We start from the raw sequence: 56,289 nt of genomic DNA on the forward strand, positions 1-56,289 counted from the left end.
GTCGGCCGAGGCGGTGTCCGTGCTGGCCGAGGCGGTGGCCGAGCACCCGTTGCGCGAACCGCTCGTGGCCGCGTTGGTGCTGGCGTTGCACGGTGGTGGGCGGCAGGCCGAGGCGTTGGACGTCGTGCGCCGCACCCGCGAACGCCTCGCCGACGAGCTGGGCGTCGACCCCGGCCCGGAGTTGCGGGACGCGTTCGAGCGCGTGCTCGCGGGCGACCGCCGGCCGGTGGAGAGCGTGCCCGCGCAACTGCCCCGCGAGCACCGGGGCTTCGTCGGCCGGACGGACGAGCTGTCCGACCTCGACGCCGGCCACGACTCCGCGATCCACCTGCTGGTCGGACCCGCGGGCGTCGGCAAGACCGCGTTGGCGCTGCGGTGGGCGCATCGCGTGGCCGCCGACTTCCCGGACGGGCAGCTCTTCGCCGACCTGCGCGGGTTCGACGAGACCGAGCCGCTGGATCCGGGCACGGCGCTGGTCGGGTTCCTGCGCGCGTTCGGCGTGACCGACGCGCAGGTCGCGGCCGATCTCGAAGGCCGGGCCGCGCAGTTCCGGTCGCTGCTCGCGGACCGGCGCGTGCTGGTGCTGCTGGACAACGCGCGGTCCGCGTCGCAGGTCAGACCCCTGCTGCCCGGCTCGGGACGGTGTCTGGTGCTGGTCACGAGCCGGCACCGGCTCGACGACCTCGTGGCGACCGAGGGCGCCACGGCGTTGGCCGTGCCGACGTTGCCCGAGGACAGCGCGGTGGACCTGCTCGCCGCGTTGCTCGGCCGGCAGCGCGTCGACGACGAACCCGACGCGGTCGCCGAGCTGACCGCGTTGTGCGACCGACTGCCGCTGGCGTTGCGCATCGCGGGCGCGCGGCTGGCGTCCCGGCCGCGCTGGACGATCCGGTCGTTGGTCGACGAACTGCGCGATGAGCAGCACCGGCTGGCGCTGCTGTCGCTGCCCGAGGCCGGACGGGGCGTGCACGCGGCGCTCGCGGTGAGCTACCGGGAGCTGCCCGAGGGCGCGGCGCGGTTGTTCCGGACGTTGGGCCTGCACCCTGGGGCCGACCTGGACAGTTACACGGCGGCGGCGTTGCTGGACATCAACGTGGTGACCGCGCGGACGCACCTGCGCACGTTGGCCTACACGAACCTGTTGCACGAGACCACGCCCGACCGGTACGCGCGGCACGACCTGGTGCGGTTGTTCACCCGCCAGCTCGTGTCGGTGGAGTCCGAAGTGGACACCAAGGTGGCGCGGTTGCTGGACTACTACGTGTTCGTGGGGGATTCCGCGCGCACGCACCTGTCCGACCACGTGCGCCCGTTCCCGCCGCCCGAGCACGTGCCCGCGAGTCACCCGGCGTTGGACTCGCACGCGGCGGCGTTGGAGTGGTTCACGGTCGAGGAGCCGAACCTGCGGTCGGCGTTGGACGTCGCGTTGGCCGGCGGCGGCTTGCGGCGGACGTGGCAGCTCGCGTTGTGCCTGGACGCGTTCCACTTCCGGCGCGGCGACCGGTTGGACCGCGTGACGCTGTGCCGGATCGGCGCCCAGGCCGCGCGTCGGCTGGGCGACGCGCACGGGGAGGCGACGTTCCTGCTGCGCCTGGGGTCGACGCTGGCCGATCTCGGCCGGGTCGAGGAGGCGGTGGACGAGTGCACGCGGGCGGCGGAACTCGCGGGCGGCGACCGTGACCTGGAGTTGGCCGCGTCGGCGAACCTGGGGTACTGCCTGATGGCCGACGGGCGGCTCGACGAGGCGCAGCGGTGGATGACGACGGCGTTGGAGCTGTCCCGTGAGGTCGGGGACGAGCGGTCGCGGGTGGGCGTCCTCAACAACCTGGCCAACCTGTCGTTGCGTCGGCACGCGCCGGAGGAGGCGTTGCGGCACGCGACGGAGGCCCTGGGCCTGGTGTCCGCGGTGGCACCGTCCAAAGCGCACACGGCGACGTTGCACACGGTCGGCACGGCGTCGCAACAGTTAGGGCGGTTGCAGGTGGCCCTGGCGTCCTATCGCGAGGGCCTCGCCCTGGCCGAACGCCTGGGCGACCGGTACCAGGAGGCGCTGTGCCACCGGGGCATCGGCGACGTGCTCGAACGCCTGGACGACCTGGCCGGTGCCCGACCGCACTGGTTGGCGGCGTTGATCCGCTACCGCGACCTGGGACTGGCGGACGCGGACGACCTGGCCGGCAAACTCGACCCGAACCTGACAGCACCTGTCAGGAATCGGTGACAGGCTGACCCCATGCCCGATTTCGTCCCGCCCGTGACCGACGAACGCCAAGCTCTGCTCGCGTACCTGGCCAAACAGCGCGAAGGCCTGCTCGCGACCACCAAGGGTCTGACCGACGAGCAGTTGACCCTGGCACCGACCGTGAGCGACCTGTCGTTGGCCGGTCTGCTCAAGCACGCCGTGCGCACCGAGCGGCGGTGGATCGTCGCGGGCCTGGCCGGCCGGCCCCTGCCGGACCTGTGGCCGATCACCGGGTGGGACCGGGAGTTCGTGCCGGACGAGGACGTGACCGGTCTGCGGGTCGCGTACGCGGAGGCCGCGCGGGAGACCGAGGAGATCGTCGGCGCGCTGCCGTCGTTGGACGAGCCGTGCCGGCTGCCGGACGCCCGCCAGTGGTCGGCCCGGTGGGTCCTGCTCCACCTGATCACCGAGACGGCCCACCACCTGGGGCACGCGGACATCGTGCGGGAGTCGATCGACGGGGCGAAGGCCGCCGACCTGAGCTGACCCGCCCGGCTGCCCGAACGCACGACTCGCGGTGCCTGAACGCACGACTCGCGGTGTCCCAACGCATAACTCGCGCGTTCGCGGTTGCGACGGGGTGAACGGCACTAGACTCGGTTGATGGACGCGGACGCCATCGTCGTCGGAGCCGGTCTCGCCGGGCTCGTCGCCACCGCCGAACTGGTCGACGCCGGCCGCAAGGTCATCCTCCTGGACCAGGAACCCGAAGCGTCCCTGGGCGGTCAGGCGTGGTGGTCATTCGGCGGGTTGTTCCTCGTCGACTCCCCCGAGCAGCGGCGCCTGCGCGTGCGCGACTCGGCCGAACTCGCCCTTCAGGACTGGCTGGGCTCGGCCGGGTTCGACCGCGACACCGACCACTGGCCACGGCAGTGGGCGCGGGCGTACGTGGAGTTCGCGTCCGGTGAGAAGCGGGCGTGGCTGCACGACATGGGCGTGCGCTGGTTCCCCCTCGTGCAGTGGGCCGAACGCGGCGGCTACCTCGCCGACGGCCACGGCAACTCCGTGCCTCGATTCCATGTCACGTGGGGTACCGGTCCCGGGCTGGTCGAGCCGTTCGAACGGCGGGTCCGCGCCGGGGTGGAACGTGGTCTGGTCGACCTGCGGTTCCGCCACCGCGTCACCGGACTGGGCACGGGCACGGTCACCGGCGAGATCCTCCGGGCCGACCCGGTCGGGCGGGGCGAGCCCAGTTCACGCGACGTCGTCGGCGAGTTCGAGCTGACCGCCCAGGCCGTGATCGTCACGTCCGGCGGCATCGGCGGCAATCCGGAGCTGGTCCGGAAGAACTGGCCCGCCCGCATGGGCACACCGCCCGCGCGCCTGCTGTCCGGCGTCCCCGACCACGTGGACGGCCGGATGCTCCAGGTCACCCGCGAGGCCGGCGGCAGCGTGATCAACGAAGACCGCATGTGGCACTACCCCGAGGGCATCGCCAACTACGCGCCCGTGTGGAGTGCGCACGGCATCCGCATCCTGCCCGGCCCGTCGTCGCTGTGGTTGGACGCGACCGGGCGGCGGCTGCCCGTGCCGTTGTTCCCCGGGTTCGACGCGTTGGGCGCGTTGGAGCACATCGTGAAGACCGGCCACGACCACTCGTGGTTCGTGCTCAACCGGCGGATCATCGGCAAGGAGTTCGCCCTGTCGGGTTCGGAGCAGAACCCCGACCTCACGGGCAAGGACGCCCGCCAGGTGCTCAAGCGCGCCCTGCCGGGCGCGGTCGCCCCGGTGGAGGCGTTCGCGAAGCGGTCGTCCGAGTTCGTGTTCGCCGCCACCCCCGCCGAGTTGGCCGCCGGCATGAACGCGTTGACCGGCACGGACGCCATCGACCCGGCCGCGCTGGACCGCCTGATCCGCGAGCGCGACCGCCAGGTCCTGTCCGGACTGGGCAAGGACATGCAGATCAACGCCATGCGCGAGGCCCGCCGGTTCCTGACCGACAAGCTGATCCGCGTGGTCGAGCCCCATGCGCTGCTCGACCCCAAGGCCGGTCCGCTGATCGCCGTGCGGCTGTCGGTCCTCACCCGCAAGACGTTGGGCGGCCTGCACACCGACCTGTCGGCGCGGGTGTTGAAGGACGACGGCACCGTGCTCGACGGCGTCTACGCGGCGGGCGAAGCGGCCGGGTTCGGTGGTGGTGGCGTCCACGGCTACCGAGCCCTGGAAGGCACTTTCCTGGGTGGCTGCCTGTTCTCCGGCCGCATAGCCGGCCGCGCCGCCGCCGCAGCCGTCTCCTGACTCCGCGAGTCCTCCACTCGGACACCCCGAAACACGCACTCAGGCACCCCCGATCGGGTGGCGGTCACCTTCGCAACCGCGCGAGTCATGCGTTCAGACACCGCGAGTTGTGCGTTCAGGCACCCCGAACCAGGTGTCGGGGCATCCTCGACTTGGCCGCCGCGATCGGCGGCCAGGTCCGACCTCCGTCCGGTGTCTCTGATCCACCTGGCGGACTCGCCGACCCGTGCCGGCACCTTCCCCGGTGTTCGGGCAGCCTCCCCGCCCGCGTACGGCCCGGGACCGTGGGTGTCCGAACGCACGACTCGCGGTGTCTGAACGCATGACTCGCGCGGTTGTGGGTCGGGGTGCCTGAGTGGAGGACTCGCGGGTGGTCGGGCCGCCGGCCGGGGCGGTGGGGGAGTCCGGCCGGCCGACGGCGATCGGTCCAGTGCGCACCTGTCGACGTGTGGGGGGTCGGCGCGCCCGGTGCCTGAGGGGGAGGGGCACCGTGCGCGCCTCACGTCCGGCGCGGCGTCCTTGTACCGACCAGTAGTAGAACGGGGGATCAACGCTCCGTGTTCCCGGCGTGGTGCGGGTCACTCGAAAAGCCTGATAGGAGGGCTTCGGTCTGCGTAACGTGATCACGGGCGGTGACCACCCGTGAGTAGGCTTCGGCCTCGGCCGTTCGTGCTGCCCGGAGCGCCCGTTCGGCCTCCGCGTGCACCCGTTCGGCCTCGGCACGGGTGTGTGACGCGTCCGTCAATGCCGACGTGGCGTCGGCCAGGGCGTGGCGCGCAGCGGTCAAGGTCGCAGCCAAGGTCGAGGGGGAGGTCGAGGTCGCGGAATCGGAGGAAGGTGCGGGCACGACGGGCAGCGGGCCGAATCCGGATGCCTCTTCGGCTTTCACCAGACGTCCCGCGCACAGCCGTTCCAGGAGTTCCGTGGTTGCCAGCGCCGCTGACAATGTTGCACGCACTTGGGCGACGGCCGAAGGTCCGAGGGGGTACCCCGACAATGCGGCCGAAGCGGTCGCCTCACGGGTCAAGTCCGAGATGAGCCGCCGTCGCTCCACGTCCAGCACGCGCAGTTCGTCGCCACGTCCCGCGGACTGCGCCGAGTGCAGCGCGACCGCCAGTTCGGAAAGCGGTCGCAATGTGTCCGTCCGTGAAAGACTGTTGAGTGCCCACGCGGCCAGGGACGGCTTGCGCAACGCCGTGATCTCCTTGGCCAGCACGCCTTTCGCGGCCCGCGCGAACGACGTGCGCGCCGCGACGAAGGCCGCCGGCGGCAGGGCGTACAACCGTGCGGCCACCCGGTCGAGGGCGTCGGACTCCATGACGCGGACCAGTGTGCGCGGCATCGTGCCCACCCGCATTTTGTTACGGTCCGAAGAGGTGGAAAGCGGTTTTGACCGTTGACAGGCGTTGACTTTCCGGCCGGTCGGCTCTTGACTGGGTCAAGGGTGACCGTTTCGTAGTGGAACGGCACTCGAAGCGTGCTCGCGCAATCCACCGAACAGTCCAATGTGGATTCTTCTATTGCGCTGTTCGTCCTATTGTCCGCGCTCCCCGGGAGAGATGTGCTTGCGCCAATCTTTCCCCACGAAGGGTTTGCGCCGTGATCAACTCAGGAAGCCGGTGGAGACACCGCACCAGTGCGGCCTTGCTGGCCGCCGTGCTGGGTACGACTGGGTTCGGCTTCGCCGCCGCTCCGGCCGTCGCACAGGAAGCGCAGGGGACGCCGACCGCGCCCGCTGACAAGCAGCTCGACAAGCAGGACCGCGCGCGGGTCGCCGAGGCCGAGAAGGCCGGCAAGCCGAACGTCACCCTCCTGGTCGCCGCCGAACCCGGCAAGGTCGACACCGCGGTCAACGAGCTCAAGGCGCTTGGTGGCGTGGTCGAGTCCACCGAGCGCGACGTCGAATACGTCAAGGTCTCGATTCCGCGCGACAAGGCCGAGAAGGCCGCGAAGCTCGACTCCGTGCAGGCCGTCGACGTCGACGGCCTGGTGGCGCTGGACAACCCGCGCCCCGAGGGCTCCCAGGCCCCGCTGCCGCAGAAGGCGCCGGATGCCAAGACGCCCCGCAAGAACCCGTACATGCCGATCCAGGACACCCTGGCCGCGGAGTTCCTCCAGGACCACCCGAAGTGGGACGGCCGGGGCACCACGATCGCGATCCTCGACTCGGGTGTCGACCTCGACCACCCCGCGCTGAAGACCACGACGACCGGTGAGACCAAGATCGTCGACTGGTACAACGCCAACGCCACCAACTCCGGCGACGGCAGCTGGGTCCAGGTCGCGGGCCGCTACAACGGCTCGTTCAAGGTCGGCGCCACGACCTACAAGGCGCCCGCCACCGGCGGTCCGTTCAGCTTCGGCAACTTCGCCGAGACCGCGGGCGACTTCGGTACCGCCGCCAGCGAGACCGGCGGCGACCTGAACCGCGACGGCGACAAGGCCGACTCGTTCGGCGTCCTCCAGGACGTGTCGACCAAGGAAGTCCGGGTCGACGTCGACCAGGACGGCGACTTCACCGACGAGAAGCCGCTGATCGACTACAAGTACAAGAAGGACGTCGGCCACTTCGGTACCGACAACCCGGCCACGCCGGTGCTCGACACCGTGGCGTTCGTCGTGCAGACCGACCGCTCGATCTACGACAACGCGGGCACCGCGTACGTCAACATCGGCATCGCGGGCGCGGCGCACGGCACCCACGTCGCGGGCATCACCGCGGCCAACGGCCTGTTCGGCGGCAAGGCGTCCGGCGCGGCGCCCGGCGCGAAGCTGCTGTCGGTCAAGGTCTGCCTGTCCACGCCGTCCTGCACCAGCAGCGGCCTGATCGACGGTGTCCTCTACGCGGCACGCAACGGCGCCGACGTCGTGAACATCTCGATCGGCGGCCTGCCGGCGCTCAACGACGGCAACAACGCGCGTGCGGAGCTGTACAACCGCACGATCGCCGAGTACAACGTCCAGCTCTTCATCTCGGCGGGCAACAGCGGTGCCGGCGCCAACTCGGTCGGCGACCCGTCGGTCGCGACCGACGCCGTCTCCGTCGGTTCCTACATCACCGACGACACCTGGCTGTCCAACTACGGCTCGGTGACCAAGCAGGCCGAGTCGCTGCACAGCTTCTCGTCGCGCGGTCCGGCCGAGGACGGCGGCTTCAAGCCGAACATCGTCGCGCCCGGCTCGGCGATCTCCACGATCCCGCAGTGGCAGCAGCCCGGCCCGGTCGCGGGCACGTACGCCCTGCCCGCCGGCTACGCCATGTTCAACGGCACGTCGATGGCCGCCCCCCAGGCGACCGGTGCCGCCGCGCTGCTGGTGAGCGCGTACAAGGCCGTGCACAAGAACGAGAAGCCGACCGCGTACCAGCTGCGCAACGCGATCTACTCGTCCGCCCGGTTCGTGTCGACCCTGGGCGCGTACGAGCAGGGCGCGGGTCTGTTCCAGACCAGCAAGGCGTGGGAGTCGCTGGACGCGCACGAGAACACCCAGGCCGTCACCACGGCCGTCGCGGTGAACACCGTGCTCGCCCCGCTGCTGAAGACGCCGGGTGTCGGCGTCGGCATCCACGACCGTGAGGGCGTGAAGGCGGGTTCGTCCTACACCCGCACCTACACCCTGACCCGGACCACCGGCCCGGACACCAACCAGCAGTTCCACGTGAAGTGGGTCGGCAACGACGGCACCTTCACGTCGAAGGCCCTGGTCAGCCTGCCGCTGAACACGCCGGTCCAGTTCGAGGTCAAGGTCAACCCGAAGAAGTCGGGCGTCCACTCGGCGCTGCTGAAGCTGGACAACCCGGCCACGCGCGGCACGGACGTCTTCACGCTCAACACCGTGTTCGCGGCCGACGAGTTCACCGCGGCGGGCAAGTTCGCCGTCACCAAGACCGGTGAGCTGCCGCGCAACCAGTCGCACCGCTTCTGGGTGACCGTCCCGGCGGGCACCAGCGCGCTGAAGGTCGACCTGACCGGCGGCGGCGACGCGGGCAAGGGCCAGATCCGGTTCCTGCGCTACGACCCGTACGGCGTGCCGACCGACGCCAACTCGTCGACCAACTGCTACATCCCCGACGCGGGTGCGGGCTGCGCCACCGGTGCCGCCAACAGCCGCACGGTCAGCAACCCGCTGCCCGGCGTGTGGGAGATCGTGCTGGAGTCGCGTCGTACCTCCGACGCCGACCTGACGAAGTACTCGGTCACCGCCTCGGTGCTGGGCACATCGATCAGCCCGAACCCGGACAAGCTGGCCTCGGTCACCGCCGGTACGCCGGTCGACCGCTCGTACACGGTGACCAACACGCTGGCGTCGTTCACCGGCCGCCTGGCCGGCGGTGCGCTGGACAGCGCGAAGATCGCCCGTCCGTCCATCGCGGACGGCACGTCGCAGGTCTACGACGTGACGGTGCCCGCGGGTGCCACCTCGCTGACCGCGACGATCGGCAAGCCCGCCGACATCTCGGCCGACCTCGACCTGACGGTCTACAACTGCACCACGGGTTCGTGCGTGCAGGCGGGGCAGCAGGCGGACGGCGACTCCGAGGAGTCGGTGACGCTGGCGAACCCGGCCGCCGGTCTGTGGAAGGTCGTCGTGGACGGCTACGCGGTGCCGGCCGGCACCACGGAGTACGACTACATCGACGTGTTCGCGGCTCCGGGCCTGGGCACCGTGACCGTGACCGACTCGGACGCGAACCGCGCCGCCGGCGCCTCGTGGACCGTGCCGGGCACGGTGACCGCCACCGGCCAGCCGGGTGCGGGTCGGGTGCTGCGCGGTGAGCTGACCGTGCGCGCCGAGGGTGGCGCGGTCGTCGGCCGCGGCGCCGTGATCGTGGAGAACGTGGTCTGATCACCGCGTCTTGACACCAGGGGCCGCCCCGGACTTCGGTCCGGGGCGGCCCTGTTTCGTGCCGATGACCACGATGCTGTCGTCGTCCTCGACGATCCGGGCGTCGGACAGGTGGGACCTGAAGACCGCCAGGGCGACGGGTGCCTGGCGTCCGCTCGTCTCGGAGAGCACGTGACCGCCGGGTGCGAGCCAGCCCGGTGCCTCGGCGGCCACGCGGCGGAGCACGGTCAGGCCGTCGTCGCCGCCGTCCAGGGCCACGCGCACCTCGTACTCGCGGGCCTCGGGCGGCATGAGGGCGATCTCCTCGGTCGGCACGTACGGCACGTTCGCGAGGATCACGGCGATCCGCCCGCGCAGTGCCGTCGGCACCGGCTCGAACAGGTCGCCTTCGTAGACGCGGGGCACGTTGCGCCGTGCGCACGCCACCGACGCCGGGTCGATGTCGGCGGCGTGCAGTTCGACCGGGATCTTCGCGGCGACGGCCGCACCCAGCGCGCCCGTGCCGCAGCACAGGTCGAGCACGACGTCGCCGGGTGAGAGCAGCGGGATCGCCTGGTCCACCAGCAGACCCGTGCGGTGGCGGGGCACGAACACGCCGGGGTCCACCGCGACCCGCAGGCCGCGGAACCCGGCCCAGCCCAGGACGTGTTCGAGCGGTTGCCCGTCGACCCGCCGGCGGACCAACGTGGTCAGCTCGTCGCCGGAGGCCGCTTCACGCAGCAGCCGTGCCTCGTCCTCGGCGAACACGCAGCCGGCCGCCCTGAGTGCGGCCACGATCGGGTCTTCATCGGTCACCGGCGAACCTTACGGCTCCGGGTCCTCGTTGCTCAGCGGCATTTCCACGTCGACGCGGCGCACGCCGTCGATCTTGCCCACGGCCTTGGCCACCGCGGTCGGGACGGACACGCGCACGTAGCCGATCGTGGCGTCGACGGCTTCGACGGTCCCGCCCAGTTCACGCAGCCGCGCCACGACGCCGTCGGTCGCGCCGGCCTCCACCGACAGGATCAGCACCACGGTCCCGGCCTCCGGGGCGATCTCGGGCACGGACACCTCGGGCACGGACACCTCCGGTGCGATCGACGACGTGATCGCCGTCGACGTCGCGACGTCGGGCGACGCGACCGAGGCGGGCTGTCCGCACCCGGCGACGACCAGCAACAGGCCGAGTACCGGCACCTTCGTCCGCATCGCACCCTCCAGGCTCATCCTGGCACGAGGACGGACCACCACGCCCGGCCGGTTGCACGGCCTAATAGGGCTTTGTTAGGTCGAGTGATGGGATGTGTGGGTGGTGTGGTCTCCTGCGGCGGTGACGCCGGAGGAGATGGCCGAGGTTCGGCCGGTGATCGAGGAGTTCGCCGCGGGGGTGTTCGGCGGGTTCGCCCGTCGTGATCAGCGCGGGAAGGGCGAGTTGTATCTGCGTGGGCTGCTGTTGGACGGCAAACGGAAGTCGATGCAGCCCATGGCCGAACGCCTCGGCGTCGATCATCAGCAGTTGCAGCAGTTCGTCACGACCTCGACCTGGGACCATGTCGAGGTCCGACGCCGGTTGGCGGTGTGGGCGGCGGGGTTCGTCGATCCGGACGCGTTGGCCGTGGACGACACCGGTTTCCCCAAGGACGGCACTTCCTCGCCCGGGGTGGCGCGGATGTACTGCGGGGCGTTGGGCAAGCGGGGCAACTGTCAGGTCGGCGTCAGCGTGCACGCCGTGACGGATTGGACCTCGGCGGCGGTGGACTGGCGGCTGTTCCTGCCCGAGTCGTGGGACGACGCCAAGGCCGACGACGAGTCGGCAGCCGCGGAGATCGCGCGGAAGCGGGCCCGGTGTTCGATCCCGGACCAGGTGCGGCACCGGGAGAAGTGGCGGCTGGCGTTGGACATGATCGACGAGCTGCTGGGCTGGGGCATGCCCCGACGGCCGGTGGTGGCCGACTCGGCCTACGGCGACAGCACCGCCTTCCGTCAGGGGCTGACCGACCGCGGCCTGACCTACGCAGTGGCGGTCTCGGCCTCCACCAGCCTGCATCCCGCCACGTCGGCCCCGGTCCCGCCGGGCTGGTCGGGCACCGGCCGCCCACCGACGAAGACGACCTACCCGGACAAGCCCGTCACCGCCGGAACCCTGGTCACCGAGGCGGGACGCTCGGCGGGGCGGTTCGTGCTCTGGCGCCACGGCTCCCGCACGAGCGCCGGCAACCCGGCCGCGACCATGCGCTCGCGCTTCCTGGCGCTGCGGGTGCGCCCGGCCAATCGCAACATTCCCAGGGCGGCCGACGGCAGCCTGCCCGAATGCTGGCTGCTGGCCGAATGGCCCACCGGCGAACCCCGGCCCACCGACTACTGGCTCTCCACCCTCCCGCCCGACATCCGGCTGCGCGACCTGGTGAAACTGGCCAAGATCCGGTGGCGCATCGAGCACGACTACCGCGAACTCAAGGACGGGCTCGGCCTGGACCACTTCGAGGGCCGCTCCTGGCTGGGCTGGCACCGCCACGTCACCCTCGCCTCCGTCGCCCAGGCGATCTGCACTCGGCTGCGCCGCACCCCAAAAGCCCCTGCGCGGGACTGACCCTCTACGCCGTCCTGCGCGAACTCCAAGCCTTACTCGCGGCCTGGACCGGCGTCTGTCACACCTGCCGACGACCCCTCCAGGCCACAACCACCCCACAAAAACCGCAAGTCAACAGCACCTAACAAAGCCCTACTAACGCTGATCCGGACCGCTGAACGCCTGCACCCGCTCCTGCCCGTCGAGGCTCTCCCCGAACACCCGGTTGTCCGATCCCTGCTCGGGCAGGCTCGGCGCCTCCCGGTTCGCCGTGCGCGGCAGCTCCCGCACCCGGACCTGCGGCAACGCGCCGGCGTGGTGGTCGCGCAGCCAGTTCACCAGGTGCTCGCGGACCAGGCAGCGCAGGTCCCACAGCCGGCCGGCGTCGACCGCGCTCACCAGCGCACGCACCCGCACGAACGACTCGACGGCACCGGTCACCTGCACGACGCAGACCCGGCCGTCCCACAGGTCGTTGCCCTCCAGGGCCCGGCGCAGCTCCTGCCGCAGGTCCTCGACGGGCACGGTCCAGTCGACGTCCAGCTCCACGGTGCCCAGCAGCGCGGACTGCGTGCGCGTCCAGTTCTCGAACGGCTTGGTCAGGAAGTACGACGTGGGCAGGATCAGCCGGCGGTCGTCCCACAGCTGCACGACGACATAGGTGAGCGTGATGTCCTCGACGCGTCCCCACCGGTCCTCCACCACGAGCACGTCGTCGAGCCGCAACGCGTCGCTGAACGCGATCTGGATGCCCGCGAACACGTTGCCCAGCAACGACTGCGCGGCCAGCGCCGCGATCGCACCGATCACGCCGGCCGATGCCAGCAGGCTCGTGCCCACCACCCGCACGGCCGGGAAGGTCATCAGCACGGCCGCCGCCGCCAGCACGCCGACGATGACCACGGTCACCCGGCGCACCAGCGTGACCTGCGTGTGCACGCGACGGGCGTGCCGGTTGTCCGACACGTCGACCCGGATCCGCGACAGCATCGCGTCTTCGAGTACGACCAGTAGCGCGGCGAGCAGCCACGCGCCGGCCAGGATCAGGGCGATGCCGATCGCGTGTTGCACGGCGGGCAGCCACGACGCTTCGACGGTCCACGCGAGCGACGTGCGCACGGCGGCCAGGACGGCGACGGTGAGCGCGGGTTTGTGCGCGTGCGCCGCGAGGGTGGCGAACAGGTCCGAGCGGCGGCCGATCCGCTGGATCGCCCGGTGCAGCAGCGTGACGAGCAGGACGGCGACCAGCACCGATCCGATGATCGTGACGGGCGCGAGCACGGGACGGGCACCTCCTCCGGGAGCGGGCGGGACGTCCTCCTGTACCCCGGACGGTCGCGGTTCAGCCGTGTACCGGCGGTGGTGCGACCTTCGCCACGCCCCGGATCAGCCGATCGGGTGGATGCACGGCGGCTCGTCGTGGGGCATGACCCGGGCGCGGTGCCGGCTGAGGTTCCACTCGCGCCAACCGTCGGCCGGGGTCTCGGGTCGGCGTTCGGACAGGCACGCCCTGAACACCGTCGGGAGCCGCGCGAACGCGGGCACGGCGTCGTCGGACAGGTCGGCGAGATAGCGCAGGTCGATGACGCCGGTGGCCTGCCAGCGGTCGACGTTGCGGTCCGCGACGTACCGCTCCGGGTCGAGCGCGGCCAGGCCGAGCAGCGCGACCATGGCGGTCACGGTGACCGCACGGGCGAGCCAGGCGCCGGAGAGCCTGATCCCGGCGGCGAGCACCAGCAGGTAGACACCGCCGAGCCACAGTTCGATCGTCGTGACCAGAACTCGCAGCACCGTGAACCCGTACGCCTGTTGGTAAGCCCACATGCGCGTCAGCGCGGACGCGACGACCACCAGCGTGAGCACGCTCAACGTGCCGAGCAGGCCCCGGAACCACAGCCGGTCGGTCGCGGTGTCGATCCGGGCGGCCTGCGCGGTCACGGTGATCACGACGAGCGTGAGCACGGTGACGGCCAGCAGTTGCCAGAACCCGCCGCGCGCGTAGTCGGCGAACGTGAGGTCGGCGGTGGTCATGACGTGGGCCGTGCCGCCGAAGAACGTCCCGATCTGCACGCCGACGAAAGCCGCGAACACCAGCACCAGCGCGCCGACCGGGATCGCCCAGTCGCGGGGCAGGGCGCGGCGGCGGGACGGTGTCTCCAGCGGCACGATCGGTCGCACGAGCACGAAGCAGGACCCGATGACGATCGCCGCGGCGGTCAGGAACACGAAGATCGTGCCGCCGCCCACGTCCGGCACGACGGCGTCGAGCAGGGCGGCGAAGTCCGGGTCGGCGGAGGCGAACAGCGGGACGAAGATCGCCAGCAGCAGGGCGGTGAGCAGCACCGGGCGGACGAACCGCGACGTGGCGTCCCGAGGTCCGCGCCGGGCCAGCCACGGCAGCGCGCGGAAGGACGAGATCGGCACGGCGAGCGCCCCGACCAGCAGCGAGAACCCGGAGGTCCCGCGCGCGACCGCCAGCGACCCGGCCGCGAACGCGCCGATCACGCACAGCACGAACAACCAACTCGCGTCGTGGAGCGCGCCGATGGCCAGGAGCGACACGCACAGCGTGGCCCACACGTAGTTCACCTTGCGCACCAAGGCGAACAGGACGAGCGAGGTCAGTACCCACCCGATTCCCGGGCGGTCCAGCGGCACGGCTACGGCCGCCGCCACCCCGCCGATCGCGGCGAGGGCGAGGACCTGTCCGGGTGAGCGGTAGCCCGGTTCACCGGCTTCGGGGTCCCGGCGGCCGGGTGGTGACGGTGGCGGTACGACCACCACCGGCCCGGTGCGGGCGGCACTGTTGCTTTCATCGGTGGCACTGTCGGTGCAACCGCCGGGCGAGCCCGTGCCGGGCTCGCCGACGGTGTCCGCGTCGGTCCCGGTCGCCGCTGCCGTACCGGCTCGGTCACCAGACCCGATCTCCGCGCCGCCGCCGACAGCCGCACTGTTCCCGGCCGGCTTGCTTGGCACGGTGTCCGCACTGCCGTCGGCAGTCGTGCCTTCACCGGTCCGATCGCTTGGCACGTCGGCGTTTCGCCCCGGTGCGCCTTCCCCGGAAGCATCACCCGCGACGTCGTCCGACCGGTGCTTCACGTCGTCGGTGGGCGTGTCGTCGTCACGGTGCCCGGCGACGTCATCCCGACCGCGCACCCGCGCACCCCTCGTGTCTGCGCGGGTGTACGCGGCCGGGCCTCCGTCGTCGTCGGAGGTACGGGAATCGGTCGTGTGCACGGCCCCGGTACCGGATTCGGAACTCGACACAGGGGTGTGCACGGAGTCCGTTCGCGTCTCGCGTCCGGGGTTCGTTCCCGTGCCGTGAACGGTTCGGGGATCGTGGTCGGATTCCATGCCGGGCAACGGGTCCGACCCCGGCGGGTCGTCCGGAGTCCGTCGGTCGTCACGCATCTGGTCGCCTCCAAGGCAGGCGTGGACACCCGGCGACCGGGTTGTCCACAGGCAGTCGAGTTGTCCACAGGCACGCGGAATCACCGCCGGAACCGGCGGTCCGTCGTGGTTGGATCGATTCGGGGGCGGCACTTCACCGCCCGCCTTTCGCGCGCGCATTTCCCGGCTTCGCTTGCCGCGCTTGCGGTTCCGGCTTCGAGCAGGTTCGACCCGAAGCCGTCCGGGGTCAGCCCAGGGCGGGGAGGACCGCGCGGATCACGCAGCCGGGGGCGTCGACCACCCGGATCGTGCCGCCGTGCAGGTCGACGACCCACCGCGCGATGTTCAGCCCCAGGCCGGTCCCGCCGCCCGCCGCCCGGCCGCCCCGTGTGAAGCGCTCGAACACCCGCTCGCGGTCCTCGGGCGCGATGCCCGGCCCGTCGTCGGAGACCTCCAGCACGAGTTCGGTCCCCACCGACGCCCGCACCCGCACCTCGCCACCGGGCGGACTGTGCCGGTCCGCGTTGTCCAGCAGGTTCGCGACCACCTGGTGCAACCGTGCGCGGTCGCCGACCGCGGTGGCGCCCGGCGGACTCACCGAAACCGTGAACCGGGCCCGCTGCGCCGAGACCGAAGCCTCGGCGACGACCGCCGCCAGGAACTCCTCCACGTCGAATTCCGCCAGGTCCAGCGGGTGCGCTCCGGCGTCGATCCGGGAGAGGTCGAGCAGTTCGGTGACGAGGCGACCCAGGCGTTCCGTCTGGGCCAACGCCGTGCGCAACGTGTCGGGCTGGGACACGCCGTCGATGATGTTCTCCAGCACGTTCTGCAACGCCGTGATCGGCGTCTTCAGCTCGTGCGACACGTTGGCGATCAGTTCGCGCCGCTGCCGGTCGGCGGCCGACAGGTCCGCCGCCATCTGGTTGAACGCCCCGGCCAGCTCGCCGACCTCGTCCCGTGACGTGGCCCGCACCCGACGCGAGTAGTCGCCGCGCCGCATGGCGCGGGCCGCCGCCGTCATCTCGCGCAACGGCCGCGTCATCCCGTGCGCCAGGAACTGGGACGTCACCAGTCCGACCACCATCGCGGCCAGGGTCGTCCGCGTCGGCAACCACCCGGCCTGGTAGCGGAAGTACCCGAACGCGGCCAGGCCCGACCCCACCAGCGCGAGCCCGAGCTTCAGCTTGATCGACCGCACGGGGTCCAGCGGCCTGGGCAGCCAGTACGAGACCTTCTCGACCGCCGAGGTCACCGCGGTACCTCCAGCGCGTAGCCGACCCCGTGCACCGTGCGGATCAGGTCGGTGCCGAGCTTGCGCCGCAACGCCTTCACGTGGCTGTCCACGGTCCGCGTCCCCATGCCGTCCTGCCATCCCCACACCTCGCTGAGCAGGCGTTCCCGCGATTGCACGGCCCGCGGCCGTTCGGCCAGGTGCACGAGCAGTTGGAATTCGGTCGGCGTGAGCCTGGCCTCGATGCCGCCGCGCTGCACCCGCCGTTCGGTCAGGTCGATCTCCAGGTCGGCGAGCGTGATCCGCCGCGCGGCCGACACCCGGTCGACGCGCCGCAGCAGGGCGTGCACCCGCGCCGCCAGTTCCCGGATCGAGAACGGCTTGGTGAGGTAGTCGTCCGCGCCGACCGCCAGCCCGACCAGCAGATCGGTCTCGTCGCCACGCGCGGTGAGCATCAACACGGGCACCGGTCGCACGGCGTGCAGGCGCCGACACACTTCGAGACCGTCGAAGCCGGGCAGCATCACGTCGAGCACGACCAGGTCCGGCACGAAGTCGTCGGCGGCCTTCACGGCGGCCGGCCCGTCGTGCGCGACCGCCACCTCGAACCCCTCGGCACGCAGGCGTGCGGCGACCGACTCGGCGATGGTGAGGTCGTCCTCGACCACGAGGACCCGTCGCGTCGTCATGGGGCGAGCGTATGCGCGGCACGTGGAGACCCCGCGCGCGAGTTGTGAACATCCTGTGGACGAAACGACCCGCTACGGGCAGTACACGGTGCTGAACAGCGTGGCGAGCGACTCGCCGGGCACGCCGCCCGGCAGGGGGTCATAGGACAGGACCGCGCGTTCGCCGTCGTCGTCACGCAGGGCGTAGATGAGGTAGCCGACCAGTTCGCCGCCGTGGCCCCACGCCGACCGGCCGCAGGGCAGGTCGAAGCGTTGCAGGCCCAGGCCGTAGGCGAAGAGCGAACCGGTCGGCCGGGTGGTGCGCATGGCGGCGAGGGCGGCGGGGCTGGTGGGCCGACCCCCGAGCAGGGCGTCGAGGAACCGGCTCAGGTCGTCGGCCGTGGAGGTCATCTCGCCGGCCGCCCAGTCCAGCGAGGGGTTCATGAGGGTGGCGTCGACCAGGCGTCCGTCGACCTCGACGTAGCCGCGGGCGTGCGGACGGGGCAGTCCCGGCCGGTCGCCGGGCACGCTGGTGTGCCGCAGGCCCAGGGGTTCGAGGATGCGTCGGGTGATCTCCGCGCCATAGGGCCGACCGGTGACTGCTCGATCAGCAGTCCGGCCACGACGTAGTTGGTGTTGGAGTACCGCCAGTCCGTGCCGGGCTCGAAGTTCGACGGGTGGCCGAAGGCGACGTCGAGCAGTTCGCGGGGCTGGTAGGAGCGGAATCGGGCGGTTCCGCGCCGGCGGTTGGTCGACAGGTGCGGTTCGTGGGCGTAGTCGTAGAGGCCGCTGGTGTGGTCGAGGATCTGCCGCACGGTGATCACGTCGCCTTTCGGCACGCCGTGGACGTAGTGGGAGACCGGGTCGTCGAGCGCGACCCGGCCTTCGTCGGACGGTGGCGACGAAGGTCTTGGTCACGCTGCCGATGCGGAAGTGCCCGTCCACGCGGGCCGCGCCCGCCGCGTGCGTCGAGGTCGTCGTGCCGTCCTCCACCCGCATCAGGGCGGACGAGGCGTGGCGGTCGACGATCCAGGAATCCGGTTGCCCGGCGGGGACGGCGACCAGGGACGCCACCAGCGCCAAAGTCTTGATCATCACCGGATCGACGCCAGGGACGTCGGCCGGGACCGACCATGAGGACGACCACCCGGTCCGCTGGGGAAAACCGCACCCTAGGGTGGTCGGGTGAGCGATTCGGTCCTCGACGCGGTCCTGGAACGGATCACCTTCGCCAACGAGGAGACCGGGTACACGGTCGCGCGGGTCGACCCGGGGCGGGGCGGGGATCTGGTCACCGTGGTCGGGTCGTTGCTGGGCGTGCAGCCGGGCGAGTCGATCCGCATGCGCGGACGTTGGGGTTCGCATCCCCAGTACGGGCGGCAATTCCACGTCGACGACTACTCGACGGTGTTGCCCGCGACGATCCAGGGCATCCGCCGGTACCTGGGGTCCGGGCTGATCAAGGGCATCGGGCCGGTGTTGGCGGACAAGATCGTGATGCACTTCGGCGTGGACGCGCTCGACGTCATCGAGCGGACGCCGGAACGCCTGATCGAGGTCCCCAAGCTGGGGCCCAAGCGCACCAAGCTGATCGCCGACGCGTGGGAGGAGCAGAAGGCGATCAAGGAGGTCATGATCTTCCTCCAGGGCGTCGGGGTGTCGACGTCGCTGGCCGTGCGGATCTACAAGCAGTACACGGACAAGGCGATCGAGGTCGTCAAGGAAGAGCCCTACAAGCTCGCGGCCGACGTGTGGGGAATCGGCTTCAAGACCGCCGACACCATCGCCAAAGCGGTGGGTATTCCGCACGACAGCCCGCAGCGGGTGAAGGCCGGGCTGGCGTTCACGCTGTCCGAGGCGACCGGGAACGGCAACTGCTTCCTGCCCGAGAACGAACTCATCGGCGCCGCGATCAAGATCCTCCAGGTCGACGCGGGCCTGGTCATCGAGTGCCTGGCCGAGTTGATCACGGAGGAGGGCGTGACGCGCGAGGTCATGCCGGACGGGGAAGTCGGCATCTACCTCAACCCGTTCCACCGCGCCGAGGTGTCACTCGCCGCCCAGCTGTCGCGGCTGCTCAACGCTCCCGACGACCGGCTGTCGGCGTTCGCGTCGGTGTCGTGGGACCGTGCCTATGCCTGGCTCGGTGCTTCGCTCGCCGACGCGCAGCAAGAGGCCGTAAAGCTGGCGTTGACGCGCAAGGTCGCCGTGCTCACGGGTGGGCCGGGCTGCGGCAAGAGCTTCACCGTGCGGTCGATCGTGCGGTTGGCGGTGGCGAAGGGCGCGAAGGTCGTGCTCGCCGCGCCGACGGGTCGGGCCGCGAAGAGGCTCACGGAGTTGACGGGTCACGAGGCGCGGACCGTGCACCGGTTGTTGGAGCTGAAGCCGGGCGGGGACGCGGCGTTCGACCGCGACCGGCCGTTGGACGCGGATCTCGTGGTCGTCGACGAAGCCTCGATGCTGGACCTGTTGCTGGCCAACAAGTTGGCCAAGGCAGTCGCGCCCGGCGCGCACCTGTTGCTCGTGGGCGACGTCGACCAGTTGCCGTCGGTGGGTGCGGGTGAGGTGCTGCGCGACGTGCTGGCGGAAGGCGGGCCGATCCCGAGCGTACGGCTGACGCACGTGTTCCGGCAGGCGCAGGAATCCGGCGTGGTCACCAACGCGCACCGCATCAACGCGGGCGAAATCCCGATCGTGCAGGGACTCCAGGACTTCTTCCTGTTCGCGGTCGAGGAGTCGGAGGACGCCGCGAAGGTGACGGTCGACGTCGTCGCCAACCGCCTGCCGCGCAAGTTCGGGTTCAAGCCGCGTACGGACATCCAGGTGCTCGCACCGATGCGCGGGGGTCCGGCGGGTGCGGGCGCGTTGAACACCGAGTTGCAGGAGGCGTTGACACCGTCCAAACCGGACCTTCCCGAGCGCCGGTTCGGCGGCCGGGTGTTCCGGGTGGGGGACAAGGTCACGCAGGTCCGCAACAACTACGACAAGGGCGAGAACGGTGTGTTCAACGGGACGTTGGGCGTGGTCACCGGAATCGACCCGGTGGAGCAGCGGCTGACGGTCCGGACGGACGAGGACGAGGATGTGCACTACGAATTCGGCGAGCTGGACGAGCTGACCCACGCTTACGCCATGACGATTCACCGCTCACAGGGCAGTGAGTACCCGTGCGTGGTCATTCCAATCACGACCAGCTCGTGGATGATGTTGCAGCGGAACCTGCTGTACACGGCGGTGACGCGGGCCAAGAAGGTCGTGGTGCTGGTGGGGTCGCGGCGGGCCATCGGGCAGGCGGTCCGCACCGTGGGCGCCGGACGACGCCACACGGCACTGGACCACCGACTCGCCCGACGCCTCGGGTCTTGATCAGTCGGGCTCGATCAACCCTGGGCGACTTCCGCGCGGTCACGGCCGGCGCGGGCGATCGCGTCGTCGAGGGCGGTGCGGAAGTGCACGATCTCGGTGCCGGAGAGTCCGATCATGGCCCGGTCCTGGGCCCAGACTTCGACGCGGCCGGCGCTGACTTCGATCGAACAGGTGGCGAGCGATTCGTCCTTGTCCGTGCAGCGCAACAACCATTCGCGCTGTTCAAATGCCATTGGTGTCCCCTTTCGGGTGGTGATGGGCGACGAGCGGCCCGAGTGATTGCTAGGCTGACGGTTGCGAGTTGACGATGCAACTGCTGCGGAGCAATTGACTCGATCGGATGAATTGGATGCCCCTCACGCCCACTGTGCGGTTGAAGTTCTTGTCGATCTACATGCGCGAGGCCCGGCTCAGAGCGGGTGTCGAACCCCGTGAGGTGGCCAAGCTTCTGGGGCGTGACACCACGCGCGTGACCAAGATGGAGAAGGGCCGCGAGGGGCTGACACCGGGCGACGCGAAGATGTTGCTGGACCGCTACGACGTGCACACCGACGAGCAGAAGTCCGAGATCGTCGATCTCGCGCGGACCCGGAGTCAACGGGGCCGGTGGTCGGGCCACCGTTCGATCGTCCCGCTCCAGCAGCGGCCCTACTACGACTTCGAGGTCGACTCGGACCTGATCCAGCACTACGGCATCGAGATGGTTCCCGGCCTGCTTCAGACCGAGGACTACATGCGGGCGGCGCTGGCCCGACACTTCCGCACCGAGTCGTTCAGTGTCGACGACATCGTGGCGACCAGGTTGGAGCGGCAGGAGGTCTTGTTCCGCCAGAGGCCCGCCGAGGCCGCGTTCGTCCTGAGTGAGAGTTGCCTGCGGAGGATGTTCGGCGGGAATTTGATCATGCATGCCCAGCTGGGGCATTTGGAGCAGTTGTCCCGGCGGCGGAATGTGCGAATCCAGGTGCTGCCATTCGATTCGGCGGTGAGTGGCGGTACACCCTTCAGCTTCACCATGCTGCGGGTGCCGGCGCCCACCTCGGCTCCACCGTTGAACATGGTCTACGTGGAGAACCTCCACGACGCGGACTACCTCGACGGTGATGTCGAGGTGGCCGACTACTCGACCGCCTGGAGCAGGCTGACGGCGGATGCCCTCGGCCTGGAACAATCGAGGAGGTTCATCCACGGCGTGGCTCAGCAGTACGCCTGACCAAGGAAGGGTGGTTCCGACATGAGGCCGGACTTCTCCACCGCCACCTTCAAGACGTCGACCCGTACGGATGGCAACGGCACCTGTGTCGAGGTGGCACGAGTGCCCGGTTTCGCTGCTGTGCGGGACACCAAACATCGGTCGGTCGGGCACATCAGCTTCTCCGACAAGGCATTCGGCGCCTTCCTGAAGGGTCTGCGTTGATCATGGTCCGCGACTTCTCGACCGCCATCTTCAAGACTTCCACCTACACCCAGGACAACGGCACCTGTGTCGAGGTGGGCCGCGTGCCCGGCTTCGTGGCGGTGCGGGACACGAAACATCGGGCGTGTGGGCACATCAGCTTCCCTGTCGACGCCTTTCGGGCCTTCTTGCAAGGGGTGCGTTGAGCATGGCTCCCGATCTTCCGGATTCGATCTTCAAGACCTCGTCCTACACCGAGAACGCCGGCACGTGTGTCGAAGTGGCTCGACTTTCCGGCTACGTGGCGGTCCGGGATACGAAGTATCGTTCGGGCGGGCACATCAGTGTGCCGCCCAGGGCTTTCCAGGCGTTCTTGAATGGGGTGCGTCGATGACTCCCGACTTCACGGCCGCGAGCTTCAAGACCTCGTCGTACACCGAGGCCAACGGCACCTGTGTCGAGGTGGCGCAGGTGCCTGGCTTCGTTGCGGTGCGGGACACGAAACACCGGTCCGGTGGGCACATCGCCTTTCCGGACGCGGCGTTTCGGGCCTTTGTGGCTCGGGTCAGGGCTTGAACGGCAGGGCGATGTCGCAGGCCGGGTCGTCCGGGCCGATCTTCTCCCAGTCCGCGAAGTAGACCTCGCGCGGCGCCTCGGTCAGCGGATGGCCCTGGTCGGTCACCCACGTGGCCACGGCGTCGAACGCGCCCAGGATCTGCGGGTACCTGACCTCGCGCTTGCGCAGGCGTACGAACGCCTCGGTGTGGGCCGGCTCGACGCGTGACGGCGTGCCGGCCACCTCCCGTGCGACGGGCACGCAGACCTCGACCGGGCCGTCGCTGTCCTCCGTCACCTCGCCGTGGTAGATCACGAACGGCGAGCCGGACGGGCCGCCGTCGGTCAGCGCGGTCGTGAACAGGCGGCTCATCGCGGCCCCGATCCACCCCGACAGCTCCGGCTGCCGGATGTGTCGTTGCTCGGTCAAAACCACCTGATCGGGTACCGCGCGGGAAGACACCTCGTACATGGCTGACAACCCTTTCCCTTCGGACAGCATGGAGCGGAGGTATGCCGCGAGGTCGCTCTGGACCGCGATGCGCCGGACGACCGCCGCCCAGTACTCGGCGACCAGGTCCGCGCGGGCGTCCGCCGGGGCGGCGAGCACCGCGCCGACCACGGCCAACGGCATGTCGAGCCGACGTAGTCGGCCGATCAGCCGGGCCGCGTCCAGTTGGTCTTCCGCGTAGCTCCGGTAGCCCGTCACCGGGTCGACCGCCGTCGGTACGAGCAGTCCTTGCCGTTCGTACAGACGTAGCGCTTTGGGTGACAGTCGGGACCGTCGGGCGAACTCGCCGATGGACATCACGGGCACATCCTCCACGCGGAGTGACGATGGTGCCTGACCCAGGGACAAGGTCAACTGTTCCGGCCCTTCGGCGGGTGTGCAGACGGCTTCACCAGGCCCCATCCTTCTGCACGACCCTGCCTAGGAGGAACTGCCGTGAAATCCAGAAGAACCCTGGTGACACTGGCCGTGACAGCACTCGCGGCGGCTGCCGTCGCCGTGGGTGGCGTACCCGGGAACGCCGGGCCGACGCCGGACACCGCTGTCGCCCAACCCGGTCCCACGTACGTCTACAAGGTGCACGCCCCGCTCGGCACGTCGACCAAGGCGCTGTTCGCCAAGGGCTTCGACGTGCTCGAGGACCGGGACGGCGACTACCTGTTCGTGCTCGGCGGTGCGAACACCGGCCAGGACCTGAAGCAGGCCGGCTACACCGCCGTCGTGGACGAGGTGCTGCCCGCGCCGACCTGGGAGCCGCCGTCGGCCAAGGCCCAGGCCAGGACCAGTGCCGAGGAGACGTACTACGGCGGCTACCGGACGATCAACGCGCAGTGGGCGCACCTCGACCAGGTCGCCTCGCAGTACCCCAACCTGACCTCCCTGGTCGACTACGGCGACTCGTGGAAGAAGACCCAGGGCTCGGGCGGGTACGACCTGCGCGCCATCTGCATCACCAAGAAGAACGCGGGCGACTGCGCGTTGAACACCAACGCGCCCAAGCCCCGCTTCTTCGTCATGGGCCAGTTGCACGCCCGTGAGATCACGACCGGCGACGTGGCCTACCGGTGGATCGACCACCTCACCCAGGGCTACGGCACCGACCCCGAGGTGACCGCGTTGCTCGACACGACCGAGTTCTGGGTCGTGCCGATCGCGAACCCGGACGGCGTGAACATCGTGCAGCAGGGCGGCAACTCGCCGCGCTACCAGCGCAAGAACGCGAACACCACGAACGGTGCGTCGTGCTCGGGGACGTCGGGCAGCCATGTGGGCATCGACCTCAACCGGAACACCGACTCGCACTGGGGTGGCGAAGGGACGTCGTCCAGCCCGTGCGCGGAGACGTACAAGGGGCCGTCGGCCAACTCCGAGGTCGAGACGCGGGCCCTCCAGGCGTTGTGGAAGAACCTGTACAAGGACCGCCGGGGCACCGGGCCGACGGACGCCGCGCCGGCCGACACCACGGGCATCGTGCTGTCGATGCACAGCTACTCGAACCTGGTGCTGTTCCCGTGGGGCTGGACCACGCAGTACAAGTCGGGCAACGACGCGCCGTTGCGGTCGATGGCCAAGGACCTGGCGACGATGGCCGGCGGGTGGCGGTACGGGCAGCCGGGCGAGGTGCTCTACAACGCGGCCGGTGCGACGGACGACTGGGTGTATGACGCTTTGGGCGTGGCCAGCTTCGTGTGGGAGATCGGGCCTTCGTCGGGTACGTGCAGCGGGTTCCTGCCCGCGTACTCGTGCCAGGCCGGGACGTTCTGGCCGAAGGTCAAGCCGATGTTGCTGTACTCGGCCAAGAAGGCCGCTTCTCCGTACGGTGGCGGGACTCCGAACCCGGGTACCTGTGCGAAGCAGACCAACGACGCCGACGTGCAGATCCCGGACGGCGGCGCGTCGGTGACGAGCACGATCACGGTGGCGGGGTGCACGGGGACGGCTTCGGCCTCCTCGCAGGTCGAGGTCCACATCAAGCACACGTACCGGGGTGACCTGGTGCTGGATCTCGTGGCGCCGGACGGCACCGCGCACCGGTTGAAGTCGCAGGGCAACGACAGCGCCGACGACATCGACACGACCTACACGGTGGATCTCGGTGGCAAGGCCCGGAACGGGGCCTGGCAGTTGCGGGTGCAGGACGTGTACGTGACGGACAGCGGGTTCCTGGACTCCTGGAGCCTGACGGTGTGACACCCTCCGGGTGATCTTCTCCGGCCGGCGGGCGCCCCTCCGCGGGGCGTCCGCCGGTAGTGTGCGATATGACCTTGCTTGTGACCGGCGCCGCCGGGTTCATCGGATCGCACTTCGTTCGGCACCGGGTGTCGACGCGTCCCGACGAGCGGGTGGTCGCGTTGGACGCGTTGACCTACGCGGGGACCGAGACCAACCTGGCCGACGTGCGGTCGCGGATCGAGTTCGTCCACGCGGACATCGGGGATTCCGGTGTGGTGGAGAAGGTTCTGGCTTCTTACGGTGTCACCACCGTGGTGAACTTCGCGGCCGAGTCGCACAACAGTCTCGCGGTGCTCGATCCCGGGCGGTTCTTCCGGACCAACGTGCTGGGGACGCAGTCGTTGCTGGAGTCCTGTAGACGGGTGGGGGTTTCGCGGTTCCACCACATCTCGACTTGTGAGGTGTACGGGGATCTGGATCTGGACGCCACGTCGGCGTTCACGGAGGCGTCACCGTATCGGCCGCGGACGCCGTACAACGCGAGCAAGGCCGGGGCGGATCACGCGGTGCGGGCGTACTACGAGACGTTCGGGTTGCCGGTGACGATCACGAACTGCGCCAACAACTACGGGTCGCACCAGTTCCCGGAGAAGGTGTTGCCGTTGTTCACCACGTACGCGTTGGACGGGCGGGCGTTGCCGGTGTACGCCTCCGCCGAGAACCGGCGGGAGTGGGTGCACGCCCTGGACCACTGCCGGGCGATCTCGGCTGTGTTGGACCGTGGTGTGGTGGGGGAGACGTACCACGTGGGGACCGGGGTCGAGGCCAGCGTCTCGCAGATCGCCGATCTGGTGCTGTCGGAGTTGGGGTTGCCCCTGTCCTTGAAGGAGACCGTGCCGGACCGGCCGGGTCACGATCGGCGGTACCTGTTGGACTCGTCGAAGATCCGGCGGGAGTTGGGGTGGGAGCCGTCGGTGTCGTTCGAGGAGGGGGTTCGGGAGACCATCCGGTGGTACGCCTCGAACCGGTCCTGGTGGGAGCCGCTGCGTGATCGCAGCCCGGTGGTCGAGTCGTCCTGGACCTGAGTTTCGCGAGTTATGCGTTCAGACACCGCGAGTTGTGCGTTCAGGCACTGCGAAATGTGCACTCGGGCACCGTGAGTCGTGGTGGTACCGGGGTTCTTCCCTGATGTCTTCCGGGAAAGGCGAAGGGACCGATGCGGGGGAGACGCCCGCATCGGTCCCTTCGGTTCTCACGCGGCTGTGCTACAAGAGCGTTGCCTTCTTGCGGTTGTTACTTCAGGCCGTTGCTGATCGCGGTGACCAGCTCGCCGTTGGTGGTGTCACCGTCGAGCGACCAGAAGAACGCGCCGCCCAGACCCTGCTGCTTGGCGTACGTCATCTTGCCGCCGATGGTGGCGGGGGTGTCGTAGCTCCACCAGTTGCCACCGCAGAACGCGTACGCGGTGCCGGCGATGGTGCCGGTGCTCGGGCACTTCGTCTTGAGGACCTTGTAGTCCTCGATGCCCGCCTCGTACGTGCCGGGCGCCGCACCGGTCGCGGTGCCGCCGGGGGTGGCCTGCGTGACGCCGGTCCAGCCGCGGCCGTAGAAGCCGATGCCGATGAGCAGCTTGGACGCCGGAACGCCCTTGCTCTTGAGCTTCTGCAGCGCCTCGTCGGTGTTGAAGCCCTGCTGCGGGATGCCCTCGTACGCCGTCAGCGGGGAGTGCGGAGCCGTCGGGCCCTTGGCCGCCCACGCGCCGAAGAAGTCGTAGGTCATGACGTTGTACCAGTCGAGGTACTGCGCCGTGCCGCCGTAGTCGGCCAGGTCGAGCTTGCCACCGTTGGACGCGTCGGCCGTGATGGCCGCGGTCACCAGGTTGTTCGCGCCGAAGCGGGTGCGAACGGCCGAGGTCAGCGTCTTCAGGGACGAGAAGCCGGTGGTGTCGCAGGTCAGACCACAGGCGTTCGGGTACTCCCAGTCGAGGTCGATGCCGTCGAACACGTCGGCCCAACGCGGGTCCTCGACGAGCTGGTAGCACGACTCGGCGAACGCGGCCGGGTTCTGGGCCGCCTGGCCGAAGCCGCCGGACCAGGTCCAACCACCGAAGGAGAACAGCACCTTGATGTGCGGGTACATCTTCTTCAGCTTGCGCAGCTGGTTGAAGTTGCCGCGCAGCGCGCCGTTGTCCCACGTGTCGGCGACGCCGTCCACGCTGTTGGCGGTGGTGTACGCCATGTCGTAGTCGGCATAAGCGTCACCGATGGTGCACTTGCCGCCCTGGACGTTGCCGAACGCGTAGTTGATGTGCGTCAGCTTCGCCGCGGAACCGCTGGTGACGATGTTCTTGACGAAGTACTGGCGACCGTAGACGCCCCACTGGGTGAAGTAGCCCAGGTTCTTCTGGCCGGGGGGCGGCGGGGTGCCGGTCGTCGTCGTGGTCGTCGGCGCCGTCGGGTCCGTGGTGATCGGAGGCGTCGTCGTGGTCGACGTCGGCTTCGTCGTCGTGGTGGTCGTGGTCGTCGTCGTGGTGGTCGACGTGGTCGGGTTGCCACCCGCGTCGCACGAGGCGTTGTTCAGCTTGCAGTTCTGCGGGGCGGTGAACCCACCCGAGTACTGCACGTTGAAGCCGAAGCTGACCGAGGCGCCGGCCCCGATGTTGCCGTTCCAGGTGTTCTTCACCGTCACGTGCTGGCCGCTGGTGGTCTGGGTGCCGTCCCAGACCGACGCGACCTTGTGGCCGGTGGGCAGGTCGAACTCGACGGTCCACGACGTCAGGGCCGACGTGGAGCCGTTCTTGATCGTGTACTTGCCCTCGTAACCCGAGCCCCAGTCGGAGCCCTTCGTGAACGTGGCGGAGACGCCGCCGGCGCCACTCGCCGAGGGCGCCACGACGAGACCCACGGCGGCCGTGGCCGCCGCCACGAACAGCGCAGTGAGATGCCATCGAGTCTTGGACATCGTGCTCCTTGTCAGGAAAGGAGTGCAGGGTGTGAAACACCATGTGGTTCAGACCACTAGCCAGACAAGGTCTAGACCACTATGTCACTCGAATGGCCTAGTGATTCCGGTTCTGGGAGCGTTCCCAGGCCGGGGGGACCACTAAGGGTGGGTGGTCCGCAAGTCGTACGTGACAACCAGTCCTGCGGACGATGCGGTACGCGGTCGTCCTCGACAGGCTCCCTGGGATCGACAACGACCAGGGAGGAACGTCGATGAGGAAAATCGTCGTCGCGGTGGCCGCCATCGGATTGGCCGCCACGACCACAGCGGGGACCGCGACCGCCGCGCCGGACCGGATCGACCGCGGCGTGGTGCAGCGGGCGTTGGACAACATGGCCCGCACGGGCGCCCAGGGCGTCTTGCTCCGGGTCTCCGACAACGGGCGTTCGTTCACGATGCGTAGCGGGACCGCGCGCGTGGACCGACCCGGTCCGGTGCCCACCAACGCGAGCTTCCGCGTGGGCAGCGTGACGAAGACGTTCGTGTCGACCGTGGTGCTGCAACTCGTGGGCGAGGGTCGGGTCGACCTGGACGCGCCCGTGTCGCGGTACCTGCCGGGCCTGCTGCCGGACGGCGACCGGATCACGGTGCGTCAGATCCTTCAGCACACCAGTGGTCTCTACGACTACACGAGGGAGTTGTCCGGCGACCCCGCCGAGAGGTTCCGCCACTGGGACGAGATCGAGCCGGTGGAGGTGTCCACTTCGCACCCGTTGGACTTCCAGCCGGGTGAGAAGTGGGCCTACTCCAACACCAACTACGTCGTCGCGGGTCTGCTCGTCACCGCGGTCACGGGTCGGTGGTGGGGCGACGAGGTCGAGCGGCGCATCGCGCGCCCGCTCGGACTGCGGACCACGTCCGCGCCCGGCGACCGGGTCGACCTCCCCGGACCGCACGCCCACGGCTACACGACGTGGCAGGGCAAGACGGTCGACGTGACGCGGCTGAACCCGTCCGTCGCGGGCGCGGCCGGGAGCATGGTCTCCACCACGGCCGACCTGGACCGGTTCATCGACGCCCTGCTCGACGGCAAGCTCCTCAAGCCCGCGCAGCAGGCGGAACTGCTCAAGCTCACGGAGGTCTCGTCCGCGTACGGGTTGGGGATCATCGCGTTCGGGACCTCCTGCGGCACGATCTGGGGCCACTCCGGCGGCATCGACGGGTTCGCCACGCTGCTCTACAGCTCGCGGGACACCAAGACCCGACTCGCGCTCTCGGCGAACATCGCGCCGGAGGCCGGCAACGCCGACGGGTGGAAAGAGGCCGTGGACGAGGTGTTCTGCTGAACTGTCCACTGAGGACTCGGTGGTCGCTTCGCCGGAAATGTGATCAAGGACCCGAATGATCGTCACTTCGGGATTCCTCCGGCGACACTGCGTTCATCGACGTTCGACAGGGAGGTAGACGTTGAGGGGGACCAGAAGTCTCGTCGTCGCGGCCACCGCGGGGCTCGCCGTCGCGGGTGCCGTCGTGCCCGCGTCGGCCGACACGCAGAGTGGTCGGATCGACCGCGGCATCGTCCAGCAGTCGCTCGACCGGATGGCCGCCGACGGCGCGCTGGGGGTACAGGTCCGGATCGGCGACCGGGGGCACGAGTTCACCGCGCGCAGTGGCAAGGCGCAGCTCGACCGGCCCGACCCCGTGCCGCTGAACGGCCGGTTCCGGGCGGGCAGCATCACCAAGACCTTCGTGTCGACCGTGGTGTTGCAGCTCGTGGGCGAGGGGAAGATCGTGCTGGACGTGCCCGTGGCGCGGTACCTGCCCGGTCTGCTGCCGGACGGTGACCGGATCACCGTGCGTCAGCTGCTCCAGCACACGAGCGGGTTGTACAACTACACGAACGCGTTGCCTCGGGACCCGGCCGGTCAGCTGGCCATCCGGTACAAGCACTGGGAGCCGGAGGAGGTCATCGCGCTCGCGACGGCGCACCCGTTGGACTTCGAGCCGGGCACGTCCTGGAACTACTCGAACACCAACTACGCCGTCGCCGGTCTGGTGATCCGGAAGGTCACCGGTCGTACTTGGGGCGAGGAGGTCAAGCGCCGCGTCCTCTACCCGCTCGGCCTCACCGGCACCAGCGTGCCCGGCGACCAGGTCACGATCCCCGGCCCGCACGCGCACGGCTACGTCGGCGCGGGCGACCAGGTCGTGGACATCACCGAGCTGAACGCGTCGGTCGCCGGCGCGGCCGGTCAGCTCATCTCGACCACGGCCGACCTGGGCCGGTTCATCGACGCGCTCGTGGGCGGGCGGCTGCTCAAGCCCGCCCAGCAGGCCGAACTGCTGAAGACGACCGAGGCCAGCCCCGAGTACGGGCTCGGCGTCGACGTGTTCACGTTGGACTGCGGCACGACGGTGATCGGCCACAACGGCGGCATCGCGGGGTACCTGACCACGATGTACACGTCGTCCGACCGCAAGGCCAAGCTGCTGGCGTCGGTGAACACCGCGCCGCGGCCGGGCGAGCTGGACGGTGAGCAGGACCTGTTCGACGAGGTCTTCTGCTGATCCGGCACGGCGCGGGGGTCGCTCAGCGGCCCCCGCGCTCCAGGAACGCCTCGAGCCGCTCGACCACGAACGCGTGATCCTCGGTGTGTGGCAGCCCGGAGACGCCGACCGTGCCGACGGGTCCGACGTTCTCGACGATGATCGGGAAGACGCCCCCGAACGCCGCGTACAGCGCCGGGTCGAGGGGGAACTCCCGCCCGCGGGCCGCGAAGGTCTCCCGGACGCGCAGCGAACTGCGCCCGTACCGGTCGACGACCCGGCTCTTGCGGTCGATCCAGTCGTCGTTGTCGGCCGAGGTGCCGGGCAGTGCCGCGTGGAACAGCCGCTGCTGTCCACGTCGGACGGACACGACGATCGGCAGGCCGCGGTCACGGGCCGCCGTCAGCAGGGCCGTCCCCAGCGCGATCGCGGTGTCGTTGTCGAACCGGCGGAACACCAGCCGCGCTTCCTGAGCCTCTAGTTCCTCGAGCACGCCCCAGTCAACCACCCGGGCGCGCGCGGGCGTCCGAAGGGTGGACCGGTGCGTTTGCGGGAGGGAATACGGACAGTCCTGCTCAGCGATGTGCGCGCGGGTGATTCACTGTGCGGCATGCATGTGCTGCGCTACGCCGTCGGTACGGACCCCGGGCTGCACCGCGCGACCAACGAGGACTCGGTCCACGTCAGTGATCGTCTCCTCGCGGTCGCCGACGGCATGGGTGGGCATGCGTTCGGCGAAGTCGCCAGCAACATCGCCGTCACCGTGCTCGACGAGGTCGACGTCGACGCGGACGACCCGCACTCCGCGCTGGCCGCCGCCACCCACGAGATCGCGGTCAGGCTGACCGACCTCGCGGAGGAGAACTTCGACATGCGCGGCATGGGCACCACGCTCACCGCGCTGCTCTGGGACGGTGAGAAGTTCGCCGTCTGCCACATCGGCGACTCGCGTTGCTACCTGGTCCGCGACGGTGGGCTGACCCAGGTCACCCGCGACCACACCATGGTCCAGGCCATGGTCGACGATGGCCGCATGGCCGCCGAGCAGGCCGCCGAGCACCCCGGCCGCTCGATGCTCATGCGCGCGCTCCAGGCCGGCAGCGAGCACGACCCCGACCTGTTCGACCAGGACGTGCGTGCCGGCGACCGGTTCCTGCTGTGCTCGGACGGCCTGTCCGACGTCGTCCCGGCCGAGGAGATCGGTCGGTTGCTGACCGCGGACCCGGACCGTGACGTCACGGTGCGTTCGCTGATCGACGCCGCCAACGCGGCCGGGGGACCCGACAACATCACCTGTCTGGTGATCGACGTCGAATAGTGGCCGATCGTCGGGTCGGTCGAGGCGTGCGCGGGGTTTCGTGGATCCGAAGTCGATGCCGCACGTCCTCGGCCGGCGGATCGGCGTGGGTCATGACGTCGGTGATCGCCACGCCGAGCCGCCTGTCGACTTGCGCTTACGCGGAGACGAGCGCTCAGTTGTAGGGCATGCCGCCCAGCGGGGCGACGACGGCGAACACGAGGACGGCGAACAGCACGACCGCGGCACGCATGGGTACTCCTTCGCGGAACGGGGATGGAGTCGCCCAGCACCGTGGCAGCGCGTGGTGAAACGTCGGAATGGGCGTGGTGAACGTGCGGGAAACAAAGGAAACCATTGCGGAATTAACCTCTTGTTAACCTTTGGTTTGAGTTCTATTCTTGTTCGATGGGCGCGGTGCGCGGTCCGCTCGGCCGTGAGCGGGAGCTGGACCGGCTCCGGGCGCGGGTCGACGACCTCGTCCGGGGACACGGCGCCGCGCTCGTGGTCGAGGGCGAACCGGGCATCGGCAAGACGACTCTCGTGCGCGCCGCGTGCGCCTACGCCGCCACGCTCGGACTGCGCGTGTGCACGGGCGCCGGCGACGAACTCGACCGCGTGATCCCCCTGTCACCCCTGCTCGACGCCCTGGGCTCGACCCGGTCGCAGACCATCGCCGCCACCGTGGAACACCTGGTCGACCGCGTGGACGAACTGTGCGCCGAAGGCCCGGTCATGCTCGTGGTCGACGACCTCCAGTGGGCCGACGACGCGACCGTCGCGGTGTGGCGGCGGCTGGTGCCGTTGGTCTCCCAGGCCCCGTTGCTGTTGGTCGGCGTGGTCCGTCCGCTGCCGCGCCGCGACCTGATCCGGTCAGACGTGACCCGGCTGACCTTGTCGGCGTTGGACGAGGCGGCCGTGCGTGATCTCGTGGCGTCGTTGGCGGGTGGCGTGCCCGACGACCGCCTCGCCGCCCTCGCCCGCGGTGCCGGCGGGAATCCGCTCTACCTGGTCGAACTCGTCGAGTCGTTGCTGCGCGGCGGTTCCCTGGTCGTGTCCGACGGCGTCGCGACGGTGACAGGCGAGGGCGTGCCCGCGTCGTTGGCGGCTGCGATCAACTCCCGGATCGGGTTCCTGTCGGCCGACGTGCGCCACGTGCTGGTCGCCGCCGCCGTACTCGGCGTGCGGTTCGCGGTCGCCGACCTGGCGGCCGTGTCCGGACGGTCCGTGGTCGACCTGCTGCCCGCGCTCCAGGACGCGACGGTGGCCGGGGTGCTCGACGACGGTGCTGTGCTCTCGTTCCGGCATCCGTTGGTGCGCGCGGCGTTGTACGAGCAGGTGCCCGAAGCCGCCCGGTGTGCCTGGCACGCCGAGGCCGCGCGGGCGCTCGTCGACGCGGGTGCGGGCGTGGACCGGGTGACGCGGCAGCTGCTGGCGGCGGGCGAGTTGCCCGCGTGGACCGCGCCGTGGTTGCTCGAACACGGCGGGACGCTCGTCGCGCACGCACCGGAAGCCGCGGTCGACCTGTTGGCCCGCGTGGTCGAATCCTCTTGTGCGACCGAGCGGATCCGCCTGCTCGCCCACCTCGCCGAGGCCCGGTTCCGCCTCGGCGACCACGCCGGCGCGGAGGCCGTCGCGCTGGCGGGGTTGGCGTCGGGGATGTCCGTCGACCTGCACTGGACGCTCGCCCAGTGTCGCAGCCTGACCGGCCGCTCGGCCCGGACCCTGGCGGAGGTCGACCGGGCGCTGCGCGCGGATTCGCCGACCCCCGCCGAACGGGCCCGGCTGTACGTGCTGGCGGCGCGGGCGCACTGGGACCTCGGGGACCTCGACGCCGCCGCCCGGTTGGCGGACCTCGCCGTCGGTGACGGTGATCCGGAGCGGCGGGGGCGGGGGATGGCGGAGGCCGGTCCGGCGGGTGCTGGGCCGTGGGCGCCTGGGGTCGCGGGCGCTGTTGGCGTGGTCGGGCCAGGTGCGGTCGGCGTGGGTTCGGCTGCGGTCGCGGGTTCGGACGGGTCGGGTGTCGACTCGGCCGGCACGGGCTCGGCTGTGGTCGCGGGTTCGGGGCCGGTGGGCGTGGGTCCGAGCCGGTCGGTGGTGGGTTCAGGTGTCGTGGGGCCGGTCGGTGTGCGTTCGGACGGGCCGGTCGTCGGTGGTCTGGCGCCGGCCGGTGCCGGCGCTGGTTCGGTGCCGGTGGTGCAGGGCGGCGGGCGTTCGGCCACGGCCGTGGCGGACCCGGGCACGGTGGCGTGGGCCTTGCACGTGCGCATGATCGTGGCCATGGCACGGGGGCGGATGGTCGAGGCGTTGTCGTTGGCGGACCGGGCGTTGGCGGTCACCATGGGCGATCCGGCGACGGCCGACCTCCGACTGCTGCTCCAGGTCAACCGGGCCGTCACGCTGGGCGAGTCGGACCGGGGCGAGGAGGCCGTCCGCGCCGCGCGCGAGGTCCGGCGGCAGGCCGACCGGGCCGGGAACGTGGTGCGGTTGGCGCAGGTGCAGAGCGCCCTCGGTCAGCTGCTGTTCGACGCCGGGCGCTGGGACGAGGCGTTGCTGGAGGTCGACCTGCTGCCCGACGACCTCAAGCACCCCATGGTGTCGCGGTGCGATCACGGTGTCGCGGCGTCGATCCACCTCCACCGCAACGAGGTCGACGCCGCTGCCGGACATCTGCGCGCGGCACTCCCGGACGGGCACGTCGTCGGCTCGCTGGCCCTGGCCACGAGCGTCGACCTGGAGCGTAAGGGGCACGTCCGGGACGCCCTCGGCGTCCTGCGCGTCGGGGTCGACGAGGTCGAGGACCTGCTGCCGGACGCCGCGCGGCTGGCCGTCGAACTGGGCGAGGACCCCGCCTTCGCGGTCCGCCGGGCCGACGAGCTGCTGGCCGGCTCCGACGTGCCGCACCGGCGGGCGGCGGCGGAGTTCTGCCGGGCCATCGCCGACGACGACCCGGAAGGCTTCCTGCGCGCCGCCCGTGAATACCGGGCCGCCGGCCGCCCGCTGTTCCGTGCCAAGGCTTTGGGCCTCGCCGCGGTGCGCCTGGCGGTCGCGGGCGACCGGACGTCGGCGCGGGTGGCGTTGAGCAAGGCGTTGGACGTGTACGGCGAACTCGGCGCCGAGTGGGACGCCGCCGTGCTGCTCGGGCGGATGCGGGAACACGGCGTGCGGCGTGGCGCGCACGCCAAACACCGGCGGGCCAAGCACGGGTGGGACAGCCTCACCCCGATGGAGCGGAAGGTGACCGACCTGGTCGTGACCGGTCTGTCGAACCGCCAGATCGGGGATCGGCTGTTCCTGTCGGGCCGCACGGTCGCGACCCACGTGTCACACGTGCTGGCGAAACTCGGAGTGCGCTCGCGGACGGACATCGCCCGGGAAGCCGTACGCCACACGGGGTGACCGCGACCGGTACCGCAGCGGCACCACGTACCACCAGAAGCAGAACCAAGCCAGCAGCATCGCGGTCACCGTGACCGCCGGCGCCCGGCCCAGCACGAAGTCCAGGATCAGCAGCAACGCCGCCGCCAACGCGAGCTTCAGCAGCACCAGTCCGGCGAGCAGCAGCCGACTCGACGCGCGCACCAGCTCGTTCTTCAGCCGGCGCCGGAAAACCAGGCGGTGGAACGGCGCCGGTGCGATCAGCAACGCCGTCGAGCACGCGCCCAGCACCAGGCTCGCCACGTACACCTGGAGCTGGAACGCCGTCAGCAAAGGGAATCGCGGCGTGAACGCGAGCGTCAGCAGGAACGCCAGCAGCAGCTGCACCCCTGTCTGCGCGACCCGCATCTCCTGGAGGATCTCGTGGTAGTTCCGGTCGATCCGCTGTGCCGGGGACTCCGGCGCCCACTCGGTGTTCGTCATGCCACCACGATGAACCCGCACGCGTGCGGAAACATCGGTCGGGTGACGTAGTTCGACGGGTTAGTCCACAGTGGACGAATGGGTGGCGACGAGCCCGCCGTCCACCACGACGTCCTGGCCGTCGACGTAGGCGGCGTCGGCGGACGCGAGGAACGCGACGACCCCGGCGACGTCCTCCGGCGTGCCGAAGCGCCCGGCGGGCACCGCGCCGAGGATCGCCGCGTGCGTCCCGTCGGGCACGTGCTCGTCGAACATGGGCGTGCGGATGTAGCCGGGGCTGACCGAGTTGACCCGGATGCCGCGCGGCGCCAGGTCGGCGACGAGTGTGCGCGCGAGGTTGTGCACGGCGGCCTTCGTCGCCGCGTACACCGACGCGCCGGGCAGACCGCGGTGCAGCGTCCACGACGCGTTGATCACGATCGCCGCGTGGTCGCCCAGCAGGGGCAGCGTCTTGCGCACGGTGAAGTAGACGCCTTTGAAGTTGGTGTCCACGATCCGGTCGAACTCCTGCTCGGTGACGTCCTCGACGGCGGCGAACCCGGCCACGCCCGCGTTCGCGAACACGACGTCGAGGCGTCCGTGCCGGTCGCGGATCGCGTCGACGACCACGTCGAGGTCGGTGAGCGAGGACGCGTCGCCGCGCACGCCCGACGCGCGCGGGCCGAGTCCGGCCACCGCCGTGTCGAGCCTGGCGGCGTCCCGGCCGGTCACGACCACGTGCGCGCCTTCGTCCAGAAGTCGTCGTGCGACGGCGAGTCCGATCCCGGACGTGCCGCCGGTCACCAGTGCGGTCTTGTTCTCGAAGCGCATGCCGCCAGTCTCGGCGGCGGTGCCGGGCGGCGGCAGTGCGTGATCATCCGGGGAGCCCGACCACCAGGCTGCGCGGGTTGTACAGCTCCAGGTACCGGTCGGGCCGGTCGGCCACGACCAGCGTGGTCAGGTCGAACAGCAGCTCGCCCGCCTCGGGGTGGCGGACCGCCTTCACCGTCTGCCCGGGACGGCCGACCTCGTGGCGTGCCCACAGTCGCGCGAACTCCGGACTGCGGTCCACCAGGTCGGCGACCACCGCGGCGAACCCGGGGTCGTCGGGGAAGTGCGCGGCGTCGGCCCGGAACGCGGCGACGACCAGGGGCGCGACGGCCGTCCAGTGCGTGTGCGCCTCGCGGTGACGTGGGTTGGTGAAGAACGCGATCAGGCAGTTCCGGTCGGTCTCCGCGTAACCGAACAGGGTGCGCGCGGCTTCGTTGACCACGAGCAGGTTCCAGCAGCGGTCGCGCAGGATCGCCGGGTTGGGGTGCCACGCGTCGACCAGGCGGCGCAGCTCCGGCGTGACGTCGGCGTCGCGCGACCCGCCCTCGACCGGTGGGTTCAGACCGGCCAGCAGGTACAGGTGGGTGCGCTCGGGGCCGGACAGGCGCAGCGCGCGGGCGATCGCGTCGAGCACCTCGGTCGACACCGTGATGTCCCGGCCCTGTTCGAGCCACGTGTACCAGGGCAGGCCGACCCCGGCCAGGGCCGCCACCTCCTCGCGGCGCAGACCCGGCGTGCGGCGGCGGCCCGCCGTCACGAGGCCGACGTCGTCGGGGCGCAACCGGGCGCGGCACGTGCGCAGGAAGTCGCGGAGCTGGTCGCGACGGGTCATGCGTGCGGCCGGCAGGCGGCGGCGCGGGCCAGGAGCAGGGCGCGTTCGCGTTCGTTGCGGGTCAGGCTCGCGGCGCGGGTGAACTCGGCCTCGGCCTCGGCCGGGCGGTCGAGCTTGACCAGCAGGTCGCCGCGCACGCTGGGCAACAGGTGGTAGTCGACGAGGGTGCCCGCGGCCACGATCTCGTCGACGAGTTCGAGTCCGGTCGCCGGACCGAACGCCATGCCGATCGCGACGGCGTGGTTCAGCTCGACCACCGGGGACGGCGCGATCAGCGCGAGCGCTTCGTAGAGCCCGGCGATCCTGAACCAGTCGGTGTCCTCGGGCCGGGCGGCGCGGGCGTGGCAGGCGGCGATGTGCGCCTGGATGCCGTACGGGCCGGTCGGTCCGGCCTGCTCCAGCACGGTCAGACCGCGGGTGATCAGCAGCCGGTCCCAGCGGGTGCGGTCCTGGTCGAGCAGCAGGACGGGCTCGCCTTGGGCGTCGACGCGGGCCTTGAAGCGGGAGTACTGGAGTTCCAGCAGCGCGACCAGGCCGTGGACCTCGGGTTCCTTGGGGACCAGAGTGGCCAGCACGCGGGCCAGGCGGACGGCGTCGGCGCAGAGTTCCGGGCGCATCCAGTCGTCGCCGGCCGTGGCCGAGTAGCCCTCGTTGAAGATCAGGTAGATGACGCCGAGGACGGCGGCCAGGCGGGCGGGGCGTTCGTTCTCGTCCGGGACCTCGAACGGGACCTGTGCTTTGGCCAGCGACTTCTTCGCGCGGACGATGCGCTGGGCGATCGTGGCCTCGCGGGTCAGGTAGGCGCGGGCGATCTCGTCGGTGGTCAGGCCGCCGAGCAGGCGCAGGGTGAGCGCGACCTGGGCGTCGAGGGGCAGGACGGGGTGGCACGCGGTGAACACGAGCCGGAGCAGGTCGTCGTCGATCTCGCCGACCAAGGCGGCGGCGTCGGGCTCGTGCTGTTCGTCCTCGGCGATCTCGGCGAGTTTGCGCTCGTAGTTGCGGCGTCGGCGCAGGTGGTCGATGGCGCGGCGCTTGGCGGTGGTCGTGAGCCAGGCGGCCGGGTTGTCGGGGATGCCGGTCGTGGGCCACTGTTCGAGGGCGGTGACCAGGGCTTCCTGGGCCATCTCCTCGGCCAGGCCGACGTCGCCGAACTGGCGTGCCAGACCGGCGATCACCCGTGCGGCTTCGATCCGCCAGACCGCTTCCACGGCGCGGCACGCCTCGACCCCCGACACACCCCGGATTCGACCAGCCGCCACCCGTCCTGACAACCCTTTTCGCGAGTCGTCCGTCCAGACACCGCGAGTCGCACGTTCGGACACCGCGAAATGTGCGTTGAGGATCACCCGGACCTTCGATCGTGGATTCCGTTCGGGGGGCCGAGTTACGGGAGGTGGTCCGATGTGGACCACTGGCCGGTGGGCGCCGGGCCAGATTTCGAGACTGGGTCGAACCGAATGAAAATAGGCTGTGGGGCCGATAGAGTCGCAGGTCGGCAAGGTCCTCCCGCGCACGCGGGGGTGTTCCCCGACGTACGGGCCGGTGATTACGGGGTCGGGGTCCTCCCCGCGCACGCGGGGATGTTCCGACCAGGACCTCACGTCCCCACAGGCCCACGTGGTCCTCCCCGCGCACGCGGGGGTCAGGGCGTTGGTTCCCGCACCTGCTCCTTGGTCCAACCACGCGACAGCCCCGTCCCCGTGACGGGTCGGTTCCTCCGAAGGGGGCCGACCCCGTCCAGGGCGGGGCTGTCGCGTGGCGACGCCAAGATCAACCGACCGGCATGAACGCCGCGTCCGACCCCACGACCCACGTGGTCAGGAGCGCTGTTCGACCTGGGTCCGGAGGGCTTCCTCCTGTGCGAGCACGTCGGGCGCGGCGGCGGCGAAGTCCTCCAGGCTGTAGATGCGGCGGATCTCGATCTGGGATTCCTCGCCGGTCGGGTTCGGCACGCGCTTGATCCACTCCACGGCCTCTTCCAGGGACTTCAACTCCAGCAGCCAGAAGCCCGCGACCAGCTCCTTGGTCTCCGCGAACGGCCCGTCCACGACCGTGCGCTTGTCACCGGAGAAGTACACCCGTGCACCCTCACGGCTGGGTGCCAGGCCGTCGGCCGCGAGCAGCACACCGGCCTTGACCAGCTCCTCGTTGAACGCACCCATCTCCCGCAGGACCTCGTCGCTCGGCATGACACCGGCCTCGCTGTCCGCATTGGCCTTGACGATCACCATGAAACGCATCCAGCTCTCCTCTTACCCGAAAAGTCCAGTTTGACCGAACAGGACACTCAACGACGGAACACCCGGTCGAGGGTGTACGAGCCGGGACCGACCACGGCCACCACCAGGAACGCCCAGCAGAACATCACCGCGGGCTCGCCCATGTTCTGCACCGGCAACAGCCCCTCGGGCTGGTGCACGACGAAGTACGCGTAGGCCATCGTCCCCGAGCACAACAGCGCCGCCACCCGCGCGCCGACGCCGAGCAGCACGAACGCCGCGCCGCCCACCTCGATCACGCTCGCCCACCAGCCCGGGAACGACCAGGCCTCGACCGCGCCACCCTGGCCGTCGATCCCGCCGAACAGTCCGAAGCCCATGAGCCCGTGGCACCCGAACAGGAACGACACGACGACGCGGAACGCCGTCAAGGTCACGTCCTGTGCGACCGGTCGCGCGATGGTGGTGGTGGTCATGTCCGGTTCCCCTCTCGTCCGTCTCGCAGAAGCGACGAACGGGGGCACCCCCGGATCGACAAGTCCGCCGAAGATTTTTTCGGCGAGGAGAAACCGCAGGTCAGCGCCAGGCGTCTGCCAGCAGCTCGTACGAGCGGACCCGGTCGGCGTGGTCGTGCGTCACGGTCGTGACGAGCAGTTCGTCGGCCTTGGTGGCCCGACGCAACGCGTGTAGCCTCTCCACGACAGTCGCCGGCGAGCCCACGAACTGCGTGTCGATCCGGTCCGCCACGATCTTGCGCTCGTCGTCGGTCCACGTGCGCGTGGCGGCCTCGGCCGGCGTGGCGAACCGCTCCGCCCCCCGGCTGTCCCGGATCGACAGCACCCACTGCGCGTACGGGCTCGCCAGCTCACGAGCCGTGTCGTCGTCGGGAGCCACGACCACGTCGGCGGACACCGACACCCACGGCCGTGCCAACCGGTGCGACGGCACGAACGCCGCCCGGTACGCCTCGACCGCCTCCAGCACCGACGTGGGGCTGACGTGGTAGTTCGCGGTGAACGGGAGCCCCAGCCTCCCGGCCGCCTCGGCGCTGGCACCCGCGCTCGACCCGAGCACCCACACGTCCAGGGCCGCGTCCCGCGCCGACGGGACGTCGAACCCGTCGCCGTTCGTGCCCTCCAGGAACCCCAGCACCTGCGTGACCTGGTCGGTGTAGTCCACCGGGTCCCGCTTGCCGAGCAGCCGTTCGCGCGCCTCGTACCGCTCCCAGAACCGCTCCGACCGGAACGCCAGGGTCGGCCGCTCCGGGATCAGCAGCCCGTCGACCACCCGGGCCGGCGTCGGCACGGCCGGCGCGGCGAACTTCTTGAGCACCTCGTCCTTGCGCACGAACCCCGATCGCCCCAGCCCCAGGTCGACCCGGTCCGGGTGCAGGTGCGCGATCGTGCCGAACTGCTCGGCCACGAGCAGCGGCGGGTAGTACCCGAGCAGCACCGCGCCCGAGCCGACCCGGATGGTCTTCGTCGCGGACACGATCAACGCGATCAGCACCGCCGGCGATGACGACGCCACGCCCGGCACCAGGTGGTGCTCGGCGACCCAGAACCGCCGGTAGCCCAGGCGCTCGGCGTGCTGTGCCAGGTCGATCGTGTCGCGCAACGCCTCGGCCGCGCCCGAACCGGACACCACGGGGCTCAAGTCCAAAACGGACAGTGGGGTCGTCACGCGATCGACGCTACGCCACGTCCGCGACACGGGTCCGCCATGTGGGAGCCCTGGACAACCCCCTGCGCGCCAACGACCCTGCGCCGCGTGACTGATGTCGACGTGGTCGTGGTCGGTGGTGGCGCCATGGGTTCGGCCGCCGCCTGGCAGCTCGCCGTGCGCGGGTTCGAGGTCGTGCTGCTGGAGCGGTTCTCGCCCGGACACGCGTTCGGGGCCTCGCACGGGGCGTCGCGGATCTTCCGCCTGGTCTACGGCGATCCGCTGTACGTAGGCCTCGCGCTGGAGGCGTCCGCGCTGTGGCGCGAACTCGGCGGGGACGTGCTCACCGAGACCGGCGGCGTCGACCACGGCGACCTGACCGGCCTGGCCGAGAGCCTGGAGGCCGCCGGTTCGCCCGGACGGCTCATCACCGCCGACGAGGCCCGCGCGCGTTGGCCGGGCCTGCGGTTCGACACCGACGTGTTCTTCCACCCACGCACCGGCCGCCTGCACGCCGACAACGCGGTGACGAAACTCCAGGAAGCGGCCACGTACCACGGTGCCGTAGTTCGTCACCAGGAGCCCGCGTTGAGCATAAAGCTCGGCGACAAAGTGGAAGTACGCACGGCGCAAGACGTGTACCGGGCACGACGCGTCGTCGTCGCGGTCGGCGCGTGGACGACGAGACTCCTCGGCGACCTGGTGCCCCTGCCGCCGCTGCGGGTCACCCAGGAACAGCCCGCGCACTTCCGCCCCCTGCACCCCGGCGACTGGCCCGCGTTCATCCACCGCGTCCCGGACGGCGTGTACGGGATGGCCACGCCCGGTGAGGGGATCAAGGTCGGCCACCACGGCAGCGGGCCGGAGGTCGACCCCGACCGCCGCGACTTCACGGCCGAACCGGGCCGCTTCCGGGCGTTGCGCGACTACGTGCGGCAGTGGCTGCCCGGTGTCGACGCCGACGCGGCCACGCCGATCAGCTGCACGTACACGTCGACGCCGAACTCGGACTTCGTCCTCGACCGGTACGGACCGCTCGTCGTCGCCGCCGGGTTCTCCGGGCACGGCTTCAAGTTCGTCCCCGCGATCGGCCGGGTCCTCGCCGACCTGGCCACGTCCGACGCGCTCGCCGATCCGCGCTTCCGGCTTTCTATTCCCGCCGGACAAGGGAATTCCTGAGTCGTCCCACGGTGTGGTCGGCCCTCCAACCCGGCGGGATCGCGGCGCAGAATCCGACCGGGGAACCAAGGGAAGGGGCCGAACGCATGGGAACTGGTCTGCACCTCGCGGTGGCGCTGGAGGGATCGGGCTGGCACCCGGCCGCGCCGCACGACGGCGACGCGCGGTTCACCGCCGGGTACTGGGCGGACCTGGTCCGCGAGGCCGAACGGGGACTGCTCGACTTCGTCACGTTCGAGGACGAATTCGGACCGGTTGGCCGGCTCGACTCCGTGCAGGTCGCGGCCAGGGTCGCGCCGCTGACCCGCAACATCGGCCTGGTGCCGACGGCGATCGTCACGCACACCGAGCCGTTCCACCTGTCCAAGGCGCTCGCCACGCTGGACTACGTGAGCAAGGGCCGGGCGGGCGTAAGGCTGCGCGGGTCGTGGAAGGAAGTGGACTACGCCCACGTCGGCCGCCGCACGTTCAGCGAGCCGGTCACCCGCGAGGTGGACGACGACCTCCTCGCCGAGACCGCCGACTACGCCGAGGTGCTGCGCCGGCTGTGGGACAGCTGGGAGGACGACGCGGAGATCCGCGACGCCGCCACCGGCCGGTTCATCGACCGCGACAAGCTGCACTACATCGACTTCGAGGGGAAGTGGTTCAGTGTCAAGGGCCCCTCGATCACCCCGCGTCCGCCCCAGGGCAACCTGCCGGTGGCCGTCCTGTCCCACGAGCAGGTCGCGCACGACCTGGCCAAGGCCGCCGCGGACATCGTCTTCGTGACCCCGCAGGACTTCGACGACGCCCGCGAGATCGCGACGCAGACCGAGGGCGTGCTCCGGTTCGCCGACTTCGTGGTGCACTTCGACGCCGACCGCAAGGCCCGACTCGACGCCGTCGCCACCGAGGACTCGGACGCCTACATCTTCACCGGCGACCCCGGCGCGCTCGCCGACCTGCTGCTGGAGTGGCGCACGCTGGGCTACGAGGGCTTCCGGCTGCGTCCCGGCTCGCTGCCCGACGACCTGAATGTGATCACCAAGCAGCTCGTGCCGGAACTCCAGCGGCGCGGCGTGTTCCGCACCGCGTACGAAGCCGACACCTTCCGCGGCCTGCTCGGTCTGCCGCGGCCCGCCAACCGCTACGCCTCGGCCTGAGAGGACCGCACGATGCCCAAGCAGATCCACCTGGCCGCGCACTTCCCCGGGGTCAACAACACCACCGTGTGGAGCCACCCGCAGGCGGGCAGCCACATCGAGTTCTCCTCGTTCGAGCACTTCGCCCGCACCGCCGAGCGGGCCAAGTTCGACTTCTTCTTCCTCGCCGAGGGCCTGCGGCTGCGCGAGCAGGGCGGCGAGATCTACGACCTGGACGTCGTCGGCCGGCCCGACACGTTCACCGTGCTGGCCGCGCTCGCCGCCGTGACCGACCGGCTGGGGCTGGCGGGCACGATCAACTCCACGTTCAACGAACCTTTCGACGTGGCAAGGCAGTTCATCACGCTCGACCACCTCTCCGGCGGGCGTGCCGCCTGGAACGTGGTCACCTCGTGGGACGCGTTCACCGGCGAGAACTTCCGCCGCGGCGGCTTCCTGCCCGCCGACCAGCGCTACGCGCGGGCCAAGAAGTTCCTCGACGCGGCGGGCGTGCTGTTCGACTCGTGGCGCGACAACGGCAAGTTCGCGATCAAGGACGACCAGTTCGACATCTCCGGCACGTTCGACCTGCCGCGCTCGCCGCAGGAGCGCCCGGTCATCCTCCAGGCCGGCGATTCCGAGGAGGGCCGCGAGTTCGCCGCCGCCAAGGCCGACGCGATCTTCAGCCGGCATTCGACTTTGGTGGAGGGCAAGGCGTTCTACGCGGACGTGAAGGGCCGTCTCGCCAACTACGGGCGGACGTTCGACCAGCTCAAGATCCTGCCCGCCGCCACGTTCGTGCTGGGGGACAACGACTCCGACGCGCAGGAGAAGGCGCACGAGGTGCGCCGCCAGCAGGTCAGCGGGCAGACCGCGATCAAGCTGCTGGAGCAGTTGTGGAACCGCGACCTGTCGTCGTACGACCCGGACGGCCCGCTGCCCGAGAGCGACCCGTTGATCAGCGACGAGCACATCGCCCGCGGCCGGGCGAGCGTGCGCATGCACCGCGACCCGTTGGCCGAGGCGGCGAAGCTGCGCGCGTTGGCCGAGGCCAAGAACCTGTCGATCCGCGAGGTGATCATCGAGACCCGCGCCGACCAGACGTTCATCGGCTCGGCCGCGAGCGTGGCCAAGCAGATCGACGACCTGGTCCAGGCGGACGCGGCCGACGGGTTCATCCTCGTGCCGCACGTGACGCCCGGCGGGTTCGACGAGTTCGCGGACACGGTCGTGCCGATCCTCCAGGACAAGGGCGTGTTCCGCACCGAGTACACGGGTACGACGCTGCGCGACCACCTCGGCCTGTCGTGAAGTACCTGTTGATGACGTTGATCACGCACACCGGGTCGGTCTCCACGACGGCCCGGTTGCGCGAGGTCGTCGACAACGCGGTGCTGGCCGAGGAACTCGGCTACGACGGGTACGCGGTGGGCGAGCGGCACGAGCGCCCGTTCATCTCGTCCTCGCCCCCGGTGGTGCTCAGCCACATCGCCGCGCGCACCGAACGCATCCGGCTCTACACGGCCGTCACCACGTTGAGCCTGCTCGACCCGGTGCGGGCGGTCGAGGACTACTCGACGCTGGACCACCTGTCCGGCGGTCGGCTCGACCTGATGATCGGCAAGGGCAACGGCTCGGCGCAGCGCGACCTGTTCCACGTCACGCCCGAGGACCAGTGGGACCGCAACATCGAGGGCTACGAGCTGTTCCGACGGCTGTGGCGCGAGGACAAGGTCACCTGGTCCGGCCGGTTCCGGCCGCCGCTGGTGGACGCCGAGGTGTGGCCCCGGCCGTTGCAGCGGCCGATCCGGGTGTGGCACGGCTCGGCGACCAGTGCGGCGTCGGTCGAGGTCGCGGCCAAGTGGGGCGACCCGCTGTTCTCCGCGAACGTGACCAATCCGATCGAGCCTTACGCCGAGCTGATCGAGCTTTATCGCGAACGGTGGAAGCACTACGGGCATCCCGGCGAGCCCGTCGTCGGCGCGGGCACAGCCGGGTTCTACGTGGCCCGCTCCTCGCAGGAGGCGCTGGCGACGTTCCGGCCGTTGTTCGAGGCCCGGCTGAAGCTGTGGCGCGACCACGGCCAGGAGCCGGTCTTCCCGACGCTGGAGGACTTCGTCGAGCGCAGTTCGGCGTTGGTCGGCTCGCCCGCACAGGTCGCGGAGAAGGTGTTGCGCTACCACGAGCGGTTCGGGCACACGGTGATCCACCTGCACGCGGACGCCGACGGCCTGACCCCGCAGCAGCACCGCGGGTCGTTGGAGCTGTTCCAGGACGCGGTCGCACCCGTGCTCAACCGCACGATCGGCGACCCGGTCTGGACGACCTGAACAGGTGGTCTTGGTCCCCGAACCGGTGTCCCGACTCGCCCGTGCCGTCCCGATCACAACACTGGGGCCGATCGAGGCGACGAGCACACACCGGAGGGCCAGTGGACAGCGAAGCCGTGGACGACGCCGCGCCCCGCTTCACGACCGCGATGCGCGGGTACGACCGCAGGCAGGTCGACGAGTACGTGGCCGCGCAGGCGGCGGCGTTGGCGGACGCGTCGCTCGAACTGGCCCGCCTGCGGTCGACCGGCCCGGCGCCGACCACCCCGGCTTCGCACCTCGGTGAACGCGTCGCCGGCATCGTCGCGTTCGCCGAGCACCAGGCCGAGGAACTCGTCGCCGAGGCCACCCGGACCGCCGAGACCCTGCGCGGCGACGCCAAGCGGCAGGCCGAGCTGATCCTGCGCGAGGCCGAGGTCCAGGCGGGCGAACTGCGGCGTGGCGCCGAACGCGATGCCGAGCAGACCGCCGCCGACCTGCGCAGCCGGAAGCTGAAGGCGGCCACGGAGGCCGAACGCGTCGAGGCGGAGGCCCGCCGCCGGGCCGACGAGGTGCTGGGCGACGCGGTCTCCCGGCTGCGTTTCCTGGTGGAGACCCAGAATTCGGTCGTCGAGGGGCTGCGCAACGTCGTCGAACTGGTCGGCGTGGCCCGGGTGGCGGCCGAGGAACTGCCCGACCTCGCGCCGGACCTGCTCGCCGACCCGGTGCACGCGGGCTGAGGTCGGGCCGTGGGACTGTGGGGGCCATGCGACTACTGGTTCTGGGTGGTTCATGGTTTCTCGGACGGGCCATCGTGGACGCTGCTTTGGCCGGGGGACACGAGGTCACGACGTTCCGCCGCGGCCTGACCGGCGACGACGCACCCGGCGTCGAGGTGGTGCGCGGCGACCGGACGGATGTCGACGACCTGGCACGCCTGGCCGCCGGCGGACCGTGGGACGTCGTGGTCGACACGTCCGGCTACGTCCCACGTGAAGTGGGTGCGGTGGCACGGGCGCTCTCGCCGGTCGTGGGGCGGTACGTGTTCGTGTCGTCCGTGTCGGCCTACGTCGGCTGGCCTGTGGAGCCGTTGACGGAGACGTCCGAACTGCTCGACTGCCCGGCCGACGCGGCAGGGGACTACGGTCACGACGGCGACCCCGGCCCGTCGGTGTACGGGTTCACCAAGGTGGGCTGCGAACGTGCCGTCACGGACGCCTTCGGCGCGGACCGCGTGACGATCCTGCGCCCCGGCGTGATCCTCGGCCCGCGCGAGTACGTGGGCCGGTTGCCGTGGTGGCTGAACCGCGTGGCCCGGGGAGGTCGGGTGCTCGCGCCGGGGTCGCCGGATCGTCCGATCCAGCCGGTGGACGTGCGGGACGTGGCCGAGTTCGCCTTGGCCGCACCGACGGGGGTGTTCAACGTGACCGCGCCCGGCACCGAGACGTTCGGCGACTTCCTCGCCGCGTGCGTGTCGGTGGCGTGCGCGGGTGAACCGCATTGGGTGCCGGACGAGTTCCTCGTGGCGCAGGGTTTGCGCCAGTGGACGGAGATTCCCCTTTGGCGCACGTACGCGGGGGCGTGGGCCGTCGACTCGTCGCGGGCTCGGGCGGCGGGGTTGCGCACGCGGCCGTTGATCGAGACGGTGCGCGACACGTGGGCGTGGATGGGGACCAAGCGTGCGGTCGAGCACGAGCGGGCGGGTCAGTTGGGCATCGACCCGGAGAAGGAGGCGGCGGTGCTCGACGCCTGGCAGGCCGGTTCCTAGAAGGACAGGCCCATGGTGTTCGCGAGCTTGCGCAGGTCCGGATTGCTGCGCCGGTGCAACTCGACGAGCACGCGAAGCACCTCCTGGCTCGTCGGGTGCACCTTGGCCTTCTGCGGGGCGGCCTCGAACGCGAGGCGTAGGGACATCAGGGCGCCATCGCGGTCCTTGAGTGCCAAGCGGGTTCGGGAGTCGTCGACGAACAGGTTCATGACGCGGGTCGGCGGCAGGGAGAGCTTGGTCCGCTTCAACTCGTCCGCCGTGTCGGCCGACTCCCGGTACCGGCCGAGGTCGGCGAGGGTCGCGGCGACGTGGACGGCCGTGTTCTGCGGGCCGAACATGCGGCCGGAGTCGGTCACGTCCTCGGTGATCGCGGACGCGGCGTCCCGGGCGCCGGTGATGTGCCGTTCGGCTTCCGCCCGGTCGCGGAGTCGTCCGGCGAGGGTCATGCCGCGCAGTCGGAGCACGCCCTCGGCCAGTGTCCGTTCGCGGCCGGACAGTTCTGCCTGGGCCCGGACCAGGGCCCGGTCCACGACGGCCAGACCGCCGGGGAAGTCGCCGGAATTGAGGAAAGCACCCGCTTCGTCCCGGGCGGCGATGACCGGTGCGAACGGAGTCGCCCGTTCGGCCGCCGCCTTTTGCCGGACGACCGCGAGTTCGGCCAGGTCCATCCAGCGGTGGCGGGCGGCGAGGTAATAGACCGCGCTGTAGCCGAGGGTCACGACTTCCCACGCCGCCGGCTTTCCGGTGGCGTGCGCGTGGTCGGTCGCGATGGTGAGGAATTCCGGCAGTTCGTCGATCAGTGCGGCGAGATCGGCGCTTTTGACGTGCCCGCCGATGCGCTTCGTTCGGGTGAGAATTCCGCGAAAGTCGACCCGTGGCCGCTCGCCGGGCAGGTCGAACCGCCGGATCACGGCCCGCAGCTCGCCGAGGTCGGCCTCGGTGCGCACGTCCACCGGTGTCCGGCCGAGGACCTCGTCCAACGGGGTCCCAAGCGCTTGCGCGGCGCGGGCGGCGTTGCCCTGGGTCAACGTGCGCAGGCCCCGCTCCATCTTGCCTAGGTGCTCTTCGGAGACGCCCATGGCCTGTGCGAGTCGGGACTGCGTCATCCCCGCGATCTTGCGCAGACGCGCCAGATTGGCGCCAGGACCCGGAATGCGTGCGGTGTTCATGACCTGTGCCTTCCGTCGACAGTGACCTGGCATGCATAGTCGCACACATTCCACCCTTGTTGTCTGGCCGCATCAGGGGGTTTGGACGGATTTTGGGCGGGTTCACCGGGTTCGTCTGCGATTTACTTTTCGCATCGAAGGCGGCGGGAACTCCGATGGTGCCGCAGTCACGTGAAATCTGAAAGGGGAATGCGCGGTGGAGAACGCGGAAACCGATGCGCGGCGGCAGCTCGTCCTTGGGCAGGCGCCGGCGCTCTACGGGTTGGTCGACGACGGACCAGGGGTGGGAGCGGTCGTCGGATGGGTGTTGGAGTTCCCGGGGCGCGCGGTGTTGGTCGATCAGGCCGGGTGGCATTCGGTGCACGCGACCGTCGAGGACGCGGAGTTGCTCGCGAACGTCACCGAAGGGATCGGGGTGCATGTGGTCGCGGCAGGGCCGGGTGTCCATCGTGGACTTGGCCGGGTTGCGTGCACGCCTCGCTAGTTGATCGTGCACGCAACCTGTCGACTGGTCTTTGCTGTGATGCGGGTCACCCTCGTCCAGTGCGAATTCGGGGTCTCCGCTTATTCCGGTCGGCGGTCAGGGTTTCGGTTTGCGGGCGGCCTGCGCGTGCTTCAGTCGGCGGCCGAGTTCGTTCACCAACTCCTCGTCGGGAAGCATTCCGGCGTTGGGTGCGATCTCGCGCAACTGGGCTTCCTCGGCTGTGATCAGGCGCGCTTCGACCATCACCTCCAGCATGCTCAGCTCGAAAACCCGCGCGATGGACCGCGCGTTCTCGATCGAGATCTTCCGGCCGCGTCGCCAGTCGGTGAACCGGCTCCGGTCGACCTTGGCCAGGCGGGCCAGGTCGCCGGTCGACAACCCGCGGTCGGCCAACTGTCGTTCGACGAACTTCCACCAGGACGAGTGATTGCTCTCATCTGTGGTCACGGAGGTGCATGTTACGTGCGCTCGCACAACAAGCGTAAGGCGCCGACCGCTAGGTCGCCGCCGATCGGGTGACCACTGTGGAAAACGTCGACGGGGCGTTGAGACAACGGGTTGTCGCAGGTCAGACGCGGTGTGGAGTGCTTGCGTCCGACCACCGGAACGGACTAGCGTCGCGCGAACACACCGGATGAGGCGAGAACACACAACGGTACGAGGCGGCGATGGCCCACACGATCAGACTCCGCGGCGGCGCTTTCACGAAAGCGGTCCAGCTCGCGGGCTTCGGTTCCGACTACGCGCTGTCCAAGGCGATGGAGGTCAACCGCTCCACCGTGACCCGGGTCCGCTCCGGCGAACTCCAACCCGGACCCGCGTTCATCGCGGGCGCGCTGGTCGCGCTGTCCCCGATGCAGTTCGACGACCTCTTCGAAGTCGTCCACCTGCGACGGTGACCGACGGGCTCGTGCGCGCCGCCGCCCACCTCACCGAGCGGTGGCGTGCGCACCCGGACGAACGCCCCGCACTGCGCGCACCCCTGGCCCGGCTGGCCGGCCGGTTCCGTGCGGAGGCGGACGCCTGTCGCGAACGCGGCGACCTGCGGGTCGCCGTGGCGCAACGCCGTCGCGAACTTGCCCTGCGTCGCCGCCTCGACGACCCGCACGAGACGACGGGCACGCTCCTCGCGCTGGTCGACGACTACCGGGGCCTGGGCGCACGGCGCCAGGTCCTGGACTGCGCCGACGAGGTCCTCGCCATCGCCCGCGTCCACCGCGACGAGCCCGCGATCGTCGAGGCCCACCGCCGCCTGCACGCGCTGCTGGCGGAGTTCGGCCGTCCCGAGGCGGTCCGGCACGACCCCTGATCACCACAGGTCGGGCGACTCCTGCGAGACCAGGCCCAGCGCGTCCTCGCACACGTAGATCCGCCGGTAGGTCGACCCGCCGCCCCACTGCACGAGCATGCCCAGCTCGACCATCTGCCTGGTCAGGTTGGTCGCGGTCTTCGGGCTGACCTCGTACCGGTCGACCAGCGCCCGGTGGTTGACCACCGGGAACCCGGCCAGGTCGACGGCCACCTCGGCGAGCGTCCCGGCCCGGCGCACCCGCCGCGCGTACTCGTCGATCAGCTCCAGCGTCCGGCCGATCAACCGCACCTGTGCCAACGCCTGGTCGCGTACGGCCTCGGCGAAGAAGCGCAGCCACTGCTCGACCTCGCCGGTCTCCACGACCCGGTGGAGCTGCCGCCGGTACTCGGGCGTGTCCTCCTCCAGCGCCAACGACAGCGGCAGCACCTCGTCCCGCAGCAGCCCGGCGTCCACGAGCTGCCGCATGGACGCCGCCCGCGCCCGATGCGCCTCCTGGGCCCGGAACGGCCGCAGCACCTCACGCCGGTAGTGCGCGGACGCGATCGCCTCCAGACGCGGCACGTCCGGCGTCAACGGCTCGTCGACCCCGTCCGGCACGGCCAGGTACGGCGCGAGCGCCCTGGTCGGCCCGTACCGGTCGACCGGCGGCGGACCCTGCCCGGCCACCAGGTCCGCCGCGAACGCCTCGCGCAGGCCGACCGGGAGCCCGGACAGGTGCGCGGAGCAGACCGCGTCGCGGACCCGGGTCGACCGCACGAACCAGTGCCGGCCGGGAAGTCGTTCCGCCGCCTCGTCGAGCCGGCCGAGCGCGTGTTCGGCCTCGGCCAGAACCGAATACGTCGCCGGGGAGCACATGTTCGGAAGGATGGCCGATGCGTATATTTCCCGCAAGCATGGAGACCCCGGAATTCGGAGTTATTCCCCGACTTTTGACCAATGGGTCGGAATAGCTCCAGGGTCGTCCGGTGTGATGCCGAATAATGCTGATTCTTAAAAGATCAGGCCTTCGAGCGGGCGGGTTCGGCGAACGGGTCGTTCGAGGCGGTGAACAGCATCCACAGCAGGACCGCGACGACCAGACCGCTGGTGACGAACACCGGGAACACGAGGTCGAAGACGCTCATGCCCTGCGGCGCGGGCAGGTCGGTGTCCGTGGCCACGACGACCGCCGCCATGCCGGTGTAGTGCATGCCGGTCACCGCGACGCCCATGATCAGACCGGCCGCGACCCCCGCCGCCGCGGTGCGCACGACGAGCGTGAACCAGAACGCCGCCGTCGCCGCCACGATCGCGATCACCACCGACAGCACGACCAGCAGCTCGTCGTACATGATCGCGCCCTTGAACCGGATCGCGCCCATGCCCATGTAGTGCATGCCCGCGACGCCGGAGCCCGCCAGCACGCCCGCGATCACCAGCCGGGTCTTGCTGAACCGCACCAGCGTGACCAGCGAGAGTCCGATGCCGACCACCACGACGGCCACGACGGCGGACAGGGCGGTGAGCCCCGCGTCGTACTTGATCACCGAGCCGGGGATGTCGAAGCCGAGCATGGCGATGAAGTGCATGAGCCAGATCGCGATGCCGCCGATCGCGAACGCGCCGAACACCGTCCACAGCACCTTCGCGCCGGTCTTGGTCTCGGCCCGCGCCCGCGCCATGCAGGACAGGCCGATCAACGAGCCGATCACGGCGACGGCGTACGCGATGATCAGGGTCCAGGGTCCGGACGAGAAGTGTTCCATCGCTTCGTGATTCACAGAGGCTTACTAACCCGCTGTCATGGTCGAATCCAGTGTTTCCCGAGGTGAGTTCACCTACTTGAGACGATTCAGACGAAGATCGGCTACGCTCTGTTATTGAAAAGCCACTAAACGGACGCGGAGTGACTGGGCGGAGTGGCGTGCACCACTCTGCGCCACCAGTGCGAACGATGTTGGTCCGGGCGGTCTAGGACTCCCAGCGGTCGCCCAGCGACTCCAGGACGGTCCGCAGGATCCCGGCCAGCTCCGCGCGTCCGTCCTCGTCCAGCGCGTGCAGCAGGCGCTGCTCGGTGGCGAGGTGGTCGGGCAGCGCGCGGTCCACGAGTTCGCGGCCCCGGTCGGTCAGTTCGACCACGACGCCGCGCCCGTCGGCCGCGTTCGGGCCCCGGGTGACCAGGCCGCGCGCCTCCAGTCGGTCCAGGCGTTGGGTCACCGCGCCCGACGTGATCATGGCCGCGCGCATGAGCTGGGTCGGGGTGAGCCGGTGCGGCGGGTCGCTGCGGCGCAGTGTGGCCAGCACGTCGAACGACGGCCGGTCCAGGTCGTGCGACGCGAACGTCCGCTGCTGCTCGGCGAGGATCGCGCGGTTGAGCCGGGCGAGCCGGCCGATCACGGCCATGGGTGACACGTCGAGGTCCGGTCGTTGCCTGCTCCACTGCGCCAGCACGTGGTCGACGTGATCCATCTCAATAGCTTAGCGGTGAGGTATCTCCTCGCCGGATGTCTTAGCACTGAGCTACATTGCCTTAGTGCTAAGCAACCTCCTCACGGCGTTCGCCCCGATGGTGTGGGGCACGACCTACTACGTGACCACGGAGTTCCTGCCCGCCGACCGGCCGCTGCTGGCCGGTCTGCTGCGCGCGCTGCCCGCCGGACTGCTCCTCGTCGCGATCACCCGGCGACTACCCAGGGGCGACTGGTGGTGGCGGTCGGCGGTGCTGGGCGCGCTGAACATCGGCGCGTTCTTCCCCCTGCTGTTCCTGGCCGCCTACCGGTTGCCCGGCGGCGTCGCCGCGACCGTCACCTCGATCCAGCCGCTGCTCGTGGCCGGGCTGTCGACCGCGCTCCTCGGTCAGCGGCTGAGCCTGCGCGTGGCGCTCGCGGGCGTGGCCGGGATGGCGGGCGTGGCGCTGCTGGTCCTGCGCGCCGAAGCCCGCCTCGACCTGCTCGGCGTGCTGGCCGCGCTGGGCGGTGCGGGCGTGATGGCGTGCGGGGTCGTGCTGAGCAAACGCTGGGTCGCGCCGGCACCGCCGCTGGTCACCACCGGGTGGCAGCTCATCGCCGGCGGACTGATGCTGCTGCCGGTCACGCTGGTCGTCGAAGGGCTCCCGGCCACGCTGACCTGGACCAACGTCGGCGGGTACGCGTACCTGACGATCATCGGCGCGGCGGTCGCGTACAGCCTGTGGTTCCGGGGCGTGGCCGTGCTGCCCGTCACCACGGTGTCGTTCCTGGGCCAGCTCAGCCCGGTGGTCGCGGTGGTCACCGGGTGGGCGCTGCTCGACCAGCGGCTCACCGGGTGGCAGCTGCTCGGCGCGGCGGTCGTGATCACGGTCATCCTCCTCATGCAGAGTCGACCGGCAACACGGCCCGCGTTGGTGGACACGAAACGGGTATGACGACCGATGACGACCGCACGCTGTGGTCGCGGGCGACGGAGGGCGACGGGTACGCCTTCGGCGAGCTGTTCGACCGGCACGCCAGAGCGGTGTACAACCACTGCTTCCGGCTGACCGCGTCGTGGGCCGAGGCCGAGGACCAGCTCCAGGCGACGTTCCTCGTCGCCTGGCGCAAGCGGGACCGGGTCGTGCTCGAACGCGACTCGGCCCTGCCCTGGCTGCTCGCCGTCGCCACCAACGTGGTGCGGAGCCACCAGCGCACGCTGCTGCGCCGCCTGCGCCTGGTGCGCCGCGTCCCCGCCGAGAACCCGGTACCCGACCACGCCGACCACGTCGCCGAACGCGTCGACGACCAGCGTCGGATGGGCGAGCTGCTCAAGGCCGTGGAACGGCTTCCGCGCAACCAGCGCGAAGCATTGGCCCTGTGCGTGTGGTCGGACGTGTCCTACGCGGACGCCGCCGCCGTGCTCGGCATCGCCGAATCCAGTGTGCGGGCCCGGGTCAGCAAGGCCCGTGCCCGCCTGGGCCGCGAGTACCACGAGGTCGTCGTTCCCAACCGAACCGTGGAGGAAAGTCGATGAGCGACCTGCCACCCGTGCGCGACCTGCCGCCCTACCGCCAGGCCCGGATCCGCGCCGTGCTCCAGGAGACAGTGGACCGACCCCGTCCGCTCCGCCGCCTCGCACCGGTCCTGGTGGCCGCCGTCGCGGGCCTCGCCCTCGTGACGACGCTCGCCGCCTGGCAGCGCAGCGGAACCGAGGGCGCCGGAACCGAGGGGATCGGGCTCGGGTCCGCGCCCGTCGCCACCGGGGAACTGCCCCACCACGGGGCGAAGCTCGACCTCGACCCGGGGCGGATCGCCGAGATCGAGGCCGGTTGCGCCCAGTCCGCCAACCTGTCGGGCAAGGTCCGGCTGTACCACTACCTGGAAGACCGGTACGGCAAGATCGCCGTGCTCTACAACAGCAAGGAGGGCGTCGCCTGCGCTCTGGACGAGCCCGGCAAGCCGCCGTTCCACTCGCTGTTGGTCCTGGGCGGCGACATGAACGTGCTCCCCGGCGTGATCTCGCGGGACACCATGCTCGCGTGGACCTCGGCCGCCGGGCACATCAACGTCACGATCGGCCGGGTGGCCGCCGACGTGGCCAAGGTCCGCTTCCGGCACGGCGGGCAGGAGAGCCTGATCACCCCGCTCAACGGCGTCTACCTGATCCGCTCCGTCGAACCCGGCGACTCGACCTCGTCGAAGATCGAGGCGCTGTCCGCCGACGGCGCGGTGATCGGCGACGCGGACTGCGGATTCCCCGTGCTCGACTCGAACGGGGTCACCGGACCGGGGATCGGCGACTGCCCGCCCAAGGGTCCCTGGCGGTAGGGCCGGTCAGGCCGGCGGGGTGGACACGCCCCGGTAGGGCAGCGTCCGGGTGTAGACGATGTTGGTCGTGGTGCTGCCGAAGTCGGTCAGCTCGTTCACCACGCGTTCCAGGTGGGCCATCGACGTGGCGGCGACCTTCAGCGAGTAGCAGTCGTCGCCCGTCGTGCGCAGGCATTCGAGGATCTCGGCGCGTTCGGCCAGCAGCGCGTGCAACGGCTGGTGCCGGTTGCCCGGGTACTTGAGGCGCACCACGGCCAGCACCGGGTAGCCCGCCTTGTCCAGGTCGACCTCGGCGCGGTAGCCGGTGATCACACCGGTCTCCTCCAGGCGCTTCACGCGGTCCGCCGTGGCGGACGCGCCGAGGTTGACCCGGCGGCCCAGCTCCGTGAACGGCAGGCGACCGTCGGCCTGCAACTCCAGCAGAATCGCCCAGTCCGTGGCATCCAGGGTCACGCGGCCAAACTACCGGGGCATCCCCGGTGGACCCGGCGGCGGACCGTGGAGTGTCCCTTCAGGTTTTCCGGTCCGGGCCATAGCGTTGTCGGCGTGCGACTCGGTGTGAACGTCCCCAACTTCGGCCCCGGCACGAACCCCGAGGTGTTGCGCGCGTGGGCGCGGACCGTCGAGGGGCTGGGATTCGACCTGCTGATGGTGTCCGACCACGTCGTGATCACCGACGACGTCAAGGCGTTCTACCCGGCGCCCTTCTACGAGCCGTTCACCACGCTGTCCTGGCTGGCCGGTGTGACCGAGCGGATCACGCTCGGCACGACCGTGCTCGTCCTGCCGTTGCGGCACCCGCTGCTGGTGGCGCGCATGGCCGCCAACCTCGACCGGCTCTCCGGCGGGCGGTT

The 56,289-nt window shown here is 70.4% G+C and carries 54 protein-coding genes and 2 pseudogenes (2 of these 56 cut by a window edge); 30 read left to right on the forward strand and 26 right to left on the reverse strand.

The window, feature by feature from the left end; genetic code table 11:
• The 3 genes from F4559_RS03330 to F4559_RS03340 form a co-directional block, all read left to right on the forward strand.
• Positions 1 to 2,221: the 3' portion of an AfsR/SARP family transcriptional regulator gene (locus F4559_RS03330; protein ID WP_184666102.1), read on the forward strand. It extends 503 nt beyond the left edge of the window; the window shows 2,221 of its 2,724 coding nt (coding positions 504-2,724); the start codon falls outside the window, past its left edge; its stop codon occupies positions 2,219 to 2,221.
• 12 nt (positions 2,222 to 2,233) lie between these two features.
• Positions 2,234 to 2,728, forward strand: coding sequence for a DinB family protein (locus F4559_RS03335; RefSeq protein ID WP_184666103.1), 495 nt, complete (start codon positions 2,234 to 2,236; stop codon positions 2,726 to 2,728).
• A gap of 117 nt (positions 2,729 to 2,845) precedes the next feature.
• Positions 2,846 to 4,480, forward strand: a complete 1,635-nt coding sequence (locus F4559_RS03340; protein WP_184666104.1) for an FAD-binding dehydrogenase — start codon at positions 2,846 to 2,848, stop codon at positions 4,478 to 4,480.
• A gap of 547 nt (positions 4,481 to 5,027) precedes the next feature.
• On the opposite strand, the gene F4559_RS03345 is transcribed toward F4559_RS03340, so the two are convergent.
• Positions 5,028 to 5,774 carry a hypothetical protein gene (locus F4559_RS03345; RefSeq protein ID WP_184666105.1) on the reverse strand — a complete coding sequence of 249 codons (747 nt, stop codon included), beginning with the start codon at positions 5,772 to 5,774 and terminating at the stop codon, positions 5,028 to 5,030.
• Between the two features lie 305 nt (positions 5,775 to 6,079).
• On the opposite strand from F4559_RS03345, the gene F4559_RS03350 reads away from it, so the two are divergent.
• Entirely contained in the window at positions 6,080 to 9,325 is a 3,246-nt protein-coding gene (locus tag F4559_RS03350) for a S8 family serine peptidase (RefSeq protein WP_184666106.1), read from the forward strand.
• Here the strand turns inward: F4559_RS03350 and F4559_RS03355 are convergent, their stop codons facing one another.
• Positions 9,326 to 10,120 (reverse strand): putative protein N(5)-glutamine methyltransferase, encoded by a 795-nt coding sequence (locus tag F4559_RS03355; protein WP_184666107.1) that lies wholly within the window; start codon positions 10,118 to 10,120, stop codon positions 9,326 to 9,328.
• Between the two features lie 9 nt (positions 10,121 to 10,129).
• Complete coding sequence (locus tag F4559_RS03360; RefSeq protein ID WP_184666108.1) at positions 10,130 to 10,516, reverse strand: hypothetical protein; 387 nt, start codon at positions 10,514 to 10,516, stop codon at positions 10,130 to 10,132.
• 121 nt (positions 10,517 to 10,637) lie between these two features.
• Here F4559_RS03360 and F4559_RS03365 point away from each other — a divergent pair.
• Positions 10,638 to 11,937: pseudogene (locus tag F4559_RS03365) on the forward strand (IS701 family transposase); the annotation flags it as partial.
• 95 nt (positions 11,938 to 12,032) lie between these two features.
• Here the strand turns inward: F4559_RS03365 and F4559_RS03370 are convergent.
• The 5 genes and pseudogenes from F4559_RS03370 to F4559_RS36665 all read right to left on the reverse strand — a co-directional run bounded on the left by F4559_RS03370 (position 12,033) and on the right by F4559_RS36665 (position 18,004).
• Complete coding sequence (locus F4559_RS03370) at positions 12,033 to 13,157, reverse strand: mechanosensitive ion channel family protein (RefSeq protein ID WP_184666109.1); 1,125 nt, start codon at positions 13,155 to 13,157, stop codon at positions 12,033 to 12,035.
• A gap of 105 nt (positions 13,158 to 13,262) precedes the next feature.
• Positions 13,263 to 14,852, reverse strand: coding sequence for a DUF4153 domain-containing protein (locus F4559_RS34750; RefSeq protein ID WP_312865460.1), 1,590 nt, complete (start codon positions 14,850 to 14,852; stop codon positions 13,263 to 13,265).
• Positions 14,853 to 15,513: 661 nt separating this feature from the next.
• Positions 15,514 to 16,518 carry a HAMP domain-containing sensor histidine kinase gene (locus F4559_RS03380; RefSeq protein WP_221448775.1) on the reverse strand — a complete coding sequence of 335 codons (1,005 nt, stop codon included), beginning with the start codon at positions 16,516 to 16,518 and terminating at the stop codon, positions 15,514 to 15,516.
• Entirely contained in the window at positions 16,515 to 17,186 is a 672-nt protein-coding gene (locus F4559_RS03385) for a response regulator (protein ID WP_221447130.1), read from the reverse strand. The genes F4559_RS03380 and F4559_RS03385 overlap by 4 nt, the downstream gene beginning before the upstream one ends.
• Positions 17,187 to 17,258: 72 nt before the next feature.
• Positions 17,259 to 18,004 (reverse strand): annotated as a pseudogene (locus F4559_RS36665) (serine hydrolase domain-containing protein).
• A 346-nt stretch (positions 18,005 to 18,350) separates the two neighbouring features.
• On the opposite strand from F4559_RS36665, the gene recD2 reads away from it, so the two are divergent.
• Positions 18,351 to 20,531 (forward strand): SF1B family DNA helicase RecD2, encoded by a 2,181-nt coding sequence (recD2, locus tag F4559_RS03395; protein ID WP_184666111.1) that lies wholly within the window; start codon positions 18,351 to 18,353, stop codon positions 20,529 to 20,531.
• A 14-nt stretch (positions 20,532 to 20,545) separates the two neighbouring features.
• Here the strand turns inward: recD2 and F4559_RS03400 are convergent, their stop codons facing one another.
• Positions 20,546 to 20,764: a hypothetical protein gene (locus F4559_RS03400; RefSeq protein WP_184666112.1), complete on the reverse strand. Its 219-nt coding sequence runs from the start codon at positions 20,762 to 20,764 to the stop codon at positions 20,546 to 20,548.
• A gap of 116 nt (positions 20,765 to 20,880) precedes the next feature.
• Here F4559_RS03400 and F4559_RS03405 point away from each other — a divergent pair, with 116 nt between their 5' ends.
• From F4559_RS03405 to F4559_RS03425, 5 genes are read left to right on the forward strand one after another with little or no spacing between them, the layout of a single operon-like run.
• The gene (locus F4559_RS03405) at positions 20,881 to 21,741 is read left to right on the forward strand and encodes a helix-turn-helix domain-containing protein (protein WP_246445065.1); all 861 of its coding nucleotides are present in this window, start codon (positions 20,881 to 20,883) and stop codon (positions 21,739 to 21,741) included.
• A 21-nt stretch (positions 21,742 to 21,762) separates the two neighbouring features.
• Positions 21,763 to 21,945 (forward strand): DUF397 domain-containing protein, encoded by a 183-nt coding sequence (locus F4559_RS03410; RefSeq protein WP_184666114.1) that lies wholly within the window; start codon positions 21,763 to 21,765, stop codon positions 21,943 to 21,945.
• A 2-nt stretch (positions 21,946 to 21,947) separates the two neighbouring features.
• On the forward strand, positions 21,948 to 22,130 hold the full coding sequence (locus F4559_RS03415; RefSeq protein ID WP_184666115.1) for a DUF397 domain-containing protein: 183 nt from the start codon (positions 21,948 to 21,950) through the stop codon (positions 22,128 to 22,130).
• A gap of 2 nt (positions 22,131 to 22,132) precedes the next feature.
• The gene (locus tag F4559_RS03420; protein ID WP_184666116.1) at positions 22,133 to 22,318 is read left to right on the forward strand and encodes a DUF397 domain-containing protein; all 186 of its coding nucleotides are present in this window, start codon (positions 22,133 to 22,135) and stop codon (positions 22,316 to 22,318) included.
• A complete protein-coding gene (locus F4559_RS03425) occupies positions 22,315 to 22,500 on the forward strand; it encodes a DUF397 domain-containing protein (RefSeq protein WP_184666117.1) in 186 nt (61 codons plus the stop codon). The genes F4559_RS03420 and F4559_RS03425 overlap by 4 nt, the downstream gene beginning before the upstream one ends.
• Here the strand turns inward: F4559_RS03425 and F4559_RS03430 are convergent.
• Positions 22,490 to 23,305 carry a MerR family transcriptional regulator gene (locus F4559_RS03430; RefSeq protein ID WP_312865461.1) on the reverse strand — a complete coding sequence of 272 codons (816 nt, stop codon included), beginning with the start codon at positions 23,303 to 23,305 and terminating at the stop codon, positions 22,490 to 22,492. The genes F4559_RS03425 and F4559_RS03430 overlap by 11 nt on opposite strands.
• 120 nt (positions 23,306 to 23,425) lie before the next feature.
• Between F4559_RS03430 and F4559_RS03435 the strand changes: the two genes are divergently transcribed.
• Both F4559_RS03435 and rfbB read left to right on the forward strand, forming a co-directional pair.
• A complete protein-coding gene (locus F4559_RS03435; protein WP_312865462.1) occupies positions 23,426 to 25,180 on the forward strand; it encodes a M14 family zinc carboxypeptidase in 1,755 nt (584 codons plus the stop codon).
• A gap of 68 nt (positions 25,181 to 25,248) precedes the next feature.
• The gene (gene rfbB, locus F4559_RS03440; RefSeq protein WP_184666119.1) at positions 25,249 to 26,247 is read left to right on the forward strand and encodes a dTDP-glucose 4,6-dehydratase; all 999 of its coding nucleotides are present in this window, start codon (positions 25,249 to 25,251) and stop codon (positions 26,245 to 26,247) included.
• Between the two features lie 208 nt (positions 26,248 to 26,455).
• Here rfbB and F4559_RS03445 read toward each other — a convergent pair whose 3' ends face one another.
• Entirely contained in the window at positions 26,456 to 28,123 is a 1,668-nt protein-coding gene (locus tag F4559_RS03445; RefSeq protein WP_184666120.1) for a glycosyl hydrolase family 18 protein, read from the reverse strand.
• 254 nt (positions 28,124 to 28,377) lie between these two features.
• Here F4559_RS03445 and F4559_RS03450 point away from each other — a divergent pair, with 254 nt between their 5' ends.
• Positions 28,378 to 29,451, forward strand: a complete 1,074-nt coding sequence (locus tag F4559_RS03450; protein WP_184666121.1) for a serine hydrolase domain-containing protein — start codon at positions 28,378 to 28,380, stop codon at positions 29,449 to 29,451.
• Positions 29,452 to 29,572: 121 nt separating this feature from the next.
• Entirely contained in the window at positions 29,573 to 30,673 is a 1,101-nt protein-coding gene (locus F4559_RS03455) for a serine hydrolase domain-containing protein (protein ID WP_246445066.1), read from the forward strand.
• Between the two features lie 22 nt (positions 30,674 to 30,695).
• Here F4559_RS03455 and F4559_RS03460 read toward each other — a convergent pair whose 3' ends face one another.
• Positions 30,696 to 31,160 carry a heme-degrading domain-containing protein gene (locus F4559_RS03460; RefSeq protein WP_184666122.1) on the reverse strand — a complete coding sequence of 155 codons (465 nt, stop codon included), beginning with the start codon at positions 31,158 to 31,160 and terminating at the stop codon, positions 30,696 to 30,698.
• A gap of 102 nt (positions 31,161 to 31,262) precedes the next feature.
• On the opposite strand from F4559_RS03460, the gene F4559_RS03465 reads away from it, so the two are divergent.
• Entirely contained in the window at positions 31,263 to 31,970 is a 708-nt protein-coding gene (locus tag F4559_RS03465) for a PP2C family protein-serine/threonine phosphatase (RefSeq protein ID WP_184666123.1), read from the forward strand.
• Between the two features lie 154 nt (positions 31,971 to 32,124).
• Here F4559_RS03465 and F4559_RS03470 read toward each other — a convergent pair whose 3' ends face one another.
• A complete protein-coding gene (locus F4559_RS03470) occupies positions 32,125 to 32,307 on the reverse strand; it encodes a hypothetical protein (RefSeq protein WP_184666124.1) in 183 nt (60 codons plus the stop codon).
• A gap of 50 nt (positions 32,308 to 32,357) precedes the next feature.
• Between F4559_RS03470 and F4559_RS35760 the strand changes: the two genes are divergently transcribed.
• A complete protein-coding gene (locus F4559_RS35760; protein WP_281386264.1) occupies positions 32,358 to 35,348 on the forward strand; it encodes a helix-turn-helix transcriptional regulator in 2,991 nt (996 codons plus the stop codon).
• Here the strand turns inward: F4559_RS35760 and F4559_RS03485 are convergent.
• From F4559_RS03485 to F4559_RS03515, 7 genes are all read right to left on the reverse strand, one after another.
• On the reverse strand, positions 35,274 to 35,810 hold the full coding sequence (locus F4559_RS03485) for a DUF6328 family protein (RefSeq protein WP_184666125.1): 537 nt from the start codon (positions 35,808 to 35,810) through the stop codon (positions 35,274 to 35,276). The genes F4559_RS35760 and F4559_RS03485 overlap by 75 nt on opposite strands.
• 60 nt (positions 35,811 to 35,870) lie before the next feature.
• Positions 35,871 to 36,620, reverse strand: coding sequence for a glucose 1-dehydrogenase (locus tag F4559_RS03490; RefSeq protein ID WP_184666126.1), 750 nt, complete (start codon positions 36,618 to 36,620; stop codon positions 35,871 to 35,873).
• 43 nt (positions 36,621 to 36,663) lie between these two features.
• Complete coding sequence (locus F4559_RS03495) at positions 36,664 to 37,452, reverse strand: helix-turn-helix transcriptional regulator (protein WP_184666127.1); 789 nt, start codon at positions 37,450 to 37,452, stop codon at positions 36,664 to 36,666.
• Complete coding sequence (locus F4559_RS03500) at positions 37,449 to 38,687, reverse strand: RNA polymerase sigma factor (RefSeq protein WP_184666128.1); 1,239 nt, start codon at positions 38,685 to 38,687, stop codon at positions 37,449 to 37,451. The genes F4559_RS03495 and F4559_RS03500 overlap by 4 nt, the downstream gene beginning before the upstream one ends.
• A 582-nt stretch (positions 38,688 to 39,269) precedes the next feature.
• Entirely contained in the window at positions 39,270 to 39,692 is a 423-nt protein-coding gene (locus F4559_RS03505) for a YciI family protein (protein WP_184666129.1), read from the reverse strand.
• Positions 39,693 to 39,739: 47 nt separating this feature from the next.
• Complete coding sequence (locus tag F4559_RS03510) at positions 39,740 to 40,147, reverse strand: DoxX family protein (RefSeq protein WP_184666130.1); 408 nt, start codon at positions 40,145 to 40,147, stop codon at positions 39,740 to 39,742.
• A 100-nt stretch (positions 40,148 to 40,247) separates the two neighbouring features.
• Positions 40,248 to 41,354, reverse strand: a complete 1,107-nt coding sequence (locus tag F4559_RS03515) for an MsnO8 family LLM class oxidoreductase (protein ID WP_184666131.1) — start codon at positions 41,352 to 41,354, stop codon at positions 40,248 to 40,250.
• An 87-nt stretch (positions 41,355 to 41,441) separates the two neighbouring features.
• Here F4559_RS03515 and F4559_RS03520 point away from each other — a divergent pair, with 87 nt between their 5' ends.
• From F4559_RS03520 to F4559_RS03545, 6 genes are all read left to right on the forward strand, one after another.
• Positions 41,442 to 42,512 carry an FAD-dependent oxidoreductase gene (locus F4559_RS03520; protein ID WP_312865464.1) on the forward strand — a complete coding sequence of 357 codons (1,071 nt, stop codon included), beginning with the start codon at positions 41,442 to 41,444 and terminating at the stop codon, positions 42,510 to 42,512.
• A gap of 86 nt (positions 42,513 to 42,598) precedes the next feature.
• A complete protein-coding gene (locus F4559_RS03525) occupies positions 42,599 to 43,657 on the forward strand; it encodes an LLM class flavin-dependent oxidoreductase (RefSeq protein ID WP_184666133.1) in 1,059 nt (352 codons plus the stop codon).
• 12 nt (positions 43,658 to 43,669) lie between these two features.
• Positions 43,670 to 44,947, forward strand: a complete 1,278-nt coding sequence (locus tag F4559_RS03530; RefSeq protein ID WP_184666134.1) for an NtaA/DmoA family FMN-dependent monooxygenase — start codon at positions 43,670 to 43,672, stop codon at positions 44,945 to 44,947.
• Entirely contained in the window at positions 44,944 to 45,966 is a 1,023-nt protein-coding gene (locus F4559_RS03535; RefSeq protein WP_184666135.1) for an LLM class flavin-dependent oxidoreductase, read from the forward strand. The genes F4559_RS03530 and F4559_RS03535 overlap by 4 nt, the downstream gene beginning before the upstream one ends.
• A gap of 101 nt (positions 45,967 to 46,067) precedes the next feature.
• Complete coding sequence (locus F4559_RS03540; protein WP_184666136.1) at positions 46,068 to 46,685, forward strand: DivIVA domain-containing protein; 618 nt, start codon at positions 46,068 to 46,070, stop codon at positions 46,683 to 46,685.
• 26 nt (positions 46,686 to 46,711) lie between these two features.
• On the forward strand, positions 46,712 to 47,713 hold the full coding sequence (locus tag F4559_RS03545) for an NAD-dependent epimerase/dehydratase family protein (protein WP_184666137.1): 1,002 nt from the start codon (positions 46,712 to 46,714) through the stop codon (positions 47,711 to 47,713).
• On the opposite strand, the gene F4559_RS03550 is transcribed toward F4559_RS03545, so the two are convergent.
• A complete protein-coding gene (locus tag F4559_RS03550) occupies positions 47,710 to 48,915 on the reverse strand; it encodes a helix-turn-helix domain-containing protein (RefSeq protein ID WP_312865465.1) in 1,206 nt (401 codons plus the stop codon). The genes F4559_RS03545 and F4559_RS03550 overlap by 4 nt on opposite strands.
• Positions 48,916 to 49,078: 163 nt before the next feature.
• Between F4559_RS03550 and F4559_RS03555 the strand changes: the two genes are divergently transcribed.
• On the forward strand, positions 49,079 to 49,366 hold the full coding sequence (locus F4559_RS03555) for a hypothetical protein (protein ID WP_184666139.1): 288 nt from the start codon (positions 49,079 to 49,081) through the stop codon (positions 49,364 to 49,366).
• 96 nt (positions 49,367 to 49,462) lie between these two features.
• Here F4559_RS03555 and F4559_RS03560 read toward each other — a convergent pair whose 3' ends face one another.
• Positions 49,463 to 49,813, reverse strand: a complete 351-nt coding sequence (locus tag F4559_RS03560) for a helix-turn-helix domain-containing protein (protein ID WP_184666140.1) — start codon at positions 49,811 to 49,813, stop codon at positions 49,463 to 49,465.
• Between the two features lie 221 nt (positions 49,814 to 50,034).
• Here F4559_RS03560 and F4559_RS03565 point away from each other — a divergent pair, with 221 nt between their 5' ends.
• The gene (locus F4559_RS03565; protein ID WP_184666141.1) at positions 50,035 to 50,265 is read left to right on the forward strand and encodes a transcriptional regulator; all 231 of its coding nucleotides are present in this window, start codon (positions 50,035 to 50,037) and stop codon (positions 50,263 to 50,265) included.
• The gene (locus tag F4559_RS03570; protein ID WP_184666142.1) at positions 50,262 to 50,675 is read left to right on the forward strand and encodes a hypothetical protein; all 414 of its coding nucleotides are present in this window, start codon (positions 50,262 to 50,264) and stop codon (positions 50,673 to 50,675) included. The genes F4559_RS03565 and F4559_RS03570 overlap by 4 nt, the downstream gene beginning before the upstream one ends.
• Here F4559_RS03570 and F4559_RS03575 read toward each other — a convergent pair whose 3' ends face one another.
• The 3 genes from F4559_RS03575 to F4559_RS03585 form a co-directional block, all read right to left on the reverse strand.
• Positions 50,676 to 51,533 (reverse strand): Fic family protein, encoded by an 858-nt coding sequence (locus F4559_RS03575; RefSeq protein WP_184666143.1) that lies wholly within the window; start codon positions 51,531 to 51,533, stop codon positions 50,676 to 50,678.
• Positions 51,534 to 51,676: 143 nt separating this feature from the next.
• Positions 51,677 to 52,423, reverse strand: coding sequence for an MHYT domain-containing protein (locus F4559_RS03580; protein ID WP_184666144.1), 747 nt, complete (start codon positions 52,421 to 52,423; stop codon positions 51,677 to 51,679).
• A gap of 205 nt (positions 52,424 to 52,628) precedes the next feature.
• Positions 52,629 to 53,126 (reverse strand): MarR family winged helix-turn-helix transcriptional regulator, encoded by a 498-nt coding sequence (locus F4559_RS03585; protein ID WP_184666145.1) that lies wholly within the window; start codon positions 53,124 to 53,126, stop codon positions 52,629 to 52,631.
• 64 nt (positions 53,127 to 53,190) lie between these two features.
• Between F4559_RS03585 and F4559_RS03590 the strand changes: the two genes are divergently transcribed.
• The 3 genes from F4559_RS03590 to F4559_RS03600 are packed head-to-tail and all read left to right on the forward strand — an operon-like array spanning position 53,191 to position 55,435.
• Positions 53,191 to 54,060, forward strand: coding sequence for an EamA family transporter (locus tag F4559_RS03590; RefSeq protein ID WP_312865466.1), 870 nt, complete (start codon positions 53,191 to 53,193; stop codon positions 54,058 to 54,060).
• Positions 54,057 to 54,641: an RNA polymerase sigma factor gene (locus tag F4559_RS03595; protein ID WP_184666146.1), complete on the forward strand. Its 585-nt coding sequence runs from the start codon at positions 54,057 to 54,059 to the stop codon at positions 54,639 to 54,641. The genes F4559_RS03590 and F4559_RS03595 overlap by 4 nt, the downstream gene beginning before the upstream one ends.
• A complete protein-coding gene (locus F4559_RS03600) occupies positions 54,638 to 55,435 on the forward strand; it encodes a hypothetical protein (RefSeq protein ID WP_184666147.1) in 798 nt (265 codons plus the stop codon). The genes F4559_RS03595 and F4559_RS03600 overlap by 4 nt, the downstream gene beginning before the upstream one ends.
• Before the next feature lie 6 nt (positions 55,436 to 55,441).
• Here the strand turns inward: F4559_RS03600 and F4559_RS03605 are convergent, their stop codons facing one another.
• Positions 55,442 to 55,888 (reverse strand): Lrp/AsnC family transcriptional regulator, encoded by a 447-nt coding sequence (locus F4559_RS03605; RefSeq protein WP_184666148.1) that lies wholly within the window; start codon positions 55,886 to 55,888, stop codon positions 55,442 to 55,444.
• A 93-nt stretch (positions 55,889 to 55,981) separates the two neighbouring features.
• Between F4559_RS03605 and F4559_RS03610 the strand changes: the two genes are divergently transcribed.
• On the forward strand, positions 55,982 to 56,289 hold the start of the coding sequence (locus F4559_RS03610; protein WP_184666149.1) for an LLM class flavin-dependent oxidoreductase. The gene runs 523 nt beyond the window's last position; the window shows 308 of its 831 coding nt (coding positions 1-308); it begins with the start codon at positions 55,982 to 55,984; its stop codon lies beyond the right edge, outside the window.

The sequence above is a fragment of the Saccharothrix violaceirubra genome (assembly GCF_014203755.1).
Classification (GTDB): Bacteria; Actinomycetota; Actinomycetes; order Mycobacteriales; family Pseudonocardiaceae; genus Actinosynnema; species Actinosynnema violaceirubrum.

Excerpts from the sequence above, each read along its gene's own strand:
- F4559_RS03335 (WP_184666103.1), top strand. The coding sequence starts at position 2,234 with ATGCCCGATTTCGTCCCGCCCGTGACCGACGAACGCCAAGCTCTGCTC.
- F4559_RS03340 (WP_184666104.1), top strand. The coding sequence starts at position 2,846 with ATGGACGCGGACGCCATCGTCGTCGGAGCCGGTCTCGCCGGGCTCGTC.
- F4559_RS03360 (WP_184666108.1), bottom strand. The coding sequence starts at position 10,516 with ATGCGGACGAAGGTGCCGGTACTCGGCCTGTTGCTGGTCGTCGCCGGG.
- F4559_RS03385 (WP_221447130.1), bottom strand. The coding sequence starts at position 17,186 with ATGACGACGCGACGGGTCCTCGTGGTCGAGGACGACCTCACCATCGCC.
- F4559_RS03400 (WP_184666112.1), bottom strand. The coding sequence starts at position 20,764 with ATGGCATTTGAACAGCGCGAATGGTTGTTGCGCTGCACGGACAAGGAC.
- F4559_RS03405 (WP_246445065.1), top strand. The coding sequence starts at position 20,881 with ATGCCCCTCACGCCCACTGTGCGGTTGAAGTTCTTGTCGATCTACATG.
- F4559_RS03410 (WP_184666114.1), top strand. The coding sequence starts at position 21,763 with ATGAGGCCGGACTTCTCCACCGCCACCTTCAAGACGTCGACCCGTACG.
- F4559_RS03415 (WP_184666115.1), top strand. The coding sequence starts at position 21,948 with ATGGTCCGCGACTTCTCGACCGCCATCTTCAAGACTTCCACCTACACC.
- F4559_RS03420 (WP_184666116.1), top strand. The coding sequence starts at position 22,133 with ATGGCTCCCGATCTTCCGGATTCGATCTTCAAGACCTCGTCCTACACC.
- F4559_RS03425 (WP_184666117.1), top strand. The coding sequence starts at position 22,315 with ATGACTCCCGACTTCACGGCCGCGAGCTTCAAGACCTCGTCGTACACC.
- rfbB (WP_184666119.1), top strand. The coding sequence starts at position 25,249 with ATGACCTTGCTTGTGACCGGCGCCGCCGGGTTCATCGGATCGCACTTC.
- F4559_RS03445 (WP_184666120.1), bottom strand. The coding sequence starts at position 28,123 with ATGTCCAAGACTCGATGGCATCTCACTGCGCTGTTCGTGGCGGCGGCC.
- F4559_RS03450 (WP_184666121.1), top strand. The coding sequence starts at position 28,378 with ATGAGGAAAATCGTCGTCGCGGTGGCCGCCATCGGATTGGCCGCCACG.
- F4559_RS03465 (WP_184666123.1), top strand. The coding sequence starts at position 31,263 with ATGCATGTGCTGCGCTACGCCGTCGGTACGGACCCCGGGCTGCACCGC.
- F4559_RS03470 (WP_184666124.1), bottom strand. The coding sequence starts at position 32,307 with ATGGTTTCCTTTGTTTCCCGCACGTTCACCACGCCCATTCCGACGTTT.
- F4559_RS35760 (WP_281386264.1), top strand. The coding sequence starts at position 32,358 with ATGGGCGCGGTGCGCGGTCCGCTCGGCCGTGAGCGGGAGCTGGACCGG.
- F4559_RS03485 (WP_184666125.1), bottom strand. The coding sequence starts at position 35,810 with ATGACGAACACCGAGTGGGCGCCGGAGTCCCCGGCACAGCGGATCGAC.
- F4559_RS03490 (WP_184666126.1), bottom strand. The coding sequence starts at position 36,620 with ATGCGCTTCGAGAACAAGACCGCACTGGTGACCGGCGGCACGTCCGGG.
- F4559_RS03495 (WP_184666127.1), bottom strand. The coding sequence starts at position 37,452 with ATGACCCGTCGCGACCAGCTCCGCGACTTCCTGCGCACGTGCCGCGCC.
- F4559_RS03505 (WP_184666129.1), bottom strand. The coding sequence starts at position 39,692 with ATGCGTTTCATGGTGATCGTCAAGGCCAATGCGGACAGCGAGGCCGGT.
- F4559_RS03510 (WP_184666130.1), bottom strand. The coding sequence starts at position 40,147 with ATGACCACCACCACCATCGCGCGACCGGTCGCACAGGACGTGACCTTG.
- F4559_RS03525 (WP_184666133.1), top strand. The coding sequence starts at position 42,599 with ATGGGAACTGGTCTGCACCTCGCGGTGGCGCTGGAGGGATCGGGCTGG.
- F4559_RS03530 (WP_184666134.1), top strand. The coding sequence starts at position 43,670 with ATGCCCAAGCAGATCCACCTGGCCGCGCACTTCCCCGGGGTCAACAAC.
- F4559_RS03545 (WP_184666137.1), top strand. The coding sequence starts at position 46,712 with ATGCGACTACTGGTTCTGGGTGGTTCATGGTTTCTCGGACGGGCCATC.
- F4559_RS03550 (WP_312865465.1), bottom strand. The coding sequence starts at position 48,915 with ATGCCAGGTCACTGTCGACGGAAGGCACAGGTCATGAACACCGCACGC.
- F4559_RS03565 (WP_184666141.1), top strand. The coding sequence starts at position 50,035 with ATGGCCCACACGATCAGACTCCGCGGCGGCGCTTTCACGAAAGCGGTC.
- F4559_RS03575 (WP_184666143.1), bottom strand. The coding sequence starts at position 51,533 with ATGTGCTCCCCGGCGACGTATTCGGTTCTGGCCGAGGCCGAACACGCG.
- F4559_RS03580 (WP_184666144.1), bottom strand. The coding sequence starts at position 52,423 with ATGGAACACTTCTCGTCCGGACCCTGGACCCTGATCATCGCGTACGCC.
- F4559_RS03585 (WP_184666145.1), bottom strand. The coding sequence starts at position 53,126 with ATGGATCACGTCGACCACGTGCTGGCGCAGTGGAGCAGGCAACGACCG.
- F4559_RS03595 (WP_184666146.1), top strand. The coding sequence starts at position 54,057 with ATGACGACCGATGACGACCGCACGCTGTGGTCGCGGGCGACGGAGGGC.
- F4559_RS03600 (WP_184666147.1), top strand. The coding sequence starts at position 54,638 with ATGAGCGACCTGCCACCCGTGCGCGACCTGCCGCCCTACCGCCAGGCC.